This window comes from Mycolicibacter minnesotensis (assembly GCF_010731755.1).
GTDB lineage: Bacteria > Actinomycetota > Actinomycetes > Mycobacteriales > Mycobacteriaceae > Mycobacterium > Mycobacterium minnesotense.
In genome coordinates, this window is sequence record NZ_AP022589.1 from 2797254 (window position 1) to 2854924 (window position 57671).

53 protein-coding genes, 1 tRNA gene and 3 pseudogenes (2 of these 57 cut by a window edge) are annotated in these 57671 nt (G+C 67.6%); 38 read left to right on the forward strand and 19 right to left on the reverse strand.

Translation table 11 applies throughout. The features are described 5' to 3' along the window. The 12 genes and pseudogenes from G6N09_RS20075 to G6N09_RS13070 all read left to right on the forward strand — a co-directional run. Positions 1–423 (forward strand): annotated as a pseudogene (locus G6N09_RS20075) (DUF2275 domain-containing protein); its annotated part reaches 162 nt to the left of the window's first position; the annotation flags it as partial. A 228-nt stretch (positions 424–651) separates the two neighbouring features. Then, positions 652–1212 (forward strand): RNA polymerase sigma factor SigC, encoded by a 561-nt coding sequence (gene sigC / locus G6N09_RS20080; RefSeq protein WP_234807009.1) that lies wholly within the window; start codon positions 652–654, stop codon positions 1210–1212. A gap of 134 nt (positions 1213–1346) precedes the next feature. After that, positions 1347–2081 (forward strand): lytic transglycosylase domain-containing protein, encoded by a 735-nt coding sequence (locus G6N09_RS13025; protein WP_083025699.1) that lies wholly within the window; start codon positions 1347–1349, stop codon positions 2079–2081. 85 nt (positions 2082–2166) lie between these two features. Next, positions 2167–3456, forward strand: coding sequence for a phosphopyruvate hydratase (eno, locus tag G6N09_RS13030; RefSeq protein ID WP_083025696.1), 1290 nt, complete (start codon positions 2167–2169; stop codon positions 3454–3456). 18 nt (positions 3457–3474) lie between these two features. Next, on the forward strand, positions 3475–4119 hold the full coding sequence (locus G6N09_RS13035; protein ID WP_083025694.1) for an FtsB family cell division protein: 645 nt from the start codon (positions 3475–3477) through the stop codon (positions 4117–4119). Further along, a complete protein-coding gene (locus G6N09_RS13040; protein WP_083025691.1) occupies positions 4112–4603 on the forward strand; it encodes a DUF501 domain-containing protein in 492 nt (163 codons plus the stop codon). The genes G6N09_RS13035 and G6N09_RS13040 overlap by 8 nt, the downstream gene beginning before the upstream one ends. An 8-nt stretch (positions 4604–4611) precedes the next feature. After that, positions 4612–5553 carry a Ppx/GppA phosphatase family protein gene (locus tag G6N09_RS13045; protein WP_083025689.1) on the forward strand — a complete coding sequence of 314 codons (942 nt, stop codon included), beginning with the start codon at positions 4612–4614 and terminating at the stop codon, positions 5551–5553. A gap of 218 nt (positions 5554–5771) precedes the next feature. After that, positions 5772–5861 carry a potassium-transporting ATPase subunit F gene (locus G6N09_RS19605; protein WP_179959832.1) on the forward strand — a complete coding sequence of 30 codons (90 nt, stop codon included), beginning with the start codon at positions 5772–5774 and terminating at the stop codon, positions 5859–5861. Then, positions 5862–7532, forward strand: a complete 1671-nt coding sequence (gene kdpA / locus G6N09_RS13055; protein WP_083025687.1) for a potassium-transporting ATPase subunit KdpA — start codon at positions 5862–5864, stop codon at positions 7530–7532. Between the two features lies 1 nt (position 7533). After that, entirely contained in the window at positions 7534–9663 is a 2130-nt protein-coding gene (kdpB, locus tag G6N09_RS13060) for a potassium-transporting ATPase subunit KdpB (protein WP_083025685.1), read from the forward strand. Between the two features lies 1 nt (position 9664). Then, entirely contained in the window at positions 9665–10567 is a 903-nt protein-coding gene (locus tag G6N09_RS13065; protein ID WP_083025682.1) for a potassium-transporting ATPase subunit C, read from the forward strand. A 7-nt stretch (positions 10568–10574) separates the two neighbouring features. After that, positions 10575–13121: a DUF4118 domain-containing protein gene (locus G6N09_RS13070; protein ID WP_407662611.1), complete on the forward strand. Its 2547-nt coding sequence runs from the start codon at positions 10575–10577 to the stop codon at positions 13119–13121. Here G6N09_RS13070 and G6N09_RS13075 read toward each other — a convergent pair. The 8 genes from G6N09_RS13075 to G6N09_RS13110 all read right to left on the reverse strand — a co-directional run bounded on the left by G6N09_RS13075 (position 13103) and on the right by G6N09_RS13110 (position 22678). Further along, positions 13103–13786, reverse strand: coding sequence for a response regulator (locus tag G6N09_RS13075; protein WP_083025677.1), 684 nt, complete (start codon positions 13784–13786; stop codon positions 13103–13105). The genes G6N09_RS13070 and G6N09_RS13075 overlap by 19 nt on opposite strands. Next, positions 13786–16296: an ATP-binding protein gene (locus tag G6N09_RS13080; RefSeq protein ID WP_275985332.1), complete on the reverse strand. Its 2511-nt coding sequence runs from the start codon at positions 16294–16296 to the stop codon at positions 13786–13788. Before G6N09_RS13080 ends, G6N09_RS13075 begins: the two co-directional genes overlap by 1 nt. A 25-nt stretch (positions 16297–16321) precedes the next feature. Further along, positions 16322–17497: a PPE family protein gene (locus G6N09_RS13085; RefSeq protein ID WP_083025673.1), complete on the reverse strand. Its 1176-nt coding sequence runs from the start codon at positions 17495–17497 to the stop codon at positions 16322–16324. Between the two features lie 43 nt (positions 17498–17540). After that, complete coding sequence (locus G6N09_RS20330; protein ID WP_083025671.1) at positions 17541–18353, reverse strand: PPE family protein, SVP subgroup; 813 nt, start codon at positions 18351–18353, stop codon at positions 17541–17543. Positions 18354–18504: 151 nt separating this feature from the next. Then, positions 18505–19659, reverse strand: a complete 1155-nt coding sequence (locus tag G6N09_RS13095) for a PPE family protein (RefSeq protein ID WP_083025921.1) — start codon at positions 19657–19659, stop codon at positions 18505–18507. A 32-nt stretch (positions 19660–19691) separates the two neighbouring features. Further along, positions 19692–19991 (reverse strand): PE family protein, encoded by a 300-nt coding sequence (locus G6N09_RS13100; protein WP_083025920.1) that lies wholly within the window; start codon positions 19989–19991, stop codon positions 19692–19694. Between the two features lie 186 nt (positions 19992–20177). Next, positions 20178–21416 (reverse strand): PPE family protein, encoded by a 1239-nt coding sequence (locus tag G6N09_RS13105; RefSeq protein WP_165756585.1) that lies wholly within the window; start codon positions 21414–21416, stop codon positions 20178–20180. Between the two features lie 35 nt (positions 21417–21451). Then, entirely contained in the window at positions 21452–22678 is a 1227-nt protein-coding gene (locus tag G6N09_RS13110) for a PPE family protein (protein ID WP_083025666.1), read from the reverse strand. Positions 22679–23235: 557 nt separating this feature from the next. Here G6N09_RS13110 and G6N09_RS13115 point away from each other — a divergent pair. From G6N09_RS13115 to G6N09_RS13160, 11 genes and pseudogenes are all read left to right on the forward strand, one after another. After that, on the forward strand, positions 23236–23541 hold the full coding sequence (locus tag G6N09_RS13115; protein ID WP_083025664.1) for a DUF732 domain-containing protein: 306 nt from the start codon (positions 23236–23238) through the stop codon (positions 23539–23541). 63 nt (positions 23542–23604) lie between these two features. After that, positions 23605–23678, forward strand: a tRNA-Leu gene (locus G6N09_RS13120). 222 nt (positions 23679–23900) lie between these two features. After that, positions 23901–24350: pseudogene (locus G6N09_RS13125) on the forward strand (DDE-type integrase/transposase/recombinase); the annotation flags it as partial. Positions 24351–24398: 48 nt separating this feature from the next. Next, positions 24399–24781: pseudogene (locus G6N09_RS20475) on the forward strand (tyrosine-type recombinase/integrase); the annotation flags it as partial. Between the two features lie 76 nt (positions 24782–24857). Next, a complete protein-coding gene (locus G6N09_RS13130) occupies positions 24858–26963 on the forward strand; it encodes a KAP family P-loop NTPase fold protein (RefSeq protein ID WP_163752785.1) in 2106 nt (701 codons plus the stop codon). 462 nt (positions 26964–27425) lie between these two features. Then, positions 27426–27689 carry a hypothetical protein gene (locus G6N09_RS13135; RefSeq protein WP_083025658.1) on the forward strand — a complete coding sequence of 88 codons (264 nt, stop codon included), beginning with the start codon at positions 27426–27428 and terminating at the stop codon, positions 27687–27689. 441 nt (positions 27690–28130) lie between these two features. Continuing rightward, complete coding sequence (locus tag G6N09_RS13140; protein ID WP_234807000.1) at positions 28131–29189, forward strand: YncE family protein; 1059 nt, start codon at positions 28131–28133, stop codon at positions 29187–29189. 41 nt (positions 29190–29230) lie between these two features. Next, positions 29231–30862 carry a long-chain fatty acid--CoA ligase gene (locus tag G6N09_RS13145; RefSeq protein ID WP_083025652.1) on the forward strand — a complete coding sequence of 544 codons (1632 nt, stop codon included), beginning with the start codon at positions 29231–29233 and terminating at the stop codon, positions 30860–30862. Beyond that, positions 30862–31920, forward strand: a complete 1059-nt coding sequence (locus tag G6N09_RS13150) for an NAD(P)H-dependent amine dehydrogenase family protein (RefSeq protein WP_083025650.1) — start codon at positions 30862–30864, stop codon at positions 31918–31920. The genes G6N09_RS13145 and G6N09_RS13150 overlap by 1 nt, the downstream gene beginning before the upstream one ends. Before the next feature lie 8 nt (positions 31921–31928). Further along, entirely contained in the window at positions 31929–32795 is an 867-nt protein-coding gene (locus G6N09_RS13155) for a class II glutamine amidotransferase (protein WP_083025648.1), read from the forward strand. Further along, positions 32792–33631 carry a patatin-like phospholipase family protein gene (locus G6N09_RS13160; protein ID WP_083025645.1) on the forward strand — a complete coding sequence of 280 codons (840 nt, stop codon included), beginning with the start codon at positions 32792–32794 and terminating at the stop codon, positions 33629–33631. Before G6N09_RS13155 ends, G6N09_RS13160 begins: the two co-directional genes overlap by 4 nt. Here G6N09_RS13160 and G6N09_RS13165 read toward each other — a convergent pair. Beyond that, positions 33628–34626: a patatin-like phospholipase family protein gene (locus G6N09_RS13165; RefSeq protein ID WP_083025918.1), complete on the reverse strand. Its 999-nt coding sequence runs from the start codon at positions 34624–34626 to the stop codon at positions 33628–33630. The genes G6N09_RS13160 and G6N09_RS13165 overlap by 4 nt on opposite strands. Positions 34627–34902: 276 nt before the next feature. On the opposite strand from G6N09_RS13165, the gene G6N09_RS13170 reads away from it, so the two are divergent. Continuing rightward, complete coding sequence (locus G6N09_RS13170) at positions 34903–35451, forward strand: cysteine dioxygenase (protein WP_083025643.1); 549 nt, start codon at positions 34903–34905, stop codon at positions 35449–35451. Continuing rightward, positions 35448–35924, forward strand: a complete 477-nt coding sequence (locus tag G6N09_RS13175; protein ID WP_083025640.1) for a rhodanese-like domain-containing protein — start codon at positions 35448–35450, stop codon at positions 35922–35924. The genes G6N09_RS13170 and G6N09_RS13175 overlap by 4 nt, the downstream gene beginning before the upstream one ends. Here the strand turns inward: G6N09_RS13175 and G6N09_RS13180 are convergent. The 3 genes from G6N09_RS13180 to G6N09_RS13190 are packed head-to-tail and all read right to left on the reverse strand — an operon-like array spanning position 35856 to position 39392. Then, a complete protein-coding gene (locus G6N09_RS13180; protein WP_083025639.1) occupies positions 35856–37544 on the reverse strand; it encodes an alpha/beta hydrolase in 1689 nt (562 codons plus the stop codon). The genes G6N09_RS13175 and G6N09_RS13180 overlap by 69 nt on opposite strands. Before the next feature lie 11 nt (positions 37545–37555). Continuing rightward, positions 37556–38329 carry an enoyl-CoA hydratase gene (locus G6N09_RS13185; RefSeq protein ID WP_083025636.1) on the reverse strand — a complete coding sequence of 258 codons (774 nt, stop codon included), beginning with the start codon at positions 38327–38329 and terminating at the stop codon, positions 37556–37558. A 10-nt stretch (positions 38330–38339) separates the two neighbouring features. Then, positions 38340–39392, reverse strand: coding sequence for an enoyl-CoA hydratase/isomerase family protein (locus G6N09_RS13190; protein ID WP_083025633.1), 1053 nt, complete (start codon positions 39390–39392; stop codon positions 38340–38342). Positions 39393–39549: 157 nt separating this feature from the next. Here G6N09_RS13190 and G6N09_RS13195 point away from each other — a divergent pair, with 157 nt between their 5' ends. Further along, the gene (locus G6N09_RS13195; protein WP_083025632.1) at positions 39550–40401 is read left to right on the forward strand and encodes a Bax inhibitor-1/YccA family protein; all 852 of its coding nucleotides are present in this window, start codon (positions 39550–39552) and stop codon (positions 40399–40401) included. A 112-nt stretch (positions 40402–40513) separates the two neighbouring features. Continuing rightward, complete coding sequence (locus G6N09_RS13200) at positions 40514–41359, forward strand: putative endonuclease domain-containing protein (protein WP_083025629.1); 846 nt, start codon at positions 40514–40516, stop codon at positions 41357–41359. A gap of 67 nt (positions 41360–41426) precedes the next feature. Here G6N09_RS13200 and G6N09_RS13205 read toward each other — a convergent pair whose 3' ends face one another. Beyond that, entirely contained in the window at positions 41427–42644 is a 1218-nt protein-coding gene (locus G6N09_RS13205) for an acetyl-CoA C-acetyltransferase (protein ID WP_083025627.1), read from the reverse strand. Between the two features lie 34 nt (positions 42645–42678). Beyond that, entirely contained in the window at positions 42679–43533 is an 855-nt protein-coding gene (locus G6N09_RS13210; protein ID WP_083025625.1) for an SGNH/GDSL hydrolase family protein, read from the reverse strand. Between the two features lie 172 nt (positions 43534–43705). Here G6N09_RS13210 and G6N09_RS13215 point away from each other — a divergent pair, with 172 nt between their 5' ends. The 4 genes from G6N09_RS13215 (at position 43706) to G6N09_RS13230 (ending at position 48240) form a co-directional block, all read left to right on the forward strand. Next, positions 43706–44755 carry an alpha/beta hydrolase gene (locus G6N09_RS13215; RefSeq protein WP_083025916.1) on the forward strand — a complete coding sequence of 350 codons (1050 nt, stop codon included), beginning with the start codon at positions 43706–43708 and terminating at the stop codon, positions 44753–44755. Between the two features lie 149 nt (positions 44756–44904). After that, on the forward strand, positions 44905–46299 hold the full coding sequence (locus tag G6N09_RS13220; RefSeq protein ID WP_083025623.1) for a cystathionine beta-synthase: 1395 nt from the start codon (positions 44905–44907) through the stop codon (positions 46297–46299). 67 nt (positions 46300–46366) lie between these two features. After that, a complete protein-coding gene (locus tag G6N09_RS13225; protein WP_163752789.1) occupies positions 46367–47083 on the forward strand; it encodes an Rv1078 family RDD domain-containing protein in 717 nt (238 codons plus the stop codon). Next, positions 47080–48240 (forward strand): cystathionine gamma-synthase, encoded by a 1161-nt coding sequence (locus G6N09_RS13230; RefSeq protein ID WP_083027046.1) that lies wholly within the window; start codon positions 47080–47082, stop codon positions 48238–48240. The genes G6N09_RS13225 and G6N09_RS13230 overlap by 4 nt, the downstream gene beginning before the upstream one ends. 18 nt (positions 48241–48258) lie before the next feature. Here the strand turns inward: G6N09_RS13230 and greA are convergent, their stop codons facing one another. Together greA and G6N09_RS13240 are read right to left on the reverse strand one after the other, a co-directional pair. After that, positions 48259–48753: a transcription elongation factor GreA gene (greA, locus tag G6N09_RS13235; protein WP_083027045.1), complete on the reverse strand. Its 495-nt coding sequence runs from the start codon at positions 48751–48753 to the stop codon at positions 48259–48261. 133 nt (positions 48754–48886) lie between these two features. Then, entirely contained in the window at positions 48887–49306 is a 420-nt protein-coding gene (locus G6N09_RS13240) for a DUF4307 domain-containing protein (protein WP_083027044.1), read from the reverse strand. Between the two features lie 155 nt (positions 49307–49461). On the opposite strand from G6N09_RS13240, the gene mca reads away from it, so the two are divergent. The 3 genes from mca to G6N09_RS13255 all read left to right on the forward strand — a co-directional run bounded on the left by mca (position 49462) and on the right by G6N09_RS13255 (position 51103). Then, complete coding sequence (gene mca, locus G6N09_RS13245) at positions 49462–50334, forward strand: mycothiol conjugate amidase Mca (RefSeq protein ID WP_083027043.1); 873 nt, start codon at positions 49462–49464, stop codon at positions 50332–50334. After that, positions 50331–50600: a hypothetical protein gene (locus G6N09_RS13250; RefSeq protein ID WP_083027042.1), complete on the forward strand. Its 270-nt coding sequence runs from the start codon at positions 50331–50333 to the stop codon at positions 50598–50600. The genes mca and G6N09_RS13250 overlap by 4 nt, the downstream gene beginning before the upstream one ends. Before the next feature lie 179 nt (positions 50601–50779). Next, positions 50780–51103, forward strand: a complete 324-nt coding sequence (locus G6N09_RS13255; RefSeq protein ID WP_083027058.1) for a DUF732 domain-containing protein — start codon at positions 50780–50782, stop codon at positions 51101–51103. Between the two features lie 5 nt (positions 51104–51108). Here G6N09_RS13255 and G6N09_RS13260 read toward each other — a convergent pair whose 3' ends face one another. Continuing rightward, complete coding sequence (locus G6N09_RS13260) at positions 51109–52218, reverse strand: PPE family protein (protein ID WP_083027041.1); 1110 nt, start codon at positions 52216–52218, stop codon at positions 51109–51111. 11 nt (positions 52219–52229) lie between these two features. Next, positions 52230–53339, reverse strand: coding sequence for a phosphate ABC transporter substrate-binding protein PstS (gene pstS, locus G6N09_RS13265; protein WP_083027057.1), 1110 nt, complete (start codon positions 53337–53339; stop codon positions 52230–52232). Between the two features lie 180 nt (positions 53340–53519). Here pstS and G6N09_RS13270 point away from each other — a divergent pair, with 180 nt between their 5' ends. Both G6N09_RS13270 and G6N09_RS13275 read left to right on the forward strand, forming a co-directional pair. Continuing rightward, positions 53520–55526 carry a thioredoxin domain-containing protein gene (locus G6N09_RS13270; RefSeq protein ID WP_083027040.1) on the forward strand — a complete coding sequence of 669 codons (2007 nt, stop codon included), beginning with the start codon at positions 53520–53522 and terminating at the stop codon, positions 55524–55526. A 10-nt stretch (positions 55527–55536) separates the two neighbouring features. Further along, positions 55537–55920 carry a nuclear transport factor 2 family protein gene (locus G6N09_RS13275; RefSeq protein WP_083027056.1) on the forward strand — a complete coding sequence of 128 codons (384 nt, stop codon included), beginning with the start codon at positions 55537–55539 and terminating at the stop codon, positions 55918–55920. Positions 55921–55923: 3 nt separating this feature from the next. Here the strand turns inward: G6N09_RS13275 and trhA are convergent, their stop codons facing one another. Then, positions 55924–56619 carry a PAQR family membrane homeostasis protein TrhA gene (gene trhA / locus G6N09_RS13280; RefSeq protein ID WP_234807074.1) on the reverse strand — a complete coding sequence of 232 codons (696 nt, stop codon included), beginning with the start codon at positions 56617–56619 and terminating at the stop codon, positions 55924–55926. Between the two features lie 78 nt (positions 56620–56697). Here trhA and G6N09_RS13285 point away from each other — a divergent pair, with 78 nt between their 5' ends. Both G6N09_RS13285 and G6N09_RS13290 read left to right on the forward strand, forming a co-directional pair. Beyond that, positions 56698–57525, forward strand: a complete 828-nt coding sequence (locus G6N09_RS13285) for a (2Z,6E)-farnesyl diphosphate synthase (RefSeq protein ID WP_083027038.1) — start codon at positions 56698–56700, stop codon at positions 57523–57525. Between the two features lie 6 nt (positions 57526–57531). After that, positions 57532–57671, forward strand: partial view of a hypothetical protein gene (locus G6N09_RS13290; RefSeq protein WP_083027037.1) — the beginning only. It continues 1228 nt past the right edge of the window; 140 of the gene's 1368 nt are visible here — the first part of the coding sequence; it begins with the start codon at positions 57532–57534; the stop codon falls past the right edge of the window.

The window sequence follows — 57671 nt, forward strand, 5'->3', positions numbered from 1 at the left end:
AGTGGGACCGACGTGCGGTCCGGCCCAGACCTGGCCGCGGAGATTCTGGCTGCCGCCGGGGTGACGTCAGTCACCGCCCGGATCACCACCCCTCGCCCGATGAAGTGGAGCTTCCGGCGGGTGGCGTTGATCGGCGTTGGGGTGTTCCAGGTGGCCATGGCGGCCATCCAGATCGCCGGGGTGGATTTCGGCATGGTGTCGGCGCACGGGCATGGGCACGGTGCCGCCACCGGAGCGCATTTGCTGCACGAGTCCACCGCATGGTTGTTGGCCCTGGGCGGGGCGATGATCGCGGCAGGCATCTGGCCCGCGGTGGCCGCCGGCGTCGCTGCGATCGCCGGGGTCTACGCCCTGGCTCTGGGTGGCTACGTGGCCATCGACGCCTACCACGGTCAGGTGACGGCGGCACGGGTCGCCAGCCACCTACCGGTGCTGGTGGGTCTGGTATTCGCTTTGCTGGTGGCGCGTCAACGCCAGGGTGGTGCGGGCTCGTCCGCCGCCCGGGACGACGCGGCCATCGCACACGTCGGGGTGTCTCCGGCAGTGGCCGCCGGGCGCGGCCGGCGCCGCCATCTGCGGTCGGTCAATGGCGTCGACGGCCCTACGACCATGCGTCGTAATGGTGCTGTGGACCCGCTAGGGTGTGTGTTCATGGCGGGTGCAGATCGGGTCGACGACGACGTTGTCACCGCCCTCGCCGTGGCCGCCGCCGCCGGGGATCCCCGCGCGCTGGAGGCCTTCATCAAGGCGACCCAGCACGACGTCTGGCGATTCGTGGCCTACCTGTTCGACGGTGTCAGCGCCGACGACCTGACCCAGGAGACCTTCCTGCGGGCGATCAGCGCCATCCCGCGATTCGCCGGCCGTTCCAGTGCCCGGACCTGGCTGCTGGCCATCGCCCGCCGGGTGGTCGCCGACCACATCCGTTACCTCAAGTCACGCCCGCGTACCGCCCCGGGCGCCGACCCCGAGCTGCTGCTCGACCGCGACCGGCCCTCGCGCGGGTTCGAGGACGTCGTCGAGGTGACCGCGCTCATCGCCGGCCTGTCGACCGACCAGCGTGAGGCGTTGCTGCTGACCCAGCTGTTCGGCCTGTCCTACAACGACGCCGCCGCGGTCTGCGGTTGCCCGGTGGGCACCATCAGGTCCCGGGTGGCACGTGCGCGTGACGCGCTGCTCGCCGATCCGGAGCGCGGTGAGCTGACCGGTTAGCCCGACCGGATCCATGCAGGTGGAACCGCATATTGCAGGCCCGTGGAGCCGTCCGCGTAGTTGGTGGGGCCTCGATCGTGGATCAGTCATGGAACGATGGACGCAAAACCATAGATTCGAGGCTGGGGAGATCGGTGTCGGCGCTACGTTGGCTGCGCACTGCCGCTGTCGTGGGCGCGACGGCGGTGCTCCTTGCATCCAGCTGCAGCTGGCAGCTCGGTAATCCGATCCCGCAGGGCGTGCCGCCGCCGCCCGGGGACCCCGTGCCGCCGGTGAGCACCAACGTGGCCAAGGGCCGGCCCGCAGACCAGCTCTATCACTGGGCCGCGGAGCGGGCGCCGCTGCTGGGAATTCCGATCACCGCGCTGGAGGCCTACGCCTATGCCGCGCGGGTCGCAGAGGTGGAGAACCCGAACTGCCACCTGGGCTGGACCACCCTGGCGGGGATCGGTCAGATCGAGAGTCATCACGGCCAGTACAACAACGCCACCGTGGATCGCAACGGCGACGTGCGGCCCAAGATCCGGGGTGTGCGGCTCGACGGCTCCGGGGGCAACCTGCACATCGTGGAGGAGGTCGATCCGGATCTGGCCGACGACGACGGTGTGGTCCGGGCGATGGGCCCCATGCAGTTCATTCCCGAGACCTGGCGCCTCTACGGCGTCGATGCCAACAACGACGGGATTGTGAGCCCGGACAACATCGACGACGCCGCGCTGTCCGCGGCCGGTTATCTGTGTTGGCGCGGCAAGGACCTGGCCACACCCAAGGGCTGGATGACGGCGTTGATGGCCTACAACGAGTCGGAGGTCTATGCCCGCGCGGTGCGGGATTGGGCCGCCGCGTACGCGGCCGGCCGCCCGTTGTGACATAGGTGGTAGGTCCCACCGTTAGGCTCCCAAGAGGCCCCATAGGCTAACGAAGGCCAGCCCCACCCAGCTCAAGGAGAAGTCAGTGCCCATCATCCAGCAGGTCGGCGCCCGCGAGATCCTCGATTCCCGCGGCAACCCCACGGTCGAGGTCGAGGTTGCGCTGGAGGACGGCACCTTCGCCCGGGCCGCGGTGCCCTCCGGTGCCTCCACCGGTGAGCACGAGGCCGTCGAACTGCGCGACGGTGGCACCCGCTACGGCGGCAAGGGTGTGCAGAAGGCGGTCAACGCGGTCCTGGACCAGATCGCGCCGGCGGTCATCGGGATCAGCGCCGACGATCAGCGCCTGGTGGACCAGGCCCTGGTGGACCTCGACGGCACGCCGGACAAGTCCCGGCTGGGCGCCAACGCCATGCTCGGTGTGTCGCTGGCGGTGGCCAAGGCCGCCGCCGACTCCGCGGCGCTGCCGCTCTACCGCTACCTGGGCGGCCCCAATGCCCACATCCTGCCGGTGCCGATGATGAACATCCTCAACGGCGGCGCGCACGCCGACACCGGCGTCGACGTCCAGGAGTTCATGGTCGCCCCGATCGGCGCCCCGAACTTCGCCGAGGCGCTGCGCTGGGGCACCGAGGTCTACCACTCGCTGAAGGCGGTCCTGAAGAAGCAGGGACTGTCCACCGGGCTGGGGGATGAGGGCGGTTTCGCCCCCGACGTCGCCGGCACCACCGCCGCGCTCGACCTGATCAGCACCGCGATCGAGGCGACCGGGCTCAAGCTGGGCACCGATGTCGCGCTGGCCCTCGACGTGGCGGCCACCGAGTTCTACACCGAGGGCACCGGCTACGCGTTCGAGAAGCAGAACCGCACCGCGGCCCAGCTGGCCGAGTTCTACGCCACGCTGCTCGACAGCTACCCGCTGGTGTCCATCGAAGACCCGCTGTCCGAGGACGACTGGGATGGCTGGGTGTCGCTGACCTCGGCGATCGGGGACCGGGTGCAGCTCGTCGGTGACGACCTGTTCGTCACCAACCCCGAGCGGCTCGAGGAGGGCATCGAGCGGGGTGCGGCAAATGCGCTGCTGGTCAAGGTCAACCAGATCGGCACTCTGACCGAGACGCTGGATGCGGTCACCCTGGCCCACCACAGCGGTTACCGCACCATGATGAGCCACCGCAGCGGCGAGACCGAAGACACCACCATCGCCGACCTGGCGGTGGCGGTCAGCAGCGGGCAGATCAAGACCGGCGCCCCGGCCCGCAGCGAGCGGGTGGCCAAGTACAACCAGCTGCTGCGCATCGAGGAGGAACTCGGCGACGCCGCCCGCTACGCCGGCGAGCTGGCCTTCCCTCGCTACGCGCCGGAGAGTAAGTAGCAGCCAGGGGCCGCTGCCATGTCCGATCCGAAACGGCCTGACGCCAAGCGGCGTGCCGCGCCGTCGCGGCCGGGACGGGGCGGCGAGACCGAACGTGCGCGCCCGCGCCCCGGGCCGGCGGTGCGGCGTGGGGCGAGCGCCTCGCGTACCCCACCGCCGTCACCGGCAGGAGCGGTCAAGAGGGCCTTTGCGGCGGCGGCCGAGCAGAGCTCGGAGCTTCGGGTGGGCTTCACCGCCCGGCGTGCGGTCATCCTGGCGGCGGTCATGTGTGTGCTCACCCTGACCGTGGCCGGGCCGGTCCGCACGTTCTTCGCCCAGCACGCGGAGATGAAACAGCAGTCCCAATTGGAGAACACCCTGCACGACCAGATCACCGACCTGCAGCAACAGAAGGCCGCCTTGGAGGACCCCGCGCACATCCGCGCGCAGGCCCGCCAGCGGCTCGGCTTCGTCATGCCCGGCGAGATTCCCTACCAGGTCCAGCTGCCCGGGGCCGCGCAGATTCCGGGAGAACCGGGCGCCGAGGCCGCGCCGGCCCCCAGCGATGACCCCTGGTACACGGCGCTGTGGCACACCATCGCCGACGCGCCGCACCCTGTGCCGGTAGCGCCAGGCCCACCCGAGCTCCCCGCCCTGCCCGTGCCGGCGGTGCCCGGTGGTTGATCCCGCGGACCTGGAAGCGGTGGGCCGGCAGTTGGGCCGCGAACCCCGAGGCGTCCTGGAGATCGCCTATCGCTGCCCCAATGGGGAGCCGGCGGTGGTGAAGACGGCACCGAAATTGCCTGACGGAACGCCGTTTCCCACGCTGTACTACCTGACCCTGCCTGCGCTGACGGCCGCGGCCAGTCGGCTGGAGTCCGCGGGTCTGATGGCCCTGATGACCGAACGGTTGCAGCACGATCCCGACGTGGCCACCGCCTACCGGGCTGCCCACGAGTCCTACCTGGCCGAACGAGATGCGATCGAGCCGCTGGGCACCACGTTCACCGGTGGCGGCATGCCCGACCGGGTCAAGTGCCTGCACGTGCTGATGGCGCACGCCCTGGCCAAGGGGCGCGGCGTCAACCCGTTCGGTGACGAGGCGCTGGCCATTCTGGCTGCCGAGCCCGCGATGGCCGGGATTCTGGTGCCGCAGGACTGGCTGTGAGCGGGCCGATGCGCATTGCGGGAATCGACTGCGGAACCAACTCGATCCGCCTGTTGATCGCGGAGCCGGCAGGCGGCCGGTTGCGCGATGTGCACCGCGAGATGCGCATCGTCCGGCTGGGTGAGGGGGTCGACGCCACCGGTCAGTTCGCCCCCGAGGCGCTGATGCGCACCCGCGCCGCGTTGACCGACTATGCCGATCTTCTTGTGGCCCATGGTGTTTCCCGGGTGCGGATGGTGGCGACGTCGGCAACCCGCGACGCGGCCAACCGTGACGTGTTCTTTGCCATGACAGCGCAGGTGCTGGGCAGGGCCGTCGCGGGGGCGGTCGCCGAGGTGATCACCGGGCAGCAGGAGGCGCAGCTGTCCTTTGACGGTGCGGTGGGCGAATTGGACAGTGCCGATGGCCCGTTCGTGGTTGTCGACCTCGGGGGTGGATCCACCGAGGTGGTGTTGGGTGATCCGGACGCCGGGGTCTCGGCCAGCTATTCCGCCAACGTCGGCTGCGTTCGGCTGACCGAACGATGCCTGCACTCGGATCCGCCGACGGACGCCGAGGTGGCCGCCGCCCGTGAGGTGGCCCGGGAGTTGCTCGGTGAGGCCTTGAAGGTGGTTCCGGTGCAGCAGGCCCGCACCTGGGTGGGCGTGGCCGGCACCATGACGACACTGGCAGCGCTGGCGCTGCGCCTGCCCGAATACGACTCGGCCGCAATTCATCTGTCCCGGATCGGCTTCGAGGACCTGGTGGCGGGCTGCGATCAGCTGATCGGGATGAGCCGTGTGCAGCGGGCTGCGCTGGGTCCGATGCATCCCGGCCGAGTCGACGTGATCGGCGGTGGAGCCATCGTGGTGCAGGAGCTGGCCCGCGTCCTGGCTGAGCGCGCCGGAATCGCGGAGCTCGTGGTCAGCGAACACGACATTCTGGACGGCATCGTTCTCTCCATCGCCTGACGGTCTGTCGGGGTGCGTTACCGGTCCGTAAAGGTCGCCGCGTCGAGCGTAAAGAAACCGTCAACGGTCGCTGCCCTGGCTGCGCACCGGGTCTAGCTTCGTGGCAGACCCGGTCGGGTTCGGCGAGAAGGAGAACGCGTGGCTGTCCTGGCCTATCTGGCGCTGACGGTGCTGATCTTCGTCGTCCTCGGCGCAGCCCTGAAGCTGGCCGAGCGGCTATGAGCATCGCCAATGTGGTCGGCCTGGCGCTGACCGTGCTGGTGCTCGCGCTCCTGGTCGCGGCACTGTTGTTTCCGGAAGGGTTCTGATTGAGCGCCGCAGCCGCGGGTGTCCTGTTCCTGACGTCACTGGTCCTGGCCCTGGCGGCGGCCCACATCCCGCTGGGCGACTACATGTATCGGGTCTACTCTCGCGAAAAGCACTCCCGCAGTGAGAGATTGATCTATTCGGCGATCGGCGTCGACCCAGATTCCGAGCAGACCTGGGCCGCCTACGCGCGCAGCGTCCTGGCGTTCTCCGCGGTCTGCGTGGTCTTTCTGTTCGGGCTGCAACTGGTACAGGGCGGACTTCCACTGCACCTGCACCACCCGTCGACTCCGATGACACCCGGCCTGGCGTGGAACACCGCGGTCAGCTTTGTCACCAACACCAACTGGCAGGCCTACGCCGGTGAATCCACCCAGGGGCACCTGGTGCAGATGGCCGGGCTGGGGGTGCAGAACTTCGTCTCTGCCGCAGTCGGTATGGCCGTCGCCGTCGCTTTTGTCCGGGGTTTCGTCGGCCGGCGCACCGCGGTCCTGGGCTCCTTCTGGGTCGATCTCGTTCGCGGCACCCTGCGCATCCTGGCTCCTATCGCGGTGGTCGGCGCCGTGGTCTTGATCGCCGGCGGGGTCGTCGAGAATTTCCATCTCAATGACCAGACGGTGTCCACGGTTGCCGGCATGTCCCAGACCCTTCCCGGCGGTCCGGTGGCCAGCCAGGAGGCGATCAAACTGCTGGGCACCAACGGCGGTGGTTTCTACAACGCCAACTCCGCACACCCGTTTGAGAACCCCACCTCATGGACCAACTGGGTGGAGATATTCCTGCTTCTGGTGATCGCGTTCTCCCTGCCCCGCACGTTCGGTCGCATGGTTGGGGCCACCAAACAGGGCCACGCCATCGCCGCGGTCATGGCGGTACTCGCCTGCATCGGCGTGGGCCTGCTCAGCTGGGCCCAGCTGGCTCATCACGGCACCGTCCCCACCGCTGTCGGGGCCGCGACCGAGGGGATCGAGCAGCGGCTCGGCGTGGCCGACTCGGCGGTCTTCGCGGCGGCCACCACGCTGACCTCCACCGGCGCCGTGGACTCCGCGCACGACTCCTACACCAGCCTGGGCGGCTTGATGGCGATGGTCGATATGCAGCTGGGGGAGGTGGCCCCCGGCGGTGTCGGTTCGGGCCTCTACGGCATCTTGATCCTGGCGGTGATCACGGTGTTCGTCGCCGGCCTGATGGTCGGGCGCACCCCGGAGTATCTGGGCAAGAAGATCGGCGCACGCGAGATCAAGCTGGCGGCAAGCTATTTCCTGGTTATGCCGGTTGTCGTGCTGTGCGGAACGGCGGTCTCGGTCGCCTTACCGGGCCCTCGCTCGGCGATGACCAACTCCGGGCCGCACGGCCTCTCCGAGGTGCTGTATGCCTTCACCTCCGCGGCGAACAACAACGGCTCGGCGTTCGCCGGTTTGGCTGCAGACGGGACGTGGTTTGAGACCGCGCTCGGAATCGCCATGCTCATCGGCAGATTCGTGCCGATCATTCTGGTTCTTGCGCTCGCTGGCGCGCTGGCGGCTCAAGGCAGTGCGCCGGAATCGCTCGGCACGCTGCCCACCCACAAACCCCAGTTCGTCGGTTTGGTGGTCGGCGTGACGGTCATCCTGGTCGCCCTGACCTTCCTTCCTTCGCTGGCACTGGCGCCACTGGCAGAAGGGCTTCACTGACATGGAGTCGACCACTGTTATCGCCCCGGCGCGGAAAGCTCCGGTGACGGGCGGGCTGCTCGACGGCGCCCTGCTGCGCAGATCCGTACCGGCGGCGTTGCGCAAGCTCGATCCCCGCACCCTGTGGCACAACCCGGTGATGCTGATCGTCGAGATCGGCGCCGCATGGTCGACGGTGCTGGCGCTTGGCCGGCCGACCTGGTTCGGCTGGCTGACCGTGTGCTGGTTGTGGCTGACCGTGATCCTGGCCAACCTCGCCGAGGCGGTCGCCGAGGGACGCGGAAAGGCGCAGGCCGATGCACTGCGAAAGTCCAAGTCCGACACGGTCGCACGCCGACTACAGGGCTGGACACCCGATGCGCCGGGAGTCGAAGAGGCGGTCCCGGCGCCGCTGTTGCAACGTGGCGACGTGGTCGTGGTCGAGGCCGGCCAGATCATCCCGGGCGACGGCGATGTGGTGGAAGGCATCGCCTCGGTGGACGAGTCGGCGATCACCGGCGAGTCAGCCCCGGTGATCCGCGAATCCGGCGGTGACCGCTCGGCGGTCACCGGCGGAACCCTGGTGTTGTCGGACCGGATCGTCGTCCAGATCACCCAGCAACCCGGTCAGAGCTTTGTCGATCGGATGATCGCCCTGGTCGAAGGGGCCAATCGTCAGAAGACCCCGAACGAGATCGCCCTCAACATCCTGCTGGCCGCACTGAGCATCATCTTCGTGATCGCCGTGGCCACCCTGCAGCCCTTGGCGATCTATTCCATGTCCACCAATCCGGGTGTCTCGGACACGGCGGGGCTCGATGCCGACGGAGTCACGGGAATCGTCTTGGTGGCACTGCTGGTCTGCCTGATCCCCACCACCATCGGGGCGCTGCTGTCTGCCATCGGGATCGCCGGAATGGACCGGCTGGTGCAGCGCAACGTGCTGGCCATGTCCGGCCGGGCGGTCGAGGCCGCCGGCGATGTCAACACCCTGCTGTTGGACAAGACCGGCACCATCACCTTGGGCAACCGGCAGGCCTCGGAGTTCCACCCGCTCACCGGGGTCACCGAGGCCGAGCTGGCCGACGCCGCCCAACTGTCCAGCCTCGCCGATGAGACCCCCGAGGGCCGTTCGATCGTGGTCTACGCCAAGGAGGCCTACGGACTGCGCACCCGGACGCCGGGCGAGCTGACGGCGGCGACCTGGGTCCCGTTCACCGCGGTGACGCGGATGTCCGGGGTCGACATCGGCGGACGCCAATTACGCAAGGGCGCTGCCAGTTCCGTCAGCGAATGGGTGCGTGGCCACGGCGGTGAGATCCCCGCCGAGCTCGGCCAGATCGTCGACGGCATCAGCGCCGCCGGCGGCACCCCGCTGGTGGTCGGCGAGGTGCTGGTGGGCGGATCTGCCGTGGTGCTCGGTGTCATCCACCTGCGGGACGTGGTCAAGCAGGGCATGCGCGACCGGTTCGACGCGATGCGCCGGATGGGGATTCGGACCGTGATGATCACCGGAGACAACCCGTTGACGGCCAAGGCCATCGCCGAGGAGGCCGGAGTCGACGACTTCCTCGCCGAAGCCACTCCCGAAGACAAACTGATGCTGATCAAACGGGAGCAGGAGGGTGGCCGGCTGGTCGCGATGACGGGCGACGGCACCAACGACGCCCCGGCGCTGGCGCAGGCCGACGTCGGGGTGGCGATGAACACCGGCACCAGCGCCGCCAAAGAGGCGGGCAACATGGTGGACCTGGACTCGGACCCCACCAAGCTCATCGAGATCGTGGAGATCGGTAAGCAGCTGTTGATCACCCGGGGCGCGCTGACCACCTTCTCGATCGCCAACGACGTCGCCAAGTACTTCGCGATCATCCCCGCGCTGTTCGTCGCGATCTTCCCCGGACTGGGGTTGCTCAACGTGATGCGGTTGCACAGCCCGCAATCGGCGATCCTGTCGGCGGTGGTCTTCAATGCCCTGGTGATCGCCGCGCTGATTCCGTTGGCGCTGCGCGGGGTTCGTTATGTGCCCGGCGACGCGGCCACGCTGCTGAGCCGCAACCTCGCGGTCTACGGTCTGGGCGGGATCGTGGCCCCCTTCGTCGGAATCAAACTGATCGACCTGCTGGTCCAACTGCTGCCCGGGATCCGATGACATGCGCGTCTCGGGTGTGATCCGCCGCTACTGGGCCGCGCTGCGTGCGCTGCTGGTCTTGACTGCCGTCCTCGGGATCGGCTATCCCCTGGTGATCTGGCTGGTGGCGCAGCTTCCGGGACTGCACGGTCGCGCGGAGGGCTCGCTGGTCACCGACGCCGCGGGTCGGCCGGTCGGCAGCACCCTGATCGGGCAGGCGTTCACCGACACCTCCGGCCTGCCGCTGCCGCAGTATCTGCAGAGCAGGCCCTCGGCAGCCGGCCTCGGCTATGACGCCTTGGCCAGTGGGGCAAGCAATCTGGGGCCGGAGAACATCGTGGATCAACCCACCGCGCCGAGCCTGCTCACCCAGATCTGCACCCGCAGCGTGGCGGTGGCCCTGGCGGAGGGGCTGGAACCCGGGTCGGGCGCCCGGCCGTTCTGCACCACCGGTGGCCGGGGCGCGGTGTTGGCCGTCTACGGCGGTCGAGACGGCAGCGGCACCATCGCCCATCCGGTTCGTGTAGTCAGCGTCAACGAACCGTGTGGCTCCGGCGGCGCAACGTTTATCACCAGCTACCGCGGGGTGCGGGTGGAGTGCGCCCGGCCCGGCGAGACCTACGCGGCCGGTCAGATCGTGCCGATCCGGGGGAGCGCCGCAGCGCACCCGCGGGTTCCGGCCGACGCGGTGACCGCCGGCGGCAGTGGACTGGACCCCGATATCTCGCCGGCCTATGCCGATTTGCAGGTCGATCGGATTGCCCGAGCCCGCGGAGTCAGTGCCGAGCAGGTCCGTGCGGTGATCCGGGCTCACCAGAGCGGTCGCCTGCTCGGGTTCCTCGGTGAGCCCCGGGTCAACGTCGTCGCGGTCAACCTGGAACTGGACCACAGACACCCTGTTGCCGGGTGCTGCACCGAGGGATGATCTTTCGGTGAACTCCGGTGACTCGCCGAGCCGACGTGGAGAACTGCGCATCTATCTGGGTGCGGCGCCGGGCGTGGGCAAGACCTACGCCATGCTCGGCGAGGCCCACCGCCGCATGGAGCGGGGCACCGACGTGGTGGCGGCAGTGGTTGAGACGCACGGCCGGAAGAAGACGGCGGAACTGCTTGCGGGCATCGAGATCATTCCGCCGCGCTGGATCGACTATCGCGGCAAGAGCTTTCCCGAACTCGACGTTGCCGCCGTGCTGGCCCGGCGGCCCCAGGTGGTGCTGGTCGACGAACTGGCCCACACCAACACTCCGGGCAGCGCGAACCCCAAGCGGTGGCAGGATGTCGACCAGCTGCTGGCGGCCGGTATCACGGTGATCTCCACGCTCAACGTGCAGCACCTGGACAGCCTCAATGACGTCGTCGCGCAGATCACCGGTGTCGAACAGCAGGAGACGGTGCCGGATTCGTTCGTCCGGCAGGCATCACAGATCGAACTTGTCGACGTCGATCCCGAGGCGCTTCGGCGTCGGTTGGCGCACGGCAACGTCTACGCACCCGACAAGGTCGACGCCGCCCTGTCCAACTATTTCCGCAGTGGGAATCTCACCGCGCTGCGGGAATTGGCGCTTTTGTGGGTGGCCGACCAGGTGGACGCCGCACTGGTCAAATACCGGGCGGACAAGAAGATCACTGCCACCTGGGAGGCCCGCGAGCGGGTGGTGGTGGCCGTCACGGGCGGACCCGAATCGGAGACCCTGGTCCGGCGTGCCTCACGGATCGCGTCGAAGGCCAGCGCCGAGCTGCTGACGTTGCACGTGCTGCGCGGCGACGGCCTGGCGCAGCTGCCCACCGCGCGGATCGGAAAGATCCGCGAGCTGGCCAACAGCCTCGGCGGTTCACTGCACGTCGTCGTCGGCGACGACGTTCCGTCGGCGCTGCTGGATTTCGCCCGGGAGGTCAACGCCACTCAGCTGGTGATCGGTACGTCGCGGCGATCGCGCTGGGCGCGACTGATCGACGAGGGCATCGGAGCCAGGGTGGTGCGGCTGTCGGGCACGATCGACGTGCACATCGTGACGCACGAAGAGTCCCGTCAGGGTTTTCGGGCGACACCGCTCTCGGCGCGGAATCGCCGAGTGCTGCCCTGGCTGGCGGCGCTACTGGTGCCGTCGGCGGTCTGTTCCATCACGGCGCTGTGGCTGGATCCCTATCTGCGCATCGGCGGTGAGAGCGCGCTGTTCTTCGTCAGCGTGCTGGTGGTCGCACTGCTGGGCGGGGTGGCGCCCGCAATCGTGTCGGCGGTGATATCCGGTGTGCTGCTGAACTATTTTCTGATTCCGCCCCGGCACAGTTTCACCATCGCCGAAACCGATTCGGCGGTCACCGAGGTCGTGCTGTTGTTGGTCGCGGTGGCGGTCGCGGTGCTGGTGGATCGGGCGGCCGAACGCGCCAGGGAGGCCGGCCGCGCGTCGCGGGAAGCCGAGTTGCTGGCGTTGTTCGCCGGGTCGGTGTTGCGGGGAGCCGACCTGGCGACACTGCTGGAGAGGGTCCGCGAGACCTATGCGCTGCGGTCGGTGAGCTTCCTGCGAGAGCGCCCGGACGGCACGGGCCAGACGGTGATCGCCACGGCCGGCCTCGACCCCTGCACGACCGTCGAATCGGCTGATACCGCCATCGATGTCGGTGATGAGGAGTTCTGGATACTGGTCGCGGGGCGGCAGCTGGCCGGGCGCGACCGGCGGGTGCTGTCCGCGGTGGCCAAGCAGGCGGCGGGGTTGGTCCGCCAGGGCGAACTGGCCGCCGAGGCGAACCGGGCCGAGGCCGTCGTGCGCGCCGACGAACTGCGCCGCTCGCTGTTGTCCGCGGTCAGTCATGATCTGCGGACCCCGCTGGCGGCCGCCAAGGCCGCGGTGTCGAGCCTGCGCGCCGAGGATGTCGGGTTCTCCCCGCAGGACACCGCGGAGCTGCTGGCCACCGTCGAGGAGTCGGTTGATCAGTTGACCGCACTGGTGGGCAACCTGCTCGATTCGTCACGCCTGGCGGCCGGCGCGGTGCAGCCGCAACTCCGGCGGGTCTACCTGGAAGAGGCGGTGGAGCGGGCGTTGGTCAGCATCGGCCGCGGCGAGACCGGATTTCGCCGCTCGGGCATCGACCGGGTCACAGTCGAGGTGGACGACGCGGTGGTGCTGGCCGATGCCGGACTGTTGGACCGGGTGTTGGCTAACCTGCTGGACAATGCGTTGCGCTATGCGCCCGACAGCCCGGTTCGGGTCAGCGCATGCCGGGCCGGCGACCGGGTCCTGATCGACGTCGCCGATCAGGGCCGCGGCCTGCCGCCCGGCGGCGAGCGCCTGTTCGAGCCCTTCCAGCGGGTCGGCGATCAGGACAACACCACCGGCATGGGCCTGGGCCTGTCGGTGGCGCGTGGCTTCGTCGAGGCGATGGGTGGCACCCTGCGGGCCTGCGAGACACCCGGTGGCGGACTCACCATGGTGGTGGATCTGGCTGCGCCGCAACCCAACGCTCACACTTCGAAGCGGTAGCCCATTCCGGCTTCGGTCAGAAGGTGTTTGGGGTTCGACGGATCGTCCTCGAGCTTGCGCCGCAACTGGGCCAGATACACCCGCAGGTACTGGGTCTCCTTGGCATACGCCGGTCCCCACACCTGGGTGAGCAACTCGTCGCGGCCCACCAGTTTGCCCCGGTTGCGCACCAGCATCTCCAACATGCCCCATTCGGTGGGTGTCAGATGCACTTCGCCGCCGCCCTTGGTGACCTTCTTGGCGGCCAGATCGACGGTGAAAGAGGCTGTCTCCACAATGGGTTGGTCGATCTCGGCGGTCGCGGCGTTGCGGCGCGCGGCGGCCCGCAGCCGCGCCAGGAACTCATCCATGCCGAACGGCTTGGTGACGTAGTCGTCGGCGCCGGCGTCGAGGGCCTCCACCTTGTCGGCCGAGTCGGTGCGCGCGGACAGCACGATCACCGGCGCCGTGAGCCACCCGCGTAATCCGGCCAGCACCTCGATACCGGAGATGTCGGGCAGGCCGAGGTCGAGGATCACCACGTCCGGGCGTTGTTCGGCCGCGGCGCGCAATGCCCCGGCACCGGTGGACGCGGTGACCACCTCATAGCCGCGTACCGACAGGTTGATCTTCAGCGCGCGCAGGATCTGCGGCTCGTCGTCGACTACCAGTACCCGCGTGCTCATCAGCTCTCTCCCGTCGGTGCGGCCAGATCGACCACCATGGTCAACCCGCCGCCCGGTGTCTGCGTCGCCGAGATGGATCCACCCATGGCTTCGGCGAATCCTCGTGCCACTGAAAGTCCCAGTCCGACACCGCTGGTGTTGTCGCGGTCGCCGAGGCGCTGGAAAGGGTCGAACACGTGCACCTCGCCGCCCGGGGGCAGGCCGCGGCCCTCGTCGGCGACGTTGATCAATATTCGCTCGCCGACTCGGCCCGCTGTCACCCGCACCACGCTGTCGGCGGCGTAGCGCAATGCATTGTCGATCACGTTGGCCAAGACCCGTTCCAACAGGCCCGCGTCGGCCAGCGCCACCGTCGGACCGACTTCGACCTTCACCCGGTCCACGCCTCCGCAACCGAAGGTGTTGCTGCGCTTGCCGATACCGATCAACGCACGCTGCACCACCTCCTCCAGGTATACCTTGGCCAGTTCCGGACGCACCACGCCGGCGGCCAGCCGGGAGGAGTCCAGCAGGTTGCCCACCAGCCCGGTGAGCTGATCGACCGATTCCTCCACGGTGGCCAGCAGTTCGGCGGTGTCTCCCGGGGAGAAGTCGACGTCGTCGGCGCGCAGGCTGGACACCGCCGCCTTGGCCGCCGCCAGCGGGGTCCGCAGGTCGTGGCTGACCGCCGACAGCAGGGAACGACGCAGCTCGTCGGTGCGCATCACTGCGTCGGCCCGGTCGGCCTCGGCGGCCAGTTCCTCTTGGCGGACCAGCCCGGCGGCCTGGCGGGCCACCACCGACAGCACCCGGCGGTCGCGGGAGGCCAATTGTCGGCCCACCATCAGCATCCGGAATTCGTCGTCACCGACGTCGATCGAGGTGTCGGCCAGATCTACCGAGGTGCAGGGACCTTCGCCGACGGAGGCGACCACGTGCGGCGTCGCGGTGCTGTGCGGCACACGGACCAGGCTCACTGCGCGTTGGGCGTAGGTCTCACGCACCCGCTCCAGCAGGGTGTCCAGGTCCGCACCGCGCAGCACCGATCCGGCGAACAGGGTCATCAACTCGGCCTCGCGGGAGGCGCGGCCGGCTTCCCGGGTTCGTTTGGCGGCGCCGTCGACCAGGGCCGCCACCGCGACCGCCACCAGCAGCAGCACGATCTCGGTGACCGCGATGTCGTGCTCGGCGATGGTGAAGTCGCGTCGCGGCGCCAGCACGAAGTAGTTCAGCAACACCCCCGACAGCACCGCCGAGAGCACCGCCGGGGCGATGCCGCCGAGCAGGGCCACCACCAGCACCCCGACGAAGAACAGTGCGCTCTGGCCGGCATCGAAGTACCGGTTCAGCCAGCCCACCATGATCGCGCACATGGCGCAGGGCACGGCGATCGCAGCCAGCCAGGACACCGCACGCCGCTCGCGCGGTGAGATCGACAGGGCACGGCGGGTCGGTTTGGCGTCTTTGTAGGTGACGATGTGCACGTCGATGTCGCCGGACTGCTGCACCACTGCGGCGCCGACCCCCTCGTCGAGGATGCGTGCCCAGCGGGAGCGCCGCGAGCTGCCGATCACCAGCTGGGTGGCGTTGACGTCGCGGGCGAAGTCCAGCAGTGCGGTCGGCACGTCGTCGCCGATCACGGTGTGCAGTGAGGCGCCCAGGCTGATCGATAGTTGGCGGATCTTGCCCACGCGAGGGGCCGGCGCCCGGGAGGTTCCGTCGCCGCTGAGGACATGCAGTACCAGTAGGTCGCCGCCGGCTTTGGAGGCGATCCGGGAGGCCCGCCGGACCAGGTCTTCGGATTCCGGGCCACCGGTGACCGCGGCGACGATCCGTTCGCGGGCCTCCCAGGTTCCGGTGATCTTTTTGTCGGCGCGATAGCGGGTCAGCGTCGCGTCGACTTGGCCGGCCAGCCACAGCAGCGCCAATTCCCGCAGTGCGGTCAGTGTTTCGCTGCGGAAGTAGTTGGCCAGCGCCGCATCCACCTTCTCCGGCGGATACACATTGCCGTCGGACAGCCTGCGGCGCAAGGCCTCCGGATCGATATCGATCAGTTCGATCTGCGTCGCCTGGCGTACCACCGCGTCGGGAACGGTGTGCTCCGGGGTGGTGCCGGTGATCTTGGCGACCACGTCGCTGAGGCTCTCCAGCTGCTGCACGTTGACGGTGGAGATCACGGTGATTCCGGCGGCCAGCAACTCTTCGATGTCCTGCCAGCGTTGGGGATTGCGGCTGCCGGGGCGGTTGGTGGCGGCGAGGTCGTCGATCAGTGCCACCTCGGGGTGGCGGGCCAGCACGGCGGCGACATCGAGGTCATCGCCGGGCTCGCCGAGGGTCTCGATGCCGACCAGCAGCTCCGCGGTCTGGCTGCGGCCGTGTGTTTCGACGGCGGCGGCGATGACGTCGGTGCCGCGGCCGGCGCGGCGGTGGGCCTCGTTGAGCATGGCATAGGTTTTGCCGACCCCGGGCGAGGCTCCGAGGTAGATGCGGAGCTCTCCACGCCGGCCGTGCTGATTCACGACACTCACCAGACCATCATTCCGGCTGGCGGCGAGATCAGCCAGCGACGACAGGCCGCACCATCACCGTGGGCTTGACCCCGTAGCGGGGGTTGCTCAGACTCGAGCCGCTGCGGCCGGCGGCCGCCGCAGCGGGCACCCCGGCGCCGACGGCGTTGACGGTGCCGCTGTCCTCGGCCTCGGTCCAGCCGTGGCTGACCAGGGTGGCGGCGGAGTCTGGGATGGAGGTGGCCGTGTTCGGGACGGCGGCCGGCCAACTGGACGGCACCGAGAGCCCCCCGACGGGCGCCGCCGTTCCGGCGCTCGCCAGCATGGGGGCGCTTCCCGCGACTGCGGAGGCCGGCTCCGCCGAGTCCACCAGCATCGGTGCCACTTCCGCTGCCTCGGCCGCCGGGCCGTGTGCGATGGCGATGGCGCTGGCGATACCGGCGAACATGTGCCAGGTGCCGACGTTGCTCAACGCGGCGCTGTAGGTCTGCACTCCGTTCCAGATACCGATGTTCTGGGTGGAGTTGATGAGGTTGGAGAAGAAGTCGGCGATACCGCCCTGGGCCGGGGATGCCAGGGCTGGGGACGCCAGGGTCTGCATGGCCGAGGGAATCCCGGAGACCAGCTCCGACAGGCCGTTCTGCGCGCCGCTGGCCGAGGCCTGGGCGACCGCGGCTCCCTGAGCGGCGACTCCGACCGGGTTGGTGCTGGGCGCCGGTGAACTCAACGGTTGCAGCGCACCGGCCATCGACGACGCCGCCGCGTAGCCGTACATCGCCAGGGCGTCCTGGGCCCACATCTCGGCGTAGTGGGCCTCGACGGTCGCGATCGCCGCGGTGTTGAAGCCCAGGAAGTTCGTGGCGACCAGGGTCTGGAATTCGGCCCGGTTGGCGGCCACCACCGCGGGGGGCACGGTCATGGCGAATGCCGCCTCGTAGGCGGCTGCCGATGCCGACGCCTGGGCCGCGGCATGCTCGGCGGCTGCGGCCGTGCTGTTGAGCCACGCGATGTAGGGCGCGGCCGCCGAGGCCATGGCAGTCGCGGCCGGTCCTCGCCACTCCTGGCCGATCAGTGTCGAGATCACCGATTCGTAGGAGGCCGCCGTCGTGGCCAGTTCGGCGCCCAACGCGTTCCATGTCGTGGCCGCGGCGGTCATCGGCGTGGCACCGGCGCCCGAGTACATCCGTGCGGAGTTGATCTCTGGGGGCAGCGCTGCGTAGTCCATCGTGGAAGTCCGTTTTCTGTGGTGGTGTCTGGCGGGGTCGCTGCTAGACGATCGGCTTGCGCGGCATCACGACCGGCTTCTCGCCGTAGCGAGGTCGCCCGAATCCGGGGCCGCGGTCCGACGAGCCGGCGGCGGGGATGCCGGCGGGCACCGTGGTGGCGCCGTGCGCCTTGGCCTCGGTGGATCCCGCCGCGGCCAGGGGGCGTGCCTCGGCTTCGACTGGGGCTTCGCCGGCCCAGTTCGGCGGGGTCGACATCTTGGTGGGCTCGGCGGCGTGGCCGGTGGCCGCCGCAGTCGTGGCCGCCGCGGCGCCGGGCGTGCCCTGGGAGACCAGGTTGCCTACGTTGGCGCCCTCGGTGTGGTGGATGACACCGGAGGGGTTGGTGATGAAGCCGGTACCCAACGAGGTGAAGGCCGAGGTTGCCGAGCCGAGGTTGGCGCCGTTCATGGCGGCCAAAATGGCGGAGTTGCTGAGGATCCCGCCCAGCCCGTACGTCGGGTCGGCGAGCCCCGATCCGACGCCGGCCACGTCGGTGGCGGTGCCGATCCCCGACGTCATGGTCGCCGCCGCCGAATTGGCGGTCTCGGTCTCCCCGTAGGAGCCGGCGCTGGCGCGCAGGACGTTGACGAACATCTCCTGCATCACCGCTGCTTGTGCACTGATCTGCTGATACAGCGTGCCGTAGGCGGAGAACTGGGTGGCTTGCAGCAGCGACACCTCATCGGCCGCGGCGGGGGCCAGCGCGGTGGTCGAGCCGGCCGCCGCGACGTTCTGGGCGTTCAATGCCGCGTCGAGGGTCTGCAGGTCACCGGCTGCCGCGGCAAGCGCCTCGGGGTGGGTGGTCAGGAACGACATGACGTCTCCTCGGCGGTTGAACGCCGGTCCCCGGGCGGAATCGGCAACATTCCACTCTCTCGTTCCGATTCTTATTGTGAGATGTCGTTAACGAGTTCTTTACGCCCCGATTCGCATTCTTGACGGTTTGCTATCGGCCCGCGGCCCGGCATTAACCGGCCAGCACAGGGTGGGCGACGACCGTGGGTTTGAACCCGTACTGCGGCAGTCTGCCGCTGGTGCCGCTGCGGGCGCCCACCCCACCGATCGGCATCCCGGCGGGAACGGCGGTCGCGGCGTTGCCGCCGGCCGCACTCACGGCCGCGCTCGGCAGGGCCGAGACGGACCCGGCGGTGGCTCCCGTCGCCCAGCTCTGCGGGACCGACAGCATGCCCACCGAGCCGGCCTGACCCAGGCCCGCCGCGACCGGCCCGCCGCCCCATGAGCTCAGCGCGGCCAGGGGGGTGGCCGCACTGACGGCAGAACTCAACCCGGCGGCGGCAGCGGAGCCCGTCGTTCCCACTGAGGCTCCCGCGCTGCCGCCCATGCTGCTCAAAAATCCGACCGCGGTCGACAGCGTGCTGGCGATGTTCCAGGCGCCGGTGTTGACCATCCCATTGATGCTGTCGGTGATCTGGCTGTTGCCCAGCAGGCCGCCCAGAATGTCCGACAGGCTCGACGGGGTCGATGTCGCGCTGCCCGCCACCGGAGTCGCGAGGCTCTGCAGAACGCCGGGCAGTGTGGTGAGCAGCTGGCCGTTCTGGCTGTTGCCCACCGCGGCCTGGCTCGCCAACCCGGCCGGGTTGGCAGTGGGCGCGGGCTCGGTGAAAGCAGACACCTGCGATGCGGCGGCTGAGCCACTGGCGTAGCCGTACATGGCGGCGGCGTCCTGGGCCCACATCTGCGCGTACTGCGCCTCGGTGGCCATGATCGCCGGGGTGTTCTGCCCCAGCAGGTTGGTCGCGACCAGGGTTGCCAGCAGGCTGCGGTTGGCCGCGATCAGCGGTGGGGGAACCGTCATGGCGAACGCGGCCTCGAAGGCTCCTGCGGCCGCGGTGGCCGCGGTGGCGGCCTGCTCGGCGGCGGCGGCAGTGGTGGTCATCCACGCCATGTAGGGCGCCGCGGCGGCGGCCATCGACTCCGACGCCGGACCGGCCCACAGGTCAGCGGTCATCCGGGTGATCACCGCCTGGTAGGCGGCGGCGTTGGATCCCAACTCCGCGCCCACCGCACGCCACGCCGCGGCGGCGGCCAGCATGGGCGCCGATCCCGGTCCGGTGTACATCCAGGCGGAGTTCACCTCCGGTGGCAACGCACCGAACTCCATCATGTTCGTGAATTCCTTTGTTTTACAAAGACTTAGCGGGCCGCGATCGCGTTGACGGCCTCGGTCGCCTGGTAGGCGGCGGCACTGGCGGTCAAAGTGGTGACAAACATCTGGTGAATCGCGTTGGCCTGAGCGCTGACAGCCTGGTAGAGGCCGGCGTGCGCGACGAACTGCGCCGCGGTCAGCGCCGACACCGGGTCCGCCGCCGCGGGGATCACCCCGGTGGTCGCCGGGGCGGCGGCCGCGTTCTGGGTTGCCATAGCCGAGCCGATACCGGTCAGCTCGCCGGCCGCGGCCGCCAGCTCTGCGGGCTGCGCGCTCACGAACGACATCAACGACATCACCATCTCCTCACCGATCGGACCGGCACGGTGCCGGTCCGAGATCCACGGTGCCCCAATGGTGCTCGGCTGTCCGTTGCCCTTACGTGCTCTTAACGGCGCCGGTGAGAACCTTGATGAGTCCTTGATGTCCGGGGTCTTAAGATCCCGGTTACGTTGTGCGGTGCGGGGTTTGCCTTACCCGGCAACCACCGGGCGTGCCATCACGGTGGGCTTGAAGCCGTAGCGCGGTGTGCTCATCCCGAAGCCGCCCCGCTCGGCGCCCATCGGCATGCCGCCCGGCATGGCCATCATCGTGCCGCCCTCTTCGGGGGCGGCTGCCCAGCTGCTGGCCTGCAGTGCGCCGGCCGCCTCGACGTCGGCGGCGGGCACGGCCGCAGCCCAGGTCCCCGGGGCGGACAGTTCACCCACCAGGGTGGCCTGACCCACTCCGGCGGTCACCGTCGGCGCGCTCGCGGCGAACGCCGATGCGCCGCCCAGCGCACCCAGGCTGCTCAGCGGACCGCCGGGCGCCAACAGCGCGCCGATTCCCGCACCGGCCGCACCACCGCCGAGGGCGTTGAAACCGCCGCCGGAGAAGAAGGTGGTCATCGTCGGGATCAAGCTTGCCGGGGTGAACGCCACCGAGGTTCCGGTGAAGCTCATCGCGCCGTTGAGGGGATAGGTGATCAGCGACACCACACCGTTGATCGAGGCGTTGCGGCCGATGGCTTCCAGCAGTCCGGCCAGGGTGGGCGGCGGCAGCCCGGCGTCGGCGGGGCCCGGCGCGGTCAGGGTCTGCAGGGTGTTGGGCAGCGACGAGATCGCCTGCGCCGTCTGGGCGGTGTTGTTGGCGGTGGTGTTGCCGTTGGCCTGACTGACCGCGGCGGCCTGGCTGGCCGTCCCGTCCGGATTCGTGGTCTGGGTGGGTTCGCTGAACGGTGTCACCCGGGTGGCCACCGCCGAGGACGCGGCGTAGCTGTACATGACGTCGCTGGCCTGGGCCCACATCTGGAAGTACTGGGCGTCGCTGGCCATGATGGCCGCCGAGTTCTGTCCGACCACATTGGTGGCCACCAGTTGCTTCTGCTGGGCACGGTTGGCGGTGATCAGGGCCGGCGGCGGGGTGGCGGCGTGGGCCGCCTCGAACGCGGCCGCCGCGGCGGTGGCCTGGGTGGCCGCCTCCTCGGCCTTGGTCGCCGTGTCGGCCATCCAGGCCAGGTAGGGCTTGGTGGCGGCGGTCATCGACGCCGACGCCGGGCCCACCCACGCCTCGTCGACAAGCTGGGTGATCGTCGTTTCACACGACGCCAACGCCGACGAGATCTCGGCGGCCAATCCGCGCCAGGCGGAGGCCACCGACATCATCGGCGTCGAACCCGGACCGGCGTACAGACGTCCGGAATTGATCTCCGGCGGCAGCATTGCGTAGTCGATCATCGTTGCTCCTTGCTGACTGTGACGCGCATGGCTCAGACCACCATCGGCTTCGGCATGAATTTGGGCCGGAACCCGTAACGCGGTGTGCCGTAGTTCATCCCGGGCCGGCCCATGCCGGCGGGCACGGGGGGAGGGATGGAGGCCATGTTGTTGTGGGTCTCGGAGGGGACGGCCCAACCGCCGGGACCGCCGGTGAGCGCTGAGGCGCCGGGGGTGGCCGCGGCCCAGGTCCCCGGTGCCGAGAAGGACGTCCCGACCAGCGAGGCCTTGCCCATGGTGGCGGTGACCGCTGGAGTGACCGCGCTGACACCGAACGCGCTGCTGATGCCGCCGCCCAGCGCGCCCAAGGCACCCAGTGCACCACCGGGGCTCAACGCCGCGCCAAGGCCGCCGCCGAGGGCGCTGCCGCTGGCGGCGCTGAACCCGCCGCCGGTCAAGTTACCGATCAGGCTGGGCAGCAGCGCCGACGGAATGAAGGCCGCGCCGGTGCCCGCGGTGTTGAACAGGTTGTACAGCGGCGTGCCGAACATGAATGCGTAGCCGTTCACCGGATCGTTGTAGAGGAATTCGATGATCTGCTCGAGCCAGTCGGTGGACGCCGCCGGCGCCGCCATGCTCTGCAGTGCGCCGGGCATGGCGGAGATCATCTGCGCCGCCTGGGCGGTGCTGTTGGCCGTGCTGGAGCCGCCCGCCTGGGTGACGGCCGCGCCCTGGCCGGCCTGGCCGGCCGGGTTGGTGTTCGGGGCGGGTTCGTCGAACGGGGTGATCTGCGATGCGGCGGCCGAGCCGCTGGCGTAGCCGTACATGGCGGCCGCATCCTGGGCCCACATCTGCGCGTACTGGGCATCCAGGGCCGCGATGGCCGGGGTGTTGATACCCAGCAGGTTGGTCGCGACCAGCGCCGACTGTTGCACGCGGTTGGTGGTGACCGCCGCCGGAGGCACGGTGGCTCCGCGTGCCGTCTCGAACGCGGCGGCCGCGAAGGTTGCCTGAAACGCGGCCTGCTCGGCCAGTGCGGCGGCATCGTTCATCCAGGCGATGTAGGGCGCGGCGGCGGCGGCCATCGAGGCCGATGCCGGGCCGAGCCATTGTTCACCGGATAGTTCGGAGATCACCGTCTCGTAGGAGTGCGCGGCGGCCGCCAGCTCAGCGGCCAGGGCGCGCCAGGCTGCGGCGGCGGTCAACATCGGCGTCGATCCCGGTCCGCTGTAGATGCGTCCGGAGTTGATCTCGGGGGGCAGGGCTCCGTAATCCCACATGATCGGCGCCTAACCCGCCGCTGCCGCGGACGACGTCAGCGCCTGTGGCGCGGTGGTGACTAGATACATGGCGTTTCTCTCCTCACGGAAGCCTGGTGAGCGGTCGACTTCCGCCACTCACAGTCGCGCAACACCCTGCGATTGTGAAAGCTGGTTAACGGCTTCTTAACAGCAGTGTCAGAACTCGTTACATGCATCTCAGGTAAGGGGTCCGAGAGTGGTCCGCAGTGCCACAAAATGCGACTTCTGGCGGGGTTCGGCGCGGCGTCGGCAAACCTCCGCGCTCCGCGCATAATCCGTGGTCAACACGGGGATCGTGCGCCTGCGGCCGCGTCGCTTTAGCCCCAGTGCGGCGCGGCACGCAAGTGGTGTCGGATGGCCCTCAGGGGGTGCTCGTGAAATGAGTTGATAGACAGTGTTTTTGCTCTCGCAGCACCCCGTTAGCCCCCTTCGTGTGAAGTCGGGTGAAGGGCAAGTAACACGGATTTAACGGCTGGATTTGGGGGAGTAAACGCCGCGTAACACGCCATTAACGAAGACTGAGCACACTACGAGGCATGAAGAGTGTTCTGCTGTTGGCGGGGGCGGCCGCCGTGGTCGGCCTGGCGGTGCCGGCGTATGCAGAGCCGTTAGGCACCGACGCCGCCTTCCTCACCCAGCTGACCGGGGCCGGATTGAGCCACAAAGGGTCAGACGAGGTGGCGATCTCGGCCGGCCACTCCGTGTGCCAGCTCATGGACGCCGGCCTCACCCCGATGGACACCGTGGTCGCGGTACAGACCACCAATCCCGGCTTCACACTGCAGCGCGCCGCCGAGTTCGCCCGGATCGCCGCGCAGAACTACTGCCCCGAGCACGCCTGAGCGCACCCCCTTGCGGAGTGCCGATGGGGAACGCTCGTCCGCGTCACGTTAGATTCGCCGCGAGCCCCCATAGCCCAATTGGCAGAGGCAGCGGACTTAAAATCCGCACAGTGTCGGTTCGAGTCCGACTGGGGGCACACACGTTCTTGCAGGTAGAGACGGTTTCTGCATCGAAAGGACATGCGGTCGTTGCCGTTGACAGCCTTCTGCGTCAGCGCCGCGTCAGCAGTCAGTTCGCGGAAGTTTGACGATGATGACCCTGGGGCCAGCGTCTAGCTGTACAAAATTGTGGAGTATGCACCCAGCCGAACTATTTCTGGCCTCACGATCGCTCCCCCCTCGGAGGTGTAGACGAACTGGGCAAGGTCTACCTTTGCGCCATCAAAGATGTCCACTCCAACCGGATCGTGGGCTATTCGATGGACTCGCGGATGAATTCCTCCCTGGCAGTAGCCGCCTTGGATCATTCTTTGGCCTTACGCTGCCCGGTCGCGACGATCGTTCATTCCGACAGGGGCAGCCAATTTCGTTCCCGAAAATTCGTCCACGCCGCGTCGCGCGACGGGCTACACGGATCGATGGGCCGCGTCGGCGCCTGCGGGGACAACGCCGCTATGGAGTCGTTCTTCGCCCTCCTGCAACGCAACGTGCTCGACCGGCAATGCTGGACCACCAGAGCCGAACTACGCCTGGCGATAGTGACCTGGATCGAACGGACCTACCACCGCCACCGCCGGCAACGCGCCCTCGGCAAGCTCACCCCAATAGAGTTCGAACTGCTCAACACCCCAGTCGCAACCGCGGCCTGAAGTTCACACCCACCGAGTCAACTGAACTCGGGGCAGTCCCGTACGCGCTGGCTGTCTACGGCTCATCAGTTCGGGGCCGGCAAGCAGCGCATCGCGCATGCGCCACTGTTTCCCGGTCGGCGCAATCGCTATGTGTTCGATTGGGCCAAGCCGGTGTGCGCAGCCGCCCTGTACGAGGACCACCTGCAACCGGCGACCAAGGTTCTCGGCCTCGGAGCGGTTCGTTTCCACGATCTGCGCCATACCTTAACCTGAGCGCGGGGGAGCACTACATGCAGGTGTCGAAGTGGCTGGGGCGCTCTAGTTTCGTCCTGACGCTGACCACCTACGCGGACTACATCAACGAGGACGAACAGGCAGCGCCGAAGGTGGGCCGAGGAACAGCGGACACACCGAATATTGTGTCGATGCAGCTTCGGCGTAACGCTTAGGGTTGCAACGACGCTCACATTGAGGGGGTTGATGTTCGGGATGCGCTTCTGGCGTCGTCGCAGCAAGGAAGAAGCTATGGCTGATATGGAGAGCGCTGATTCTACGAGGAATGCCCTCTGGACTGATGATGCAATCGAAACTGACAAGCAGGACGGCCTTGACCGGAAACGATTTGCGGATATGGTGGCCGCCCGGATCAATGATTGTTCACCTGGCCAGAAGAGCACAGTGTTTGGTCTCGTCGGTCCGTGGGGAAGCGGCAAAACTTCGCTCATTAATTTTGTCCGGGAACGCTTAGGGTCCGACTGGAAAGTCGCGGTTTTCTCCCCATGGGCATCGGATACGGCCGCTGGGTTGCAGTTCGAATTTCTTGCGGCTGTGGCGTCGCTGCTTGAAGGGGACGACCAGAAATCTAGGGATGCCAAGGCAGCCTTGAGGAAGTACGCCTCCGTTTGCGCACCGTTGCTCAAAGCAATTCCGTACGCCGGATCGGGGTTAGGAGGCGCAGCTGAAAAGGCGCTGGAACTTACCAATCCTCCGTGGCACAAGCAGTTCAAGGAAGTCTCTAGCATACTGGCTTCCTTTGGGGCGCGAGTGTTGCTGATTGCAGACGACATCGACCGGCTCGACGCTGACGAATTGCTTTCTCTCTTGAAGGTTGTGCGGCTACTCGGAAGATTCCCAAATGTGCACTACCTCATTGCATACGACCAAACCACCGTAGAAAGTCTCCTGAATTCCAAGGGGCTGGCCACACGATCGACCGCGTTCATGGAGAAGATTGTTCAATACCCCTTCGAGGTACCGCCGATCGCGGGTATTATCAAGCGTCGCCTCTTAACTGACACTATTTTTAAGTTGATCGAACGTCTTGACATCCGACTGAATGCAGTTCACGCTGATCGATTTTCCGACTATATTGCAGTGCTGGCACCGGCCCTCGAAACGCCTAGAGCTCAAACGCGTTTCCAAGAGCAGTTATTGGCTTTCGGCGAAATGTTGAACTTTAAGGAAGTCGATGTAGTCGATTTCGTGGCGCTCAGCTTTCTGCGCGTATTCCATCACGGTATTTACGATCGGATTTCGTCGTGGAAGAATGCGCTACAGTCGGGTAAGGAAATTACGGATCTTTTCAAAGAGCTGCCAATTAGCGACGATGATTGGGTGGCTCGTATTAGACCGTTAGTGAATACCGACGATGATGCAATGCTGGTGAAACACATTTTGGGTGGCCTTTTCTCTGGCATAGCTTCATCGGTTCTGTTCGCAAAAGAGCATAAGTTGGCGCTGCAGGACGATGCGTACTTCCAGCGTTATTTCCTATTCGGCATCGCAGAGGACGACGTCGAAGATCAACTTATCGAATCTGCCTTGGATCGCATACTTTCTGGCGATCAAACACACGGCGATGTGGCTTGTTATCGTGAGGTTCTCGACGGCCCCGACAATCAGCGTGCAGCTTTGGCCTATGAGAAGAGTCTAAAGCGCCGGGCCGACAATCTTATTGGCTCGGACCTCAACCTGGTGGAATTTCTCTTTGGTCGGTTGAAGGTGCGTGCGGACGAAGTGCCTGGGTTCGATTCCGCGCAGCGGGTGTTGTGGCGTTGGGTGGAGGCAGAAGTATTCAAAGGTCTGACCAGCGGCTTGTTAACCGTAAATGACATTGTGGCAGATCTTCCGCCGAAAGACGTTCTGTTGCTTGCATTCCGCATCGTTCGCGACAATCGCATCCCAGAGAATTCCAAAGTACATGCGCTAGAGGATTTTAACGATTACTATCGTAATCGGCTGATCAACGATTTAGACGGGGTACTCGAATCGGGGCTCAATTTTAATTCGATAGTATTCGTAATATGGTCCCTAGCCATCGAACACAACTTCCATGAGTTCGGTGAGGGCCTGATCAGTGACGGGGATGCGGCGAGGATCTCTCGTGTCATCCAGGCAATGGTGGTAGAAAACCAATGGCGGGGAGCTGATGGCTTGTCGCCTGAGCTTGCGTTCGATGGCGAAACGCTGACTCGGCTTTTCACAAACGATGCCATCGTGCGGGTGGCACAGTTTCTGCCGTCCGCGCCACCTGTCTCTTCAATCGATCTCAGCGACGTGTCGCCCGAAAACAAAATTTTCTTCGCCCATGCGCAGGTCAAGGCAATGGCCAGGACGCTTGCAGAGTCGTGATTTTTTACGCTGTGTCAGCACCGCGTCAGCAGACACCCGCCGACTTACAGAGCTGCGGCAAAGGATCGCTAAGCCGCTAATGGATCGCCGCTGTCGTTTCCGTACGGGCTGACATGGTCTTTTGTGGACCCTGACGGATCGCGGCGCGGCATTGTAGCAATTGTATGCGACCTGGGAAATCCGACTCAAAATCCGCACAGTGTCGGTTCGAGTCCGACTGGGGGCACGTCATATAGGTCGATGACAGTCCGGATTTCGAAGTGCCTTTCGTGCCGCGGCTGTTGCCCTCTCTGGGGGGCCTAGACGGCGCCACCTCACCCGCTCGGGGATGCCGGCTCGGCCGTTCGGGCTGCCGGAGATCGGCATGCCTGATCGGCCCCGCACCAGACCCCGGGGCAATATCCGGGAACCGGTTCCACAAAACCGCACACTCGCCGCCCCTCCGGGCTGCCTTCTATCGCCATGTGGAAACCGATCACGCTCGCAGTCGTCTCCGCCGCGTCGTGCGTCCTCGCTCCAGCGGCCAACGCTGTATACAACTCCCAGCTCCACGACCCGCAGTGCGACTCCAACTACTCGGGCGCCTGCGTACCGATCGCCCGTGACGTCGACTGCTTAGGCGGAAGCGGCAACGGCCCGGCCTACGCCCAGGGGCCCGTCACGGTCGTGGGCACCGACATCTACGACTTGGATCGAAACGGCGACGGCGTGGGGTGTGAATCCTAGGTCCGGCGACGCGTCGCCACGCCACGCCGTCATCGTGTGACCGGCACCTTTACCCGCCGCTTACCCGCCTGCCGTAAAAAATGCAAGACCTGTGTGATGAGGCAGTATGGAATTGCCTGGTGAGAGTTCTTAATTTCTTATTTTAACGCCAATTCCCGCTCGTGTAGCAGGTTGCCTGTGGGTGAATATTACCTGTTCATGTCCAAGAGCGCACGTTGCTACGAGCCCTTATCCTGCGGTTTTGCGGGCAGTGGCGTGGTGCAGTTGGGATTGGTGTGCGACCTCGATCACAATAATTGGGACATTTTTCGGTTTACCTAGAATTCACCGCTACTATCGACCGAACGCCTACCCCCGGCGTCCCTCAATCGGAGCCGGGCCGTGCTGCAGCAGCAGTGGTGAGCGTGAGCAGTGACGAGACGAACGTGAACGATACGAACCGTGGTTGATAGGAGCGATGTGGACGAAGTGCCGGCTTATGGATTGGCCACCTCTGCACCAGCCCGCCCCTCCCGCACCGTGACGCTGGACCGCGGCCCCATCGGGGGCCTGGCGGTCACCGCGGACGGTCGGCGACTGCTGGCCACCAACTTCGGCGACGACACCGTCTCGATCATCGACACCGTCACCTGCCGCGTCGTGAGCACTGTCTTCCAGGCCAACGAGCCGTTCTCCATCGCCGCCGGCCCGGCAGGCACCGGCCTGGTCTACGTCACCGCCGGTTCGACCGCCCTGGATGCGGTGCTGGCCATCGACGTCGACACCGCCGAGATCGCCGGGTGTTACCCGGTGGCCATGGACATCGGTGACCTGGTCACCGACCCGACCAGCAGCCGCGTGTACCTGACCCGGACCGACTCGGCCGGCGTGGACGTGCTCGCGCTGGACGCGGCCATGCGCCCCGCCCGCTCGGTCAGCGTCTCCGGCCACGTCGGTGCTGCCGCTGCCGGCCTGCGGATCAGCGCGGACGGCCGCCGGCTCTACGCCGCGGTCCGCCAGCCCACCGGCGACATCATCACGGTCCTGGACCGCGACCTCAACATTCTGGACTCCCTGACCGTCGGCGCCTCGATCATCGACATCGCCGTCAGTCCCGACGGCGCACGCCTCTACGTGGCCACCGCCGGTCCCGAGGGTCGCAGCCTGGTGCACGTCATCGACGCCCGCACCCATTCCCTGAGCTACAGCCGGGCCATCGAGGCCCCCGTCATCCAGCTGATCGCCGGCCGCGACGGCCAGCGCGTCTACCTGGTGACCGAGGCCGGCGTTCTGGTGGTCTGCGCCCGCACTGGCGAGACCCTGGGCACGCTGACCGGCATCGCCCAGCCGTCCTGTGCTGCCGAGAGCCTCGACGGCGGCAAGCTCTACATCGCCGGGTTCAACGGCAAGGTCACTGTCGCCTCGCTGCGGGGCCTGCCCGCGCCGTCGGCGTCGCTGCACGAGCAGCTCGAACTCGACGACGCCGTCACCCGGATCCTGCAGCTCGAACCCGCGGTGTAACCCACGTCTCACCGCTGAGGGCGTCGTGATCGAATAGGTCGATGCGTAGCACCATGCAGCACTGGCCGTTGACGGTCGGCGCCATCTTGAATCACGTCACGGCTGTCCACGGTGCCCGCACCGTGACCACTCTGGGCGACGACGGCTACCGCGTCACCACCTACCGCGAGCTGGGGCACCAGGTGGCCCGGCTAGCGAACGCGCTGCGCCGCCTCGGCATCACCGGCGACCAGCGGGTCGCCACCTTCATGTGGAACAACACCGAACACCTGGCCGCCTACCTGGCGGTGCCGGCGATGGGCGCGGTGCTGCACACACTCAACATCCGACTGTTCGCCGAGCAGATCGTCTTCATCGCCAACGAGGCCCAAGACCAGGTGGTCCTGGTGGACGCCTCGCTGATACCGCTGCTGGCGCCGGTGCTGGGACAGCTGGACACCGTGCACACCGTGATCGTCGTCGGCGACGGCGACACCGCACCGTTGGCGGCCTCCGGCAAGACCGTGCTGGACTACGAAACCCTGCTGGCCGCCGAATCCGACGAGTTCGACTGGCCGGTGATCGACGAGAACTCCGCGGCCGCCATGTGCTACACCAGCGGCACCACCGGCAACCCCAAAGGCGTGGTCTACAGCCACCGCTCCAGCTACCTGCACGCCATGGCGGGCTGCACCACCAACGGCACCGCGATCGGTGCGATCGACTGCGTCCTGCCGATCGTGCCGATGTTCCACGCCAACGCCTGGGGGCTGCCGTATTCGGCGCTGATGGCCGGCGCAGACCTGGCGATGCCCGACCGGCATCTGGATGCCGCCTCGCTGGTCGCGCTCATCGAGTCGCAGCGCGCCACCGTGGCCGGTGCCGTGCCGACCATCTGGAACGACGTGATGCACTACCTGGAACGTGAACCCGGCCATGACATTTCGTCACTGCGGTTAGTTGCCTGCGGTGGGTCGGCGGTGCCGGTGTCCTTGATGCAGGCCTTCGAGCAGCGCCACGGCGTGCACGTGCGGCAACTCTGGGGCATGACCGAGACCTCACCGATGGCCACCATGGCCTGGCCACCGCCGGGCACCCCGGCCGAACAGCACTGGGCGCTGCGGGGCACCCAGGGGCGGCCGGTGTGCGGCGTCGAGACCCGCATCGTCGACGACGAAGACCAGGTGCTGCCCAACGACGGCGAGTCGGTCGGCGAGCTGGAAGTGCGCGGCGCGTGGATCACCGGGGCCTACTACCTCGGCCAGGACGAGTCGAAGTTCTCTTCGGGCTGGCTGCGCACCGGCGACGTGGGCCGCATCGACGCGCAGGGCTTCATCACGCTGACCGATCGCGCCAAGGACGTCATCAAGTCCGGTGGGGAGTGGATCTCCTCGGTGGAACTGGAGAACGAACTCATCGCCCACCCCGATGTGGTGGAGGCGGCGGTGGTCGGGGTGCCCGACGAACGCTGGCAGGAGCGGCCCCTGGCGGTCGTGGTGGCCCGTTCCGGTGCTCGCGTCAGCGGTGCCGAACTACGAACATTCTTGTCCGACAGGGTGGTCCGCTGGTGGCTGCCGGAGCGCTGGACCTTCGTCGAAGCGATCCCGCGCACCAGCGTCGGCAAATACGACAAGAAGACCATCCGGGCCCGCTACGCCGAGGGGCACTACCAAGTGAGTGAGGTGCGTGACTGATGAGCCTGCGTGTCATCCAATGGGCGACCGGGGGAGTCGGGGTCGCCGCGATCAAGGGCGTGCTGGAGCATCCGGACCTGGAGCTGGTGGGCTGCTGGGTCCACTCGAAGTCCAAGAGCGGCAAGGACGTCGGGGAGATCATCGGTACCGATCCGGTGGGGGTGACGGCCACCGACAGTGTCGAAGAGATTCTCGCACTGGAAGCCGACGCCGTGATCTACGCGCCGCTGTTGCCCAACCCCGATGAGGTTGCCGCCCTGCTGCGCGCCGGCAAGAACGTGGTGACCCCGGTCGGCTGGTTCTACCCGACCGAGAAGGAGGGCGCGCCCCTGGAGGCCGCCGCACGCGAGGGCAACGTGACTCTGCACGGCGCCGGTATCGGGCCGGGCGCGGCCACCGAACTGTTTCCGCTGCTGCTGTCGGTGATGTCCACCGGCGTGACCTTTATTCGCGGCGAAGAGTATTCCGACCTGCGCACCTACGACGCACCTGATGTGCTGCGCTACGTCATGGGCTTCGGGGGGACTCCGGATCAGGCGCTGAGCGGTCCGATGCAAAAGCTGCTCGACGGTGGTTTCCGTCAATCGGTGCGGCTGTGCGTGGATCGGCTCGGATTCGCCGCGGACGAGACCATCCGCTCGTCGCAGGAGGTTGCGGTCGCCACCGCGCCGATCGATTCGCCGATCGGTTCGATCGAACCCGGTCAGGTGGCGGGCCGCCGGTTCCACTGGGAGGCCACCGTCGGCGACGAGGTGGTGGCCCGGGTGACCGTCAACTGGTACATGGGCGAGGAAAACCTGGACCCGCCCTGGACTTTCGGTCCGGCCGGCGAGCGCTACGAGATGGAAGTGCGGGGCAATCCCGACACCTTCGTCACCGTCAAGGGCTGGCAGCCCGACACCGTCGAAGCAGGACTGGTCAGCAACCCCGGGATCGTGGCCACCGCAGCCCACTGCGTCAACGCGATTCCGGCGACCTGCGCGGCCGCGCCCGGTATCGCCGGGTTCTTCGACCTGCCGCCTATTACCGGCCGGGCCGCTCCGCGCCTGGCGCGCTGAGCCCCGCCGTGTGCCGACTTTTCGGGCTGCATGCCGGGACCAGCGTCGTAACCTCAACATTCTGGCTGCTCGACGCCGCGGACAGCCTGGCCGAACAGAGCCGGCGCAACCCCGACGGCACGGGCCTGGGTGTGTTCGACGGCTACGGGCAATCGCGGCTGCGTAAACAGCCGATCGCGGCGTGGCAGGACACCGAATTCGCTACCGCGGCGCAGGAACTGACCGGCACCACTTTCGTCGCGCACGTGCGTTATGCCACCACCGGCGCTCGGAGCGTCGCCAACACCCACCCGTTCCTGCAGGACAACCGCATCTTCGCGCACAATGGCGTCGTCGAAGACCTGCCCGCCATTGATCAGCGGCTGCGCGAGGTCGACGCCTACGGCCTGGTGCACGGCGATACCGACTCTGAACGGGTCTTCGCCCTGATCACCGCCGCGATCCGAGCGCGGCGCGGCGACGTGACGGGGGGCCTGGTCGACGCCGTGCGCTGGCTCGCCGCCAACGTGCCGATCTACGCGCTCAACCTGCTGCTGACCACCGCCACCGACATGTGGGCGCTTCGGTACCCCGAGCCCAACGAGCTCTATATCCTGGACCGACGAGACGGCACAGAACCTGGAGGTTTGGCGTTGCGCACCAAACGGATTCGAGCCGATGCGGCGCAGTTGCGTGGTCGGCCCGCGGTAGTGTTCGCCACCGAGCCGATGGACGGAGAGACCCGCTGGGAACCGATCGAACCGGGTCAGCTGGTGCACGTCGACGCGGGCCTGCGGATCACCCGTCGACTGGTCTTGCCCGATCCGCCCGCGCGACAACTGCGACATGAGGATCTGAACCCGGTGGCCGCGGCGGCCCAACACCCGGCGGTATGAATCCGATGACCAAGCGTGCCCTGGTCCTGGGCGGTGGTGGGGTGGCCGGTATTGCCTGGGAGACCGGGGTTTTGTGCGGTATCGCCGACGAGTCGCCTGCCGCCGCCCAGAAACTGCTGGAATCCGCTGTGCTGGTGGGGACATCGGCCGGCTCGGCGGTGGCAGCCCAGCTCGGCAGCGGGATCGGTCTGGAGGAGCTGTTCGCCCGGCAGGTGGCGCCGACGTCGCCTGAGGTCGACCCCGGGGTGGGGGCCGATGCGCTGACCGATCTGTTCATGGCGGCCATCACCGAGCCCAACACCACCACCGCGCAGAAGCTGCAGGGTATCGGCGCGGTGGCCCTGGCGGCCGAGACGATGCCCGCGCCGGTGCGCAGGGCCATCATCGCCGACCGATTGCCCTCCCACGACTGGCCGGATCGGGTTCTGCGGATCACGGCGATCGACATCGACACCGGGGAACTGAAGGTCTTCGACCGCGACTCCGGTGTGGAACTCATCGACGCGGTGGCCGCCAGTTGTGCGGTACCGGGCGCCTGGCCCCCGGTGGTGCTGGGCGGACACCGCTACATGGACGGCGGCGTGCGCAGCACCATCAACCTCGACGTGGCCGCCGACTGCGCCGCGGCGGTGCTGCTGGTTCCCGCCGGTGGTGGGATCGGTGCGGAGATCAATGCGTTCGAGGGTCGAGTCTGCGCGGTGCTGGCCGATGACGACGCGATCCGCGCGTTCGGCAGCAATCCGCTCAACCCGTCGTGCCGGGTGCCGTCGGCGCACGCCGGACGCGAACAGGGCCGCCAGCAGGCCGCCGCGATCAGCGAATTTTTAGCGGGCTAAAGCGGTTTCGCTGCGTCGAGGGTGCGCGCGGCCAGTTCGCGGCCCACGTCGATCAACTCGGCGGCGCGGTGGAAGTCCAGACTGCGGCAGGCCACCCGCGGCACCTCGATCAGCAGGTCGGGCGGGTGCGACGCCAGTTGATAGCGGGCCAGCGCCGCCTGGGCGATGTCGATGGTCCGGTTCATCACCTCGAAACTGCCGAGTTTGGGCACTTCGGGCACGGACTCCTCGCCCTCACCCGGCTCGGACTCACCGCTGCTGAAACGGTCCAGGATCGCGCGTGCCGTCGGACGGTCCAGCAGCGAGCGGGCCCCGCTGGTGTCCAGGAGTGCAGACGTGCTGCGCCACATACGATTCAGCCGGCCCGGGGTGGCGGCCCGTTCGGCGTCCTCAGTGGGCGGCCCGGCGGCGGTCGGATCACCGCCGTTGAGGCTCACAGCCAGTGTCAGATCGGCGTTGACCGAACTCAGCGGAGCCATCGGCAGGGGATCGAGGATTCCGCCGTCGGCCAGCAGCCGTCCGTCGACCACGTGCGGTGCGATCACCCCGGGAATGGCGATCGAGGCCCGGATAGCGGTGTCGATCGGGCCGCGTTGCAGCCACACCGATCGGCCCGCGATCAGATCGGTTGCGACGGCCGTATAGGGAATCGGCAGGTCCTCGATATTGCTGTCGCCCAGGATGTCGCGAACCACATCGAGGATCTTCTCCGCCCGCAGTACCCCCGCCGCGGTGAAGGAGGGATCCAACAACCGCAGCACCGCGCCCTGAGTCAACGATTTGGCCCACTCGGCGAAGTCGTCGAGGCGTCCGGCGGCCTGCAGTCCGCCCACCAACGCTCCCATCGAGGAGCCGGAGATGCCGACGATGTCGAAGCCGCGGTCGCGGAGTTCGGCGATCACCCCGATGTGGGCGTAGCCGCGTGCCCCGCCGCTGCCCAGCACCAGAGCCACCCGCGGCGGACGGGGCGCGCGAGGTTCGGCAGCAGAGGTCATGGTGACCATTTTGCGGGTAACACCCCGCCGGTTCTTCGCCTCATCCCGATTTCAACCCCCACGTCGACAGGAAAGCCCAGCTCATAGCAGATATTTCTGCTGAAGGCGGACCCGAATCGCACGCCGGAGCCTACGACGGTCGATGCGCTCGGTTCCGTGTTCACTTACCATGGCCGCTGTGATGGAGTACGTGGATTTCCAGGGTTGTTGTTGCCGCAGCTGAACGCTGCCGCCGCCCTGTCTCGAATCCACCCCATCCGTTCTGGAGTTCTCACCATGGTTATCGCTGATCCCATCGCGCTGCGACGCCCGGCCGCCCGGCCGCGCTCACTACGGCAGCCCGACCTCCTACAGACCACCGACCTTGCCGCTGACGCCGTGTTGCAGGGGCGCTACAACCACCTGCTGCCCGGCACAGGGCTGCCCGACGACCAGCGCTGGTTCACCCGGATCCACGGCGACGAGCGGCTCGACATCTGGCTGATCAGCTGGGTTCCGGGCCACGCCACCGAACTGCATGACCACGGCGATTCACTGGGCGCACTCACCGTACTGTCCGGTTCCCTGGACGAGTTCCACTGGGATGGGCATCAGTTGGCGCGACGGCGGCTCGATGCCGGAGACCAGGCCGCCTTCAGCCGGGGCTGGGTGCACGACGTGGTCTGGGCGCCGTCGGCCCCTGAGCAGGGCACCACGCCGGTCCCGACCCTGAGCGTGCACGCCTACTCGCCGCCTTTGGTGGAAATGTCCTACTACGACGTCGCGCCGGACAATACTTTGCGCAGGCAGCGCACCGAACTCACCCAGCACCCGGAGGCATCATGAGCGTCACGACGCTGACCAGCCGCATCGACCACCTGCTGGAGTCCGCTCGGGCCCGGCTGCACCGTCTGCACGCCGATGAGGTTCCCGCGGCGCTGCGTTCCGGGGCATACCTGGTCGACATCCGGCCCGCCGCCCAGCGCGCCCAGGAGGGGGAGGTGCCCGGCGCCCTGGTGATCGAGCGCAACGTGCTGGAATGGCGCTGCGACCCGACCAGCGATGCCCGGCTGCCGCAGGCGGTCGACGACGACGTCCAGTGGATCATTCTGTGCTCGCAGGGCTACACCTCGAGCCTGGCCGCGGCCGCACTGCAAGACCTCGGCCTGCACCGGGCCACCGACGTCATCGGCGGCTATCAGGCCTTGGCCGCCGCCGGTGAGCTGGTGGAACCCGTCCGAGCCACGGAGCTAGGCATCGGAGTGCAGCAGTGGTCGGAGCCGTTCGGTTTTCTCCGGGGTCCACGCCGCTGGATGTAGGATCGCCGCCCAGGCATTGGCCACGTCGGCCACGTAGCTGTGGCCATGACCGGCAGGCACGTCGATCGCCACCGCCATGTCGGCCGAGACCTGCAGGAACGTCACGATCGGAAACCAGCGCACCTGCGGCAGCACGTCATAACCGCGGGGCTCTTTGAGCCAGTCGGGCTTGTGATACAGCAGATCGGGATGCCACCAGGCGATCGGGTCCGACGCGTGCTGCAGGTACACCACCCGCGGTGAAATGCCTGAGCCCCAAGGACTGTCGGGACGATCCAAGTCATCCGGGCGCGCGACAAACCGCACGGCGCTGCCGTCGTGGTAGATGGGCAGCCACTGCGGGGACCCGGGATCGCGGTTGAGAGTCAGGTCGGTCCAGATGGTGTTCTGGAACGTCGGCCCGGAGAACAACGCACCGTCGGTGCGCGCCAGCACATTGTTGAGGCTCATGAAGGACGCCTCGCCGCCGAACGACCCCAGGCTCTCGCCGAACACGACCACTTTGGGGCGCTTGGCCTCGGGCAGGGCACGCACCCGTTTGTCGACCGCCTCGAACAGCGCTACACCGGCCTGGCGGGCGTTCTCCTTGTCGACCAGGAACGACAACCAGCTGGGCAGGAACGAATACTGCATGCTCACGATCGCGGTGTTGCCGTTGAACATGTATTCCAGCGTGGAGGCCTCGGCCTCGTTGATCCAGCCGGTGCCGGTGGTGGTGGCCACGGCCACCACGGCACGGTTCAGTCCGCCGGTCCGGGCCAATTCGGCTGCCGCCAGCTCCGCCGTCGCCTTGATGCCGTCGGCGGAATTCAGCCCGGCATAGGCGCGGATCGGTTCGGTGGCCGGTGCGCCGTTGAACTCGCTGAGTTGCGCCAGGCTGGGTCCCCCCGCCACGAAGATGCGGCCCTGATGGCCTAGCGAACCCCAGGAGGCCAGCGACTCAGGGCCGCCGGAGCGCAGCCGCGTCGATGGGGCGGCCCGGTCCGGGCTGGCCTCGTCGTTGATCGAGCTGAACGTGCTGTTCATGATGTGCATTGCTTGCTTGAGCACCACGCCGTTGAGCACCGCCACACCCAGAGCCAGCACCAACGACACCGCAACCACAGCCGAAACCCGCGGCGGGGCAACGCGTTCGAGCTGGTGCACCAGAAACCTCAGCACCAGTCGGATCATCTGGCCGATCTCGACCAAGATGAACAGCGTGGCCACCGCGATCACGCCGGCCTGCGGGTAGTTGTACCAAGTCAGCCTCGGCACACCCATCAGGTCGCGCATCTGGTCCTGCCAACCGTGGATAGTCCACACCACCCAGAGATGGATGACGATCGCCGTCGGGATCAGCACCCGCCAGGCCCAGCGTGGAGCGGCCGGGCTGGAATCCTGCGAGCGCATGTAGCGCACCAACCAGACGGCGAACACCCCCAGCGCGTAGCCGATCGCCCCCGAGCCGCCGCTGACCAAGCCCTGGAACAGTGGCCCGCGGGGCAGCAGGGACGGGGTCAGCGACAGCCACAGGAACACCAGGCCCACCGTGGTCCCGGTGAACGTGTAGTGCCGGACCCACCAGGGCTCGTGGGCAGCCGGTGGCGTGGGCGCGGTGGTTGCGGTGGGGGTGCTCATCGCCGATCAGCTCAGCGGTGGGTGAAGTTAGGGGGGCGCTTCTCGGTGAACGCGGCCATGCCCTCGGTCTGATCCTCGGTGGCGAACGCCGAGTGGAACAGCCTGCGCTCGTAGAGCAGCCCTTCGGCCAGGGTGGATTCGAAGGCCCGGTTGACGGCTTCCTTGGCCATCCGGGCAGCCGACAGGCTCATCCCGGCGATGGTGGTGGCCACCTTGCCGGCCTCGGCCAGCAGGTCGTCGGCCGGCACCACGCGAGAGACCAGGCCGGAGCGCTCGGCTTCGGCGGCGTCGATGGTTCGGCCGGTCAGGATCAGGTCCATCGCCTTGGCCTTGCCGATGGCCCGGGTCAGCCGCTGCGAGCCACCCATGCCGGGCAGCACGCCCAGCTTGATCTCGGGCTGGCCGAATTTGGCGGTGTCGGCGGCGATCAGCAGATCGCACATCATCGCCAACTCGCAGCCGCCGCCCAGCGCGAACCCGGCCACCGCGGCGATGGTCGGGGTGCGCACCGCGGCCAGCTTGGACCAGGCGGCGAAGAAGTCGGCGGCGAACACCTCGGCGAAACTGAGGTCGGCCATCTCCTTGATGTCGGCGCCGGCGGCGAAGGCCTTGGCGCTGCCGGTGATGATGATCGCGCCGATACTGGGGTCGGCGTCGAATTCGGCCGCGGCGGTAGTGACTTCGTCCATCACCCGGCTGTTGAGCGCGTTGAGCGCCTGCGGCCGGTTCAGGGTGATGGTGCCGACGCGGCCGTCGCGGTCGACGAGGATGGTCTCGTAGCTCATGGGGACTCCTTTAGAAGGTGAGATCGGGCTCGGCGGGAACGAAGTAGCTGTCGATGTCGGCGGGGGTAACCTCAGCCAGCGTGGCCGGCGACCACTGCGGGTTGCGGTCCTTGTCCACCAACTGGGCGCGGATTCCCTCCACCAGGTCATGGGTGCGCAGCGACGCGCACGACACCCGGTACTCCTGAATGAGGACCTCTTCCAGCGTGGCCAGCCGCTCGGCCCGGCGCACCGCCTCCAGCGTCGCCGCGCAGGCGACCGGGGACCTGGTGCCAATCAGCTCCGCCGCGGCGTTGGCGTCGGGGCTGGCGTGGCCGGCCAGGGCGGTCACGATCTGCGCCACGGTGTCATGGGCGTAGCAGTCATCGATCCAGTCGCGTTGTGCGGCAAGCTGACTCGGCGGCGGCTCGACGGCGTAGGCCGCTAGCGCGCTGTGGACGCCGTCGGCGAAGATCGCCGCGGTGAAGGCGGCCAATTGCTCATGCGGCACGTAGTGGTCAGCGAAACCCAGTGCGATGGCGTCCGGCCCGGAGAACGGTGCGCCGGTCAGTGCTGCGTGCAGACCGAGCCGGCCGGGGGAGCGCGAGAGCAGATAGGTGCCGCCGACATCGGGGATGAAGCCGATTCCGACCTCGGGCATCGCCATCTTGGTGGTGTCGGTGACCACCCGGGTGTTGGCGTGCGCGCCTACCCCCACACCGCCACCCATCACGATGCCGTCCATCAAGGACACGAAGGGCTTTCCGAAGCCGCCGATCTGGGCGTTGAGCCGGTACTCGTCGTAGAAGAAGCGGCGCGCGTCGGCGCCGTCGGCCTTGGCGCTGTGATAGATCGCGACTACGTCGCCGCCGGCGCACAGGCCGCGCTCGCCGGCACCGGCCAGCACCACCGCCGTCACCGCCGGGTCGTCGGCCCATGCGGAAAGCGCCGCGGTCATCGCGGTCACCATCGGAAGGTTCAGCGAGTTGATCGCCTTCGGCCGGTTGAGCGTCAACACGGCGACGCCGTTGTCGACACGGGCCAGGACGTCGGGGTTCACCGCACCGTCAGATTCGCCTGTCACGCCTTCGCAATGTAGATCCCTAGGCGCGGCCCTTGGTCCGCGGGTAAGGTTTGGGCTGCAAACGGCCCGAACTCCGTCGGGAACTCAGGCGGTCCGGGAAACGTTGATTCAGTGTTCGTAAGACTTCGCTTCACAGCCCTAGGAGAGGATCGGGACGGTGCGGGAGACCAGCAACCCGGTATTTCGTTCGTTGCCCAAGCAGGGCGGCTACGCGCAGTTCGGAACCGGTGTCGCCGGTGCCGCTCAGCAGGTGGGTCAGACCTACCAGGCCGACCCGTCTTTGGCGCAGTATCAGCAGCGCGAGGTCACTCGCCCGCTGACCATCGATGACGTCGTCACCAAGACCGGCATCACCCTGGGGGTGCTGAGCCTCTCGGCGATCGTCTCCTTCTTCCTGGTGGCCTCCAACCAGGCGCTGGCCGGGCCACTGACCTTCATTGGCGCCTTCGGCGGGCTCGCGCTGGTCATGGTCGCCATGTTCGGCCGCAAGCAGGACAGCAAGGCCGTGGTGCTCAGCTACGCGGTACTCGAGGGCCTGTTCCTGGGCGCCATCTCCTTCGTGCTGACCGCGGTCACCGTCGGGACCGGCAACGCCGGCTCGCTGATCGGCCAGGCCGTGATGGGCACCTTCGGGGTCTTCGGCGGCATGCTGGTGGTCTACAAGACCGGCGCTATCCGGGTCACCCCGAAGTTCACCCGGATGGTGATCGCCGGCATGTTCGGTGTGCTGGCCCTGATGATCGGCAACCTGGTGCTGGGCATGTTCGGCGTCGGCGACGGTGCAGGCATGGGCCTGCGCAGCGGTGGCACGCTGTCTATCGTCTTCTCGCTGGTGTGCATCGGGCTCGCGGCGTTCAGCTTCCTGATCGACTTCGACGCCGCTGACCAGATGATCCGGGCCGGCGCGCCCGAGAAGGCCGCCTGGGGCATCGCCCTTGGTCTGACCGTGACCCTGGTCTGGCTGTACCTGGAGATCCTGCGGCTGCTCAGCTACTTCCAGAGCGAGTGACCCGCTAGCTTTTCCCGTTGACTCTGCGCTGACCAGGCAAGCTACTCGCACTTTTGCCTGGTACGCGCAGAGTCAATTTTTTTGTGTCGGTGGCCCCGGGCAGCATGCCGCCATGGGACAGCCATTCATCGGTAGTGAGGCACTGACCGCCGGGGTGGTCACCTGGCACGAGCTGGAAAAACACCACACCGCAGTCCTGCCGAACGTATACCTGGAAAAGTACGTCGAACCCACGCTCCGGCGCCGGACGCAGGCCGCTTGGCTGTGGTCGCATCGCCAAGCAGTGGTCTCCGGCTTGGCGGCGTCCGCCTTGCACGGGGCGAAGTGGATCGACGACGACGCGACCGTCGAACTGATCTGGCGTAACGCGCGCGCCCCGCACGGCGTCAAGACCCGCGCCGACCTGATCCTGGACGGTGAATCCCAGTGGATCGCCGGCGTCGTCGCCACCACTCCCGAGCGCACCGCCTTCGACCTTGGCCGCCGCGGCCCGCTGCGCCAGGCGGTTGCCAGGCTTGACGCACTGGCCAACGCCACACATTTCAAGGTCGACGATGTGGCTGCCCTGGCGGCGCGGCATCGTCACACCCGCGGGTTGCGCCAGCTGGAAGCTGCGCTGTACCTCGTCGATGCCGGCGCACAGTCACCGAAGGAGACCTGGCTGCGGCTGTTGCTCAGCGATGCCGGGTTCCCCAGGCCGCAGACGCAGATCCCCGTCGTGGGCGAGGACGGCTACCCCAAGTACTTCCTCGACATGGGGTGGGAGCACATCATGCTCGCGGTCGAATACGACGGCGACCACCACCGCACCAGTCGACCCCAATTCGTCAAGGACGTCGAGCGTCTTGAGTACCTCCGGCAGGCGGGCTGGACGCACATCACGGTGCTCAACGAACACCGAAGCCACGACGTGGTCCGCCGCGTCCGCCAAGCCTGGGATGCCCTGAAACGCAGTTGACTCTGCGCTGACCAGGCGGATCACTCGCACTTCTGCCTGGTAGGCGCAGAGTCAACGGCAAAGGAACTTAGGAGAGACGCTCCACGACCATGGCCATGCCCTGACCGCCGCCCACACACATGGTCTCCACGCCGAACTGCTTGTCGTGGGTGGCCAGGTTGTTGAGCAGGGTGGCGGTGATCCGGGCGCCGGTCATACCGAACGGGTGGCCCAGGGCGATCGCCCCGCCGGACACGTTCAGCTTGTCCTCGTCGATGCCCAGCTCGCGGGCCGAGCCCAGCACCTGCACCGCGAACGCCTCGTTGATCTCGAACAGGTCGATGTCGGACACCGACATCTTGGCGTTGGCCAGCGCCTTCTTGACCGCCTCGATCGGGCCCAGGCCCATGATCTCCGGCGACAGACCCGACACCCCGGTGGACACGATCCGGGCCAGCGGCTTGAGACCCAGCTCCTTGGCCTTGGTGTCGCTGGTGATGATCACCGCGGCCGCACCGTCGTTCAACGGGCAGGCGTTGCCGGCGGTGATCGTGCCGTTGGGCCGGAACACCGGCTTGAGCTGGCTGATCTTCTCGTAGGTGGTGCCGGCGCGCGGGCCGTCATCGGTGCTCACCACGGTGCCGTCGGGCAGGGTGACCGGCGAGATCTCGCGGGCGAAGAAGCCGCTGTTGATGGCCTCCTCGGCGCGGTTCTGGCTGCGCACGCCCCAGCGGTCCTGGTCCTCACGGCTGATCCCGGTGTGCAGCGCGACGTTCTCGCCGGTCTGGCCCATCGCGATGTAGACGTCAGGCAGCAGGCCGTCGGCACGCGGGTCGTGCCACTCGTCGGCACCGGCCGCAGCGGCCTCGGAACGGGCCTGGGCGTCGGCGAACAGCGGGTTCTTGCTGTTCGGGGCGCCGTCGGCCGCGCCGATCACGAACTGCGAGACGGTCTCCACGCCGGCGGAGATGAACGCGTCACCCTCCCCGGCCTTGATCGCGTGGAAGGCCATCCGAGTGGTCTGCAGCGACGACGAGCAGTACCGGTTCACCGTGGTGCCGGGCAGGAAGTCGTAGCCGAGCAACACCGAGACCACGCGGCCGATGTTGTAGCCGGAGGCGCCGCCCGGCTGGCCGCAGCCCATCATCAGGTCGTCGATCTCGCGCGGGTCCAGGGCAGGAACCTTGTCCAGGGCGGCGCGCACCATCTGGGCAGCCAGGTCGTCGGGCCGCATGGTGACCAGGGACCCCTTGCCGGCCCGGCCGATCGGCGAACGCGCAGTTGAGACGATGACAGCTTCAGGCACTTCTGACTCCTCTAATCGGGTTCTAGAGGCGAATCTAGCCCGACGGAACCGTCTCGCGGGAATCGGGCCGCTCCAGCGCGGCACACAAGGCGGGGATCACTTGGGTGGCTGCCAGCGCGTATCCGGCGGCCGACGGATGGTACTGATCCTGGGCGAATAGCAGCTCGCGTGCCTGATGGAACTCCCGCGATCGGAAGTCGGCGAAGGGGACGGTGATACCGCCGGCGGCCTTGACCGCACGGGCCTGGGCCTTGGCCAGCCGGCGTGCCCGGGTGTGGGCCACCCAGCGCAGCGGCTGGGGGATCGCACTGACCGCGCCCAGGTCAGGGCAGGTCGTCACGATCACCGCCGCACCGCTGGCGTGGAGGCGCTTGACCACCGAGCGCAGCCGTTGCGCCGAGCATGCGATGCCGTGCAGGGCGGTGACGTCATTGGCCCCGATCATGATGACCGCGGCGTTCGGCGGTGGACCCGCGACGAACATCGCGTCGACCTGGCCGGCCAGTCCCTTGGTGGTGGCACCCACAATCGCTTTGGTGCTCAAGCGAATCCGCAGGCCGGTGCGTTGTGCCAGCGAGCTGGCGATCAGCGCGCCCGGCACCTGCTCGGCGGACAGGCAGCCATACCCCGTCGCGGTCGAGTCGCCGAAGATCATCAGGTGCAGATCCACGCTCATACCGCGTTGATAACGCTGCACCGGTTCACCTTCGCCGGTGTAGACGCCGTCGGCGCGGGGCGGAATGGCGCATGCCTTGGGGATGGTCTGGCGCGCCCGGTCGGCCTGCCCGGCCAGGAGATTGCGCACCCCGAGATAGAGGGTGCCGCTGGAGGCGATCATGCCGGCGGTGAGCAGCGTGACCGCTGACCGTCGCGTCGCATGGATCGCCATGTGGCAATTCTAGGGAGCTGGTTCCCGCCCGCAGCAAACAGAAATGGTCACGAAGCGGAACCGATGCAGTATCGGAACGAATCCTAAGATTTCTTCTCAAATTTTGGCGTGTGACGATAAGTAATACCGCGTTGGCAGTGCCGGCCCGGGCCGGCTGGAGGGAGTGTCCATCATGACCGCACCCAGCATTATTCCCAGCTCGCCGCGTGCCGGCGTCCGGCTTTACCCCTCCCAACGGCCCCGCCGTCACAGTCGTCATGACGGACTGCCGGTGGAGGTGGTCGAAGAGGCGCCCAGCATGGAAGGACGGCTCGCATGGCTGGCCGCTCGGGCCACCATTCGGCCCGTCCTGTCGGTGGGCAGCTACCTGCCGCGCATGCCGTGGCCGTTCGGATTGCTCGACTTCGCCGCCAAGGCTGTGCTGCCCGCACCGGGCACCATCAGGGCCACCATCCGGCTGCCGCGCTGCAAAGCACAGCTGGTGCGCGCCGCCGGCGTGATGCCAGCCGACGGCACCCGTCGGGTGGTGCTCTATATGCACGGGGGCGCGTTCCTCACCTGCGGCGCCAACACCCACGGCCGACTCGTCACCAAGTTGTCGAAGTACGCCGACAGCCCGGTGCTGGTGGTGGAGTACCGGATGATCCCCAAGCACTCGATCGCCGACGCGATCGACGACTGCTATGACGGCTATCGGTGGCTGCGCCGCCAGGGCTACCAGCCCGACCAGATCGTGCTGGCCGGCGACTCGGCCGGCGGCTACCTGTCCCTGGCGTTGGCCGAACGGTTGCTCGACGAAGACGAGGAGGCTCCGGCGGCGATCGTCGCTCTGTCGCCGCTGCTGGAGATCGCCAAGGAAGCCAAGAAGGCGCATCCCAACATCCACAGCGGAGCGGAGTTTCCGCCCAAGGCATTTGACGCCTTCGTCGAACTGATCGAGGCGGCGGCCCGGCGTGATCGCGTCCACGGCGGCGAAGTCCTCGAACCGCTGCAGCACGTGCGGCCCGGACTTCCGCGCACTCTGATTCACGTCTCTGGCTCCGAGGTACTGCTGCACGACGCCCGGCTGGGCGCCAAAGTGCTGGCCGCCGCGGGCGTCCCGGTGGAGCTGCGGATCTGGCCCGGCCAGATCCACGTCTTTCAGATTGCCGCGCCGTTCGTGCCCGAGGCCACGCGTTCACTGCGCCAGATCGGCGAATACATCCGCGAAGCCACCGGCTGAACCACCCGGTTTATGGGGCGGGCCCAGCGTCGGCTCTCCTTCGTCGAGCCTCGCTGACCCGTCGTGTTTATGGGGCGGGCCCAGCGTCGGCTCTCCTTCGTCGAGCCTCGCTGACCCGCCCGGACAAACAACCTGAGACCATTGCAGGCATGCGGATAGCGCGCCACATCAGTGACCTCATCGGTAATACCCCGCTGGTCGAGTTGAGTTCGATCGTTCCGGCCGGCGCGGGGCGGGTGGTGGCCAAGGTCGAATACCTCAATCCCGGTGCCAGCTCCAAAGACCGCATCGCGGTGAAGATGATCGACGCGGCCGAGGCCAGCGGGGCACTCAAGCCCGGCGGCACCATCGTCGAACCGACTTCGGGCAACACCGGGGTGGGCCTGGCGCTGGTGGCCCAGCGGCGCGGGTACAAATGCGTGTTCGTCTGCCCGGACAAGGTCAGCGAAGACAAGCAGAACGTGTTGCGGGCCTACGGCGCCGAGGTGGTGGTGTGCCCGACAGCGGTGTCCCCGGATGACCCGGCCAGCTACTACAGCGTGTCCAATCGGCTGGTCGAGGAGATCGACGGCGCCTGGAAGCCCGACCAGTACTCCAACCCGGCCGGCCCCGAGAGTCACTACGAGACCACCGGACCGGAGATCTGGGCCGACACCGACGGCCAGGTGACCCATTTCGTCGCCGGGATCGGAACGGGCGGCACCATCACCGGCACCGGCCGCTACCTCAAAGAGGTGTCCGAGGGCCGGGTGCAGATCATCGGCGCGGACCCCGAGGGTTCGGTGTACTCCGGTGGCACCGGTCGGCCCTACCTGGTCGAAGGCGTCGGCGAGGACTTCTGGCCGGACGCCTACGACCCGAGCATTCCCGACGGGATCATCGCCGTCTCGGACGCGGACTCCTTCGACATGACCCGGCGCCTGGCCCGGGAGGAAGCGCTGCTGGTCGGCGGCTCCTGCGGGATGGCCGTAGTGGCGGCGGTGGAGACCGCGGTCAAGGCCGGTCCCGACGCGCTCGTGGTGGTCCTGCTGCCCGACGGCGGGCGGGGCTACATGTCGAAGCTGTTCAACGACGCCTGGATGTCCTCCTACGGCTTCCTGCGGTCGCGACTGGATGGTTCCACGGTCCAGGCCACGGTTGCCGACGTACTGCGGGCCAAGTCCGGAGTACTGCCGGACCTGGTCCACACCCACCCGGCGGAGACGGTGCGCGACGCCATCGGGATCCTGCGGGAGTACGGGGTATCGCAGATGCCCGTCGTCGGAGCCGAGCCGCCGGTGATGGCCGGTGAGGTGGCCGGAAGTGTTTCCGAGCGGGAGTTGCTTTCCGCGGTGTTCGAGGGTCGCGCGAAGCTTGCTGACGCGGTGTCGCTGCACATGGGTCCGCCGCTGCCGCTGATCGGCTCTGGCGAGGTCGTCGGGGTAGCGGCCACCACGTTGGCCGAGGTGGACGCGGTGATGGTGGTGGAAGACGGCAAACCGGTGGGCGTGATCACCCGCCACGACCTTCTGGGCTTTTTGTCCGACGGGCCACGCCGTCGATAAAGGCGTTGACGCCCCTGTCCTGCGGTAGCGTTTGGACCGTTCACCGACACGACCCGAAAGGGTGGAGATGACCGAATATCCGCCGTCCCAGCCCGGCAGCTACCCGCCCCCGTCCGGTGATTACCCGCCGCAGGGCAGCTACCCGCCCCCGCCTCCCGGCAACTACCCCCCGCAGGGCAGCTACCCGCCCCCGCCGCCCGGCAATTACCCGCCTCCGCCGCCCGGAAACTACCCCCCGCCGCCTCCCGGCAACTACCCGCCGCCGGCGCCGGGCTACGGCGCCTACCCGGGCCAGGCCGGAACCCCGGTCGGTCAGCTGCCGCAGGAGGCCTACACCTCCTGGCTGACCCGGGTGGCCGCCTACTTCGTTGACTTCCTGCCGATCCTGGTGCTCTACGGCATCCCGTCGATGATCGCCGGCACCACCGCCGACAAGGAATGCATCACCGGTTCCGACGGCTTCGTCTGCACGGTCAGCCCGTCGAGCACCGGCGCCACGTTGATGTTCTTGGGTTGGCTGGCCGCGCTGGCCTTCGGAATCTGGAACTACGGCTACCGGCAGGGCACCACCGGGTCCAGCATCGGCAAATCGGTGCTGAAGTTCAAAGTGGTCTCCGAAGCCACCGGTCAGCCGATCGGTTTCGGGATGTCGATCGTGCGCCAGCTGGCGCACATCATCGACGGCGCCATCTTGTGCATCGGTTATCTCTTCCCGCTGTGGGACGCCAAGCGTCAGACGATCGCGGACAAGATCATGACCACCGTCTGCCTGCCGATCCGTTGAGTCAGAGGCACCCGCACGGCGCCACCGGTCTGTCCACCACCGCGATCCACGCCGGCTTTCGGCCGGACCCCGCCACCGGGGCGGTCAACGTACCGATCTACGCCAGCAGCACCTTCGCCCAGGACGGCGTCGGCGGTCTGCGCGGCGGCTTCGAATACGCCCGCACCGGCAATCCGACCCGGGCCGCGCTGGAGGCCGCGCTGGCCGCGGTGGAGCGGGGCCGGTTCGGCCGGGCCTTCGGTTCGGGGATGGCCGCCACCGACTGTGCCCTGCGCTCGATGCTGCGTCCCGGCGATCACCTGATCATTCCCGACGACGCCTACGGCGGCACTTTCCGGCTGATCGACAAGGTCTTCACCCAGTGGGGAGTGACGCACACCCCGGTCGCGTTGTCCGACCTGGACGCGGTGCGTGGTGCCCTCACCGATAAGACCAAGTTGATCTGGGTGGAGACTCCCACCAACCCGCTGCTGTCGATCGCCGACATCGCCGGAATCGCCGCCCTGGGTAAAGAAGCCGGGGCTCGGGTCCTGGTGGACAACACCTTTGCCTCGCCGGCGTTGCAACAGCCCCTGACGCTGGGCGCCGACGTGGTGCTGCATTCCACCACCAAATACATCGGCGGGCATTCCGATGTGGTGGGCGGCGCGCTGGTCACTGACGACGAAGAGCTCGACACCGCGTTCGCATTCCTGCAGAACGGGGCGGGGGCGGTCCCCGGTCCCTTCGATGCCTACCTGACGCTGCGCGGTCTGAAGACACTGGTGCTGCGCATGCAACGGCATAGCGAGAACGCCGCGGCGGTCGCGGAATTCCTGGACGAGCACCCCGCGGTGAGCCAGGTGCTCTACCCGGGTCTGCCGGCGCACCGCGGCCACGATGTCGCCGCGACGCAGATGCGCGGTTTCGGCGGCATGGTGTCGGTGCGGATGCGCGGTGGCCGGGCGGCGGCGGAAAAGCTGTGCGCCGGAACCCAGATCTTCATCCTGGCCGAGTCCCTGGGCGGGGTCGAGTCGCTCATCGAACTGCCCGGCGCGATGACGCATGCCTCTACGGCGGGTTCGCAACTCGAGGTTCCCGACGACTTGGTGCGCCTGTCGGTGGGCATCGAGGACATCGACGACCTGATCGCCGATCTGACGCAGGCGCTGGCCTGATCGGCGGGGCGGCCTAGCTCAGGAGTGGTAGGGCTCCGCGCTGACCAGGGTCACCTTGATGGTCTTGCCACTGGGAACGTTGTAGCTGCGCTCCTCATTGACCTTGGCGCCCAGCAGGGCGTGACCCAGCGGGGAGTTCGGTGAATAGACCTCGAGCTTGTCGTCGGCGACGCCCTCCTGGCGAGTGGCGATCAGGAAGGTCTCGGTGTCGGACTTGTCGCCGTCGTAGTACACCGTGACCACCGAACCGGGCAGCGCGACACCGGACTGGGTGGGCGCCTCGCCGACCTTGGCGCTGCTGAGCAGCTCCTGCAGGCTCCGGATACGAGCCTCCTGCTGCCCCTGCTCTTCGCGGGCGGCGTGGTAGCCGCCGTTCTCGCGCAGGTCGCCCTCTTCGCGGCGGTCATTGATCTCCGCGGCGATCACCGGGCGGTTCGCGATCAGCTGGTCAAGCTCCGCTTTGAGCCGGTCGTGTGACTCCTGCGTCAACCAGGTCACCTGGGTGTCCGTCATCTCACTGCGCTCCTCGTGTCGTCGGGGTCCGGCGCCTTCGGCAACGGGGCGACGCCTGTCAAATACAGTCGTTAATGCAGCAATACACGGTCCCAGTCGGAACCGTGTATCAGTACAGGATACCACCGCAACGTCAGGGCGAGCGTAGATAATCGGGGACGTCGCTGCCGCAACCGTAGACGTCGCCCATGACAGGTTGCTGGGAAGATTTCACGATCGTGGTCACCTGAACGGTTGCCGACTCCGATGGTGGAACCAGCACTTCGCGCCGGCCGGTCTCACTGCCGTCGCCGGATCGAACGCGCACGATGCAGGCCGCGGGCCGCGACGGGTCGGATCGAGTCACGCTGAACTTAACCGAGACAGTCTGATCGTCGAGCACCTCATATCCGTACAGCTCACCCTTGACCTCGGCGGTCGCGAAGCGCTGATAGCCGACCACCGCGAGGGCGGCGAAGGTGGCGATCCCGAGCGTGCCCAGCACGAGCGCCAGCAACCGTCGGGGCAGTGCGCTGCCCTGGGCGTCGCCGTAGCGCGGCTCGGAGTCGGTCATCGTGAGGTGTGTCCCAAGGTTGCCGGTGGAGTCGGGAGCGGTTACCGCGCCCGCAGCAGGTGGTGTAACGATGGGGGCCGGAAACCATCTGGAACTATAGGCGTCCGGTCCGGGGTTCCGGCAGGAGGAACCTGGAGGGAACGGGGAATGTGCGCATGAGTGGACTGCGATTGATGGCGGTGCATGCCCACCCCGACGACGAGTCCAGCAAGGGCGCGGCCACCGTGGCCCGCTACACCGCCGCCGGGCACCGGGTGATGGTCGTGACGTTGACCGGCGGTGAGCGCGGCGACATTCTCAACCCCGCGATGGACCTGCCCGACGTCCATGGCCGGATAGCCGACGTGCGGCGCGACGAGATGGCCAAAGCCGCCGAGATCTTGGGCGTCGAACACCACTGGCTCGGTTTCGTCGACTCCGGCCTGCCCAAGGGCGACCCGCTGCCGCCGCTGCCCGACGACTGCTTCGCGCTGGTGCCGCTGGAGGTGTCCACCGAAGCGTTGGTACGGGTGATCCGCCAGTTCCGGCCGCACGTGATGACCACCTACGACGAGAACGGCGGCTATCCGCACCCTGACCACATTCGCTGCCACCAGGTGTCGCTCGCCGCGTTCGAGGCGGCCGGTGACCATCGCCTCTACCCGGACTCCGGGGACCCCTGGAGCGTGGCGAAGCTGTACTACACCCACGGCTTCCTGCGGCAGCGGATGCAGCTGCTGCAAGACGAATTCGCCCGCAACGGCGAGGTCGGTCCGTTCGCCAAATGGCTGGAGCACTGGCAGCCGGATCACGATGTGTTCGCCAACCGGGTGACCACCCGGGTCGAATGCGCCGACTACTTCAGTCAGCGCGATGACGCGTTGCGGGCGCACGCCACTCAGATCGACCCCAACGGTGACTTCTTCGCCGCTCCGATCGAGTGGCAGCAGCGCCTGTGGCCGACCGAGGAGTACGAGCTGGCCCGATCCCGGGTGCCGGTTACTCTGCCCGAGACGGACTTGTTCGCCGGGATCGAGGACTACGGATGAACCACGCGGTGCTGACGGTGTTGTGGATGGCGGCCGATGACGTGCCGCGCGACACCGGACCAGATTTCGGTAAGGCCAGCCCTTTCGGTCTGTTGGTCATCGTGTTGCTGATGCTGGGCACCTTCGGGCTGGTGTGGTCGATGAATCGTCAGCTCAGGAAGTTGCCGGAGTCGTTCGACCCCGAGCACCCGGCCGCCGATCAAGCCGCCGACGAGGGCACCGTCGGATCCGTTTCGTCGGGCGACCTTCCCGGAGACGACGGGTAGGACGTGTCGGTGTTGCGGCCGTCGAGCTAACAGCCGCCCAACGCCGGGTTTCGGGTGTGCGACGCCCGGATTAACCTTTGCGCCTGCAGTTTTCATCGTCGGCGTGCGTCTCGCCCACTCCGCCGCAGCATGCGATGATGGCCCTGAACCCGGCTTGGGAGAAAGGTTCAGGGTTGGCCATGCTCGCTGATCGCTCACCCGGGTTGGCGCTGTCCCCCGCCATCTTGACCGTTCTGCTGATCGGCCTGATCGATTCTCCAGCGGTGCACGCCGACGCCGTCGACACCACGTTCCTGGGCGCCCTCAACGCCAAGGGCATCGACTTCGCCTCAGGTCAGTCCGCCGTCATGGCCGGACACGAGGTCTGCGACGAGCTCGACGGTGGTCGGCAGAAGAGTGACGTGGTGTCCGAGGTGATGCACAGCAGTCAGCTCGACGGATACCACGCGGGCTTCTTCGTCGGGGTCAGTGTGAGCGCGTTCTGCCCGCGGCATCACGGGTAGTCGCGTCAGCCGGCCGACGGCGGCTTGGGCATCACCGGGCCCCGCAACTCCAAACCGACTTCCAGGTCCTCGTACTTCTGTTGCCTGCGTTTACGCCAGCCGCTTCCCGCGGCCGCTGCCGGCGGCACGATCGGCGGCAGGATCGGCGGGACTCCGGAGAATCCGGCCGATTCTGGCGCGGGAAGTGGTGTCACCGCCGACGCCAGTTGCACCGGTGCCTGCGCTGTGGCCAGCAGTCCTGCGGCAGCCGGCGGCGCGGTCAGCGGACCCACCTTCATGCCCACACCGATTGCGGCTGTGGGCATTTCAGTGAGTCCGGCGGCGCCCAGCGCGCCCAGGCCGCCGAGCGGCAGCGCGGGAGCTAGTGCGGCTTCGCCTTCGGACAGTCCTTGCCCGATCGCGGCGTTGACGTTCTGCAAGGCCTGGGCCGAGGTGTTCTGGGCGAGGTAGCTGAGCAGGTTGATCGGGAATCCCGACGACACGAACTGATTCGCGTAGGTGTTGGCCAGCCCGGACCAGCCGTAGTTGGGATCGTAGGGGTTCACCAACGCCTCCAGAGACGTCAAAAGCCCATCCAGAGAGGTATTTCCGGCTGAGGGTGTCGTCGTCGGCGCGTCGAAACCACTCAGTGTGGTGGCCTGCGCCGACGCCGCCTGGTAGCGGGTCATGGCGGCGGTGTTGGTGGTCCACATGGCCAGGTACTGGCTCTCGTTCTCCGCGATTGCTGCGGAGTTGGTCCCGAACCGGTTGGTCGCCAGCAGCTCTACTCGGCGCGCGCGGTTGGCGGTGATCGCAGCGGGCGGGGTCACCGCGGCGCGCACCGAATCGAATGCCGCGGCGGCGAGGCGAATCGAGGCGGCGGTCCGCCGGCATTCTTGTGCCGTGGTCCGCAACCACAGCAGGTACGGTTCCGCGGACGCCACCATGGCCGCCGCGGACCGGCCGCGCCAGGAGTCGACCAGTGCGGACAATGCGGACACGTAGCCGTCGGCCTGTTCATCCAGCTGCGCCCCGAGTAGCCGCCATGCTCCGGCAGCGTCGAGCAGCGATGTGGCACCGGGACCGGTGTTCACCAGCGCGGAGCTGATCTCGGGAGGTGCGGCTATGGACTGCATGACCGGTGGTGTCAGGTGATCGCGTCGATGGCCGCCGACAGGCGCGACTTGAACGGCTGGGGGATGGGCACGTAGCCGTGGTCGGCCAGTGCGTGCTGGCCGTCGCCGATCGTGCACTGCAGGAACGCGCGCACAGCCTTTCCGATCTGCGGATCGCGATAATGCGAGCAGACGACCTCGTAAGTGGCCAGCACGATCGGATAGGCGCCGGCCTGGTTGGGCCGGTAGAACGAGATGGTGTCCAGTGCCAGGTCGTTGCCGTCGCGGAGGAACCACGCCGACGATATCGTCTTGCCGACCGTATCTTCGCTGATCGCAACCGGATCCGGGCCGGCCGAGGTGATCACGTTGGCCATGCCCAGCCGGTGCTCCTGAGCGAACGACCACGCGGTGTAGGTGACGGCCCCGTCGAGCTCGGCTGTCGCTGCGGCGACGCCCTCGTTGCCGTGCACGCTCACCCCGGCGGTGCCGTTGAACGTCCGGCCGGCGCCCCTGCCCCAGGTCCCCGCGGACGCGGTGTCCAGGTAGCGCTGAAAGTTGTCGGTGGTGCCCGACTCATCGCTGCGCGAGACCACGCGGATCGCCACGGCGGGCAGTTGGGTTCCGGTGTTGAGCGCGGCGATCGCCGGGTCGTCCCAGGTGGTGATGGTGCCGTTGAAGATATTGGCGGCGGTGGGACCGTCGAGGTTCAGTGACGCCAGGCCCGGTAGGCGGAAGGCGATGGCGATAGGCCCGAACACCATCGGCAGGTTCCAGACCGGCGCGCCGCAGCGCTGCTGGGCGCGGTCGAATTCACCTTTGCTCAGCGGGGAGTCGGAACCGCCGAAATCGGTTTGCGCGGACATGAACTCGTCGATGCCGGCTCCGGAGCCGTTGGCCTGGTAGGCCAGGCTCTGGCCGGGGCAGGCCTGCTGGAAGGCCGCGACGAACAGCGTCATCGCATGGGCCTGGGCGGTGGAACCACTGGCAGTGAGGCCGGGGGAGCCGCCGCAGTCCACTGCGTTCGCCGAGGCCGCTGCCGATCGGGTCGACGATGGGGCGTCCTGGCTGCCGCCGCACCCGGACAGCAGTGCAGCGGCTAGGGCAAGCACGCTCGGTACGGCACGTCGATTGATGTCGATCACATCCCTCGGGTCGTCTTCCCGGCGAATGCTAGCAACGGTATGAGCTGGCAACGTCGTTGCTTTGCAGCAGAATTCAAGAGTTCAGCGATCGTTTTCGATCTGGTCACGAGTTGTATGGTCGGTGTCCGCGTATGGGCCTGGGGGCCGGCCGCCTGCGGTCGGGGTTAGCGTGAATGAGTGGCCAACCGTCTCGCAGCGTCCGCCAGCCCTTACCTGCGCCAACATGCTGACAACCCGGTGGACTGGTGGGAGTGGACACCCGAGGCGCTGGCGCAGGCCGCCGAGCGCGACGTGCCGATCCTGCTGTCGGTCGGCTACGCGGCCTGCCACTGGTGTCACGTGATGGCGCATGGCGCATTCGAGGATCCCGAGGTGGCCGCGGCGATGAACGCCGGCTTCGTCTGCATCAAGGTGGACCGGGAAGAACGTCCGGATATCGACGCGATCTACATGACGGCCACCCAGGCATTGACCGGCAGCGGCGGCTGGCCGATGACCTGCTTTCTGACCCCCGACGGACGGCCCTTCTACTGCGGCACCTACTACCCCAAAGATGCTTTCCTAAAGCTGCTTTCGGCGATCACTGCCACGTGGGACGAAAGCCGAGGCGAAGTCGAGGAGGCCTCGGACAACATCGCCGCCGAGCTGCGTTCGATGGCCGGCGGACCGCCGGCGGGTGGGCCGCCGATCGATGCGGAGCTCTGCGACACGAGCGTGGCGGCGGTGTTACGCGCCGAGGACAGCAGCCACGGCGGATTCGGTGCTGCCCCGAAGTTCCCGCCGTCGGCGCTGATGGAGGCGCTGCTGCGTCACCACGAGCGGACCTCGGCGCCGGGTGCGCTTCAGGCGGTGGCCCGTGCCGGTGCGGCTATGGCACGCGGTGGCATCTATGACCAGCTGGCCGGCGGCTTCGCCCGCTACAGCGTCGACGCCGCCTGGGTAGTGCCGCATTTCGAGAAGATGCTCTATGACAACGCGCTGCTGCTGCGCGCCTACGCGCACTGGGCGCGGCGCACCGGCGATCCGCTGGCGGCCCGGGTCACCGCGCAGACAGCCCGATTCCTGTTGACGGAGCTCTGCGACGCAGGCATGTTCATCTCGTCGCTGGACGCCGACGCCGACGGTCAAGAGGGCCTGACCTATGTGTGGACGCCCGCGGAGCTGATCGAGGTGCTGGGCGAGGACGACGGGCACTGGGCAGCAGAGGTTTTCGGGGTCTCGGTGAGTGGCACTTTTGAATCCGGCAGTTCGGTGCTGCAACTGCCGACGGACCCCGACGATCCGCAGCGCTTCGACCGGGTTCGGCAGCGGCTGCTGGCCGCTCGGCGATCCCGGCCGCAGCCCGGCCGCGACGACAAGGTGGTGACGGCCTGGAACGGCCTGGCGATCACCGGACTGACCGAAGCGGCTGTGGCGCTGGAAGATCCGAGCCTGACCGCGGCCGCCCAGGAGTGCGCGGAGAAGCTGCTGGATCTGCACCTGGTGGACGGCCGGCTGCGCCGGGCCAGCCTGGGCGGCCGGGTGGGGGACAGCGCCGCGACCCTGGAGGACTACGGCGCCCTGGCCACCGCCCTGCTCAGTGTGTACCAGTTCAGCGGTGAGCAGCACCTGCTCGACGCCGGCACCGGCCTGCTGGACGTCGCGCTGGCTCACTTCGCCGATCCGGAGACCCCGGGGCACTGGTTCGACACCGCCGACGACGCCGAGGCACTCGTGCTGCGGCCCAGTGATCCGACGGACGGCGCCACCCCATCAGGTGCGGCACTGATCACCGAGGCGTTGTTGACCGCGGCCCACCTGGTTCCCGCGGATCGCAGCGAACGCTACGGCCAGGCGGCCACCGACTCTCTGTCGGCTCATGCCGCACTGCTGGACCGGGCACCACGTTCGGCCGGGCATTGGCTGGGCGTCGCCGAGGCCTGTGTGCGTGGTCCGCTGCAGATCGCGGTGGCCTGTGCCGGCCCGGATTCAGCACTGCTGGCCCAGGCGCGCCGCTTGGCGCCCGGCGGGACGATCGTCGTCGGCGGGCCGGCTGACTCATCCGAACTGCTGATGGGGCGGGGGCGGGTCAACGGCGCCGACGCCGCCTACATCTGCCGCGGCCAGGTGTGCGACCTACCGGTGCGCAGTGCGGCGGAGTTGGCTGCGGCCCTTGGGGTGCCCGCGGATTCGGCATCCGTGTAACGTGCGGCACATGACCTCCGCACCTGACAAGGCACAGGCCATCACCGAAACCGTCAACCGCTACATCGAGCTGGTCGGCGGCGGCGACGCCGACGCGCTGGTGGAGTTGTATGCGGCCGACGCCACCCTGGAGGACCCGGTCGGCGGTGAGGTGCACATCGGTCACAACGCCATCCGCAACTTCTACTCGGCCATCACCGGGCTGGACCGCAGCAGTGAGCTGGTGTCGCTGCGGGTCGCCGGAAGCGAGGCGGCTTTCCAGTTCGCGTTGACCATCACCAACGGTGACCACCGGATGCGTATCGAGCCGATCGACGTGATGGTCTTCGACGGCGACGGCAAGATCGCCGGCATGAAGGCCTACTGGTCGGCGGAGAACATCACCCAGCTCTAGGGGCTAATGCAGTACCGCGAACCAGATCGCGATGTACTGACAGATCGCGGCCACGGCCGTGCAGGCGTGGAAGAACTCGTGGTAGCCGAACGTCGTCGGCCACGGGTCCGGCCACTTCAGCGCGTACATGATCGCGCCGACGCTATAGAGCATGCCGCCGACGGCCAGCAGCACCATCGCTGCGACGCCGGCGTTGTGCATGATCGTCGCGATGAAGAACGCTGCCACCCAGCCCAACAACAGGTAGAGCGGCACCCCGACCCACTTCGGTGCGGTGGGCCAGCACAGCTTGAGCACCACGCCGGCCAGCGCACCACCCCACACGATCGTCATCACCAGCCGTTCCTGGGCGCCGTGGTCCATCGCCAGCAGCGCGAAGGGGGTGTAGGTGCCGGCGATGAAGATGAAGATCATCGCGTGGTCGAGCCGCTTCATGCGCATCCGCGTGGCGACCGATTTCCAGGTGATCCGGTGATAGGTGGCGCTGACCGCGAACATGCCCACCACCGAGATGGTGTAGGCCAATGTCGCCAGACCGGCCTCGCGCCCGGCCATCGACCAGGCCACCGCGGTAAGGGTGACCCCGGCGACGACGGCAACGATGGCCGACACGAGGTGGATCCACCCGCGGGCCCGCGGTTTGGTATGCGGCAAGAGGATATCGGCCGGCAGATCGTTCGGATTCTGGTCGGCGATCATGTCGGTGTGGGTACTCATGGACCTTCCTGACTCCACGCGGATCCCGGACTGCTTTCGATCACAGTAGTCTGGGATTTTGTGGCGATCATCCCGGCGCGCTTGAAGGAGCCGCTGTACCGGATCTACGAGCTGCGTCTCCGGCAGGGCCTGGCGGCGTCGAGGTCGAATCTGCCGCGCCATATCGCGGTGCTCTGCGACGGCAACCGGCGCTGGGCGCGCGACGCCGGCTACGACGACGTCAGCTACGGCTACCGGATGGGTGCGGCCAAGATCGCGGAGATGCTGCGCTGGTGTGCCGATGCGGGGATCGAGATGGCCACCGTCTATCTGCTGTCCACCGAGAACCTGCAGCGCGAACCCGCCGAACTGGCCGCGCTCATCGAGATCATCACCGACGTGGTGGAGGAGATCTGCGCGCCCGCCAACCGCTGGACGGTACGTACCGTCGGGGACCTGGAGCTACTGGGCGAAGCGCCCGCTCGGCGCCTGCGCGAGGCCGTAGAAAGCACCGTAAGCACCGTAAGCACCGTGAGCACCGGCGACGGCGAGGGCGGCTCCTCACGGCTGCATGTCAACGTCGCGGTGGGCTACGGCGGCCGGCAGGAGATCGTCGACGCGGTACGCGGTCTGCTCAGCAAGCAGCTGGCCAACGGTGCCAGCGCCGAGGACCTGGTCGACGCCGTGACGGTCGAGGGCATCTCGGAGAATCTCTACACCTCCGGTCAGCCCGACCCGGACCTGGTGATCAGGACCTCCGGGGAACAGCGATTGTCGGGTTTCCTGCTGTGGCAGAGCGCCTACTCGGAGATGTGGTTCACCGAGGCGCACTGGCCGGCCTTTCGACGGGTCGACTTTCTGCGAGCACTGCGCGACTACAGCGTGCGGCACCGGAGATTCGGGCGCTAGCGCGACATGATCGTGCTGTCGGCGCTGGTCTTCACCCTGAGCTGGTGGCTCGGGATGTATCTGCTCGCCCGGGACCCGCGCAAACCGGTGCTGGCGCTGGCCGCCGTCGGGTTGTGCGGGTTCGCGGCGGTGGTGGCCGCCGATGC

Excerpts from the sequence above, each read along its gene's own strand:
- G6N09_RS13215 (WP_083025916.1), top strand. The coding sequence starts at position 43,706 with ATGACCGCACCCAGCATTATTCCCAGCTCGCCGCGTGCCGGCGTCCGG.
- G6N09_RS13085 (WP_083025673.1), bottom strand. The coding sequence starts at position 17,497 with ATGGACTACGCAGCGCTGCCCCCAGAGATCAACTCCGCACGGATGTAC.
- G6N09_RS13175 (WP_083025640.1), top strand. The coding sequence starts at position 35,448 with ATGAGCGTCACGACGCTGACCAGCCGCATCGACCACCTGCTGGAGTCC.
- G6N09_RS13165 (WP_083025918.1), bottom strand. The coding sequence starts at position 34,626 with ATGACCTCTGCTGCCGAACCTCGCGCGCCCCGTCCGCCGCGGGTGGCT.
- G6N09_RS13035 (WP_083025694.1), top strand. The coding sequence starts at position 3,475 with ATGTCCGATCCGAAACGGCCTGACGCCAAGCGGCGTGCCGCGCCGTCG.
- G6N09_RS13250 (WP_083027042.1), top strand. The coding sequence starts at position 50,331 with ATGAACCACGCGGTGCTGACGGTGTTGTGGATGGCGGCCGATGACGTG.
- mca (WP_083027043.1), top strand. The coding sequence starts at position 49,462 with ATGAGTGGACTGCGATTGATGGCGGTGCATGCCCACCCCGACGACGAG.
- G6N09_RS13065 (WP_083025682.1), top strand. The coding sequence starts at position 9,665 with ATGCGCGTCTCGGGTGTGATCCGCCGCTACTGGGCCGCGCTGCGTGCG.
- G6N09_RS20330 (WP_083025671.1), bottom strand. The coding sequence starts at position 18,353 with ATGTCGTTCCTGACCACCCACCCCGAGGCGCTTGCCGCGGCAGCCGGT.
- G6N09_RS13135 (WP_083025658.1), top strand. The coding sequence starts at position 27,426 with ATGTGGAAACCGATCACGCTCGCAGTCGTCTCCGCCGCGTCGTGCGTC.
- G6N09_RS13095 (WP_083025921.1), bottom strand. The coding sequence starts at position 19,659 with ATGGAGTTCGGTGCGTTGCCACCGGAGGTGAACTCCGCCTGGATGTAC.
- G6N09_RS13100 (WP_083025920.1), bottom strand. The coding sequence starts at position 19,991 with ATGTCGTTCGTGAGCGCGCAGCCCGCAGAGCTGGCGGCCGCGGCCGGC.
- G6N09_RS13225 (WP_163752789.1), top strand. The coding sequence starts at position 46,367 with ATGACCGAATATCCGCCGTCCCAGCCCGGCAGCTACCCGCCCCCGTCC.
- G6N09_RS13170 (WP_083025643.1), top strand. The coding sequence starts at position 34,903 with ATGGTTATCGCTGATCCCATCGCGCTGCGACGCCCGGCCGCCCGGCCG.
- G6N09_RS13145 (WP_083025652.1), top strand. The coding sequence starts at position 29,231 with ATGCGTAGCACCATGCAGCACTGGCCGTTGACGGTCGGCGCCATCTTG.
- G6N09_RS13185 (WP_083025636.1), bottom strand. The coding sequence starts at position 38,329 with ATGAGCTACGAGACCATCCTCGTCGACCGCGACGGCCGCGTCGGCACC.
- G6N09_RS13275 (WP_083027056.1), top strand. The coding sequence starts at position 55,537 with ATGACCTCCGCACCTGACAAGGCACAGGCCATCACCGAAACCGTCAAC.
- sigC (WP_234807009.1), top strand. The coding sequence starts at position 652 with ATGGCGGGTGCAGATCGGGTCGACGACGACGTTGTCACCGCCCTCGCC.
- G6N09_RS13160 (WP_083025645.1), top strand. The coding sequence starts at position 32,792 with ATGAATCCGATGACCAAGCGTGCCCTGGTCCTGGGCGGTGGTGGGGTG.
- G6N09_RS13180 (WP_083025639.1), bottom strand. The coding sequence starts at position 37,544 with ATGAGCACCCCCACCGCAACCACCGCGCCCACGCCACCGGCTGCCCAC.
- G6N09_RS19605 (WP_179959832.1), top strand. The coding sequence starts at position 5,772 with ATGAGCATCGCCAATGTGGTCGGCCTGGCGCTGACCGTGCTGGTGCTC.
- trhA (WP_234807074.1), bottom strand. The coding sequence starts at position 56,619 with ATGATCGCCGACCAGAATCCGAACGATCTGCCGGCCGATATCCTCTTG.
- G6N09_RS13255 (WP_083027058.1), top strand. The coding sequence starts at position 50,780 with ATGCTCGCTGATCGCTCACCCGGGTTGGCGCTGTCCCCCGCCATCTTG.
- G6N09_RS13045 (WP_083025689.1), top strand. The coding sequence starts at position 4,612 with ATGCGCATTGCGGGAATCGACTGCGGAACCAACTCGATCCGCCTGTTG.
- kdpB (WP_083025685.1), top strand. The coding sequence starts at position 7,534 with ATGGAGTCGACCACTGTTATCGCCCCGGCGCGGAAAGCTCCGGTGACG.
- G6N09_RS13240 (WP_083027044.1), bottom strand. The coding sequence starts at position 49,306 with ATGACCGACTCCGAGCCGCGCTACGGCGACGCCCAGGGCAGCGCACTG.
- greA (WP_083027045.1), bottom strand. The coding sequence starts at position 48,753 with ATGACGGACACCCAGGTGACCTGGTTGACGCAGGAGTCACACGACCGG.
- G6N09_RS13075 (WP_083025677.1), bottom strand. The coding sequence starts at position 13,786 with ATGAGCACGCGGGTACTGGTAGTCGACGACGAGCCGCAGATCCTGCGC.
- G6N09_RS13260 (WP_083027041.1), bottom strand. The coding sequence starts at position 52,218 with ATGCAGTCCATAGCCGCACCTCCCGAGATCAGCTCCGCGCTGGTGAAC.
- G6N09_RS13130 (WP_163752785.1), top strand. The coding sequence starts at position 24,858 with ATGGCTGATATGGAGAGCGCTGATTCTACGAGGAATGCCCTCTGGACT.
- G6N09_RS13210 (WP_083025625.1), bottom strand. The coding sequence starts at position 43,533 with ATGGCGATCCATGCGACGCGACGGTCAGCGGTCACGCTGCTCACCGCC.
- G6N09_RS13200 (WP_083025629.1), top strand. The coding sequence starts at position 40,514 with ATGGGACAGCCATTCATCGGTAGTGAGGCACTGACCGCCGGGGTGGTC.
- G6N09_RS13110 (WP_083025666.1), bottom strand. The coding sequence starts at position 22,678 with ATGTGGGATTACGGAGCCCTGCCCCCCGAGATCAACTCCGGACGCATC.
- G6N09_RS13220 (WP_083025623.1), top strand. The coding sequence starts at position 44,905 with ATGCGGATAGCGCGCCACATCAGTGACCTCATCGGTAATACCCCGCTG.
- G6N09_RS13115 (WP_083025664.1), top strand. The coding sequence starts at position 23,236 with ATGAAGAGTGTTCTGCTGTTGGCGGGGGCGGCCGCCGTGGTCGGCCTG.
- G6N09_RS13150 (WP_083025650.1), top strand. The coding sequence starts at position 30,862 with ATGAGCCTGCGTGTCATCCAATGGGCGACCGGGGGAGTCGGGGTCGCC.